Origin of the sequence: Cryobacterium sp. PAMC25264 (genome assembly GCF_019443325.1) — a bacterium.
Taxonomy (GTDB): Bacteria; Actinomycetota; Actinomycetes; order Actinomycetales; family Microbacteriaceae; genus Cryobacterium.
Genome location: NZ_CP080383.1, coordinates 1,202,446 through 1,257,950 on the forward strand (window position 1 = coordinate 1,202,446; position 55,505 = coordinate 1,257,950).

Genomic DNA, 55,505 nt, shown 5'->3' on the forward strand with positions numbered 1-55,505 from the left:
TGCACCGGGGTGCCGTCGACGAGCACCGAGCATGCGCCGCAGTCGCCCGTGTCGCAGCCCTTCTTGACCTCGAAGTGCTCCTGCTCGCGCAGGTAGGTGCGGAGAACCTGGCCGGCTGCGGCCGGGGCGTCGAGCGGGACGCCGTTCACGCTGAGCTTCATGCGTGGCTCCCGTCCGGGGTGTCTGTGTCTGTGTCTTTGTCTGTGTCTGTGTCGATTCGGGCGTCCGTGCGGATGCCGGTGCCGGTGGGCGGGGTGGGCCGGTGGGCCGGACCGGCCAGTTCCTGCCGGATTTCCTCGCCGAGCAGTCCGCTCACGGCGCGGCGCCAGTCGGCGGCGCCGTGGGCATCCGTGAACCAGGCGTCGATGCCGGCGATGTCCGCGGCGAGCACGGCCGGGTCGGGCGGTTGCGGGTAGCGCAGCTGCACCGGGCGCACGGTGCCGCCCGTCACGGTGAGCACGAAGGCACCGTCGGCGTCGAGCCGGCCCATGAGCACGGCCCCGGAGCGGCCGAGTGGCGACAGCGCGATCTTGCGGTAGGCGGTGCGGGAGGTCAGGGTCGCGGCCGGCAGGTGGATCGAGCGCAGCACGTCGCCGGGAGCGAGCACGTTGGTGGTGTTGCCGGTGACGAAGTCGAGGGCGGGCATCCACTCGTCGCTGCCGTCGGCGCGCCAGATCAGCACTCGGGCGTCCAGTGCGGCGGTGAGACAGATCATCGGGCCGGCCGGCAGCGAGGTGCAGAGGTTGCCGCCGACGGTGGCGACGTTCCAGACCTTGAACGACCCGAACAGGGCGGTGCAGGCCTGGTGGAAGACCGGGTGGGCGGTCCAGCCGGGCTCGGCGGGCATGCGGGAGAGGTCGGCGAGCGTGCAGGTGGCGGCGATCTCCAGACCCTCGGGGGTGACGGTGAGGGGCGGCCAGCCCATGGTGTGCAGGTCGACGAGTCCGGTGAGGTGGATGCGCGGGTCGGCGAAGAGCTCGGAGCCGCCCGCCAGCGGGACGACGGACGGGCCCAGCAGGGCCAGGTCCGACCGGGTGCGAGCCGGAGTGATGGTCGCAACGGTGGTCAGGTCCATCCGTGCCTCCTCTGTACGAGATGCCCTGCGCGAACCGCTCTCTGCGAGCGGCCCCTGGGGAGCCGGTCGGTGAGAGCGTTTCGGTGCGAGCTGGTTTGTGCGGGATGCGGGCATCCGGTGTTCGGTATCGCCTCGGGGCAGCACCGTACGGCTCCCATTTCTGGTGCCGACACCCCTAGTCAAGCGCAGCTTTGTGTCGGCGATGTTAACCGCGCCAGTGCCGCCCAGCGAATGCCCAGTTTTGCGGCATGATCGGCACCGAACTGTTCCCCGTCCGGACAAGTGCACCCGGTGTGCCGGCACCACTTGTCCGCTTCGGGAACAGTTGCCAGCGGCCCGGGGCGGTGGGGTCAGCCGAGCGCGGCGACCCATTCGGTGCTGCCGTCGGTGAAGCCCTGTTCCTTCCAGATCGGCACCCGGGTCTTGATCTCGTCGACCAGGGCCGCGCAGGCGGCGAAGGCCGCTGCGCGGTGGGCGGAGGCTACCGCGCAGGCCAGCGCGATGTCGCCGATCCCGAGGTCGCCGACCCGGTGGGCGGCGGCGATCCGGCAGCCGGGGTGGGCCAGGGCCACGTCCCGCACGACGTCGGAGAGCACGGCCTCGGCGCTCGGATGCGCGCTGTAGCGCAACCAGGTGACGCCCCGGTCCTCGTCGTGGTTGCGCACCACGCCCGCGAACGAGACGACGGCGCCGGCGGCCGTGTCGGCCACGGCCGCCGTGCATTCCTCCACGGTGATGGGGGTGTCGTCCACGCGGGCGAACAGCACGGTTCCCTGAGCCAGGGCGTCGGGGATGTCAGCGGTCATGGTGCGGGCCCTTCGTCAGTGGTGCTGCGGGTCTCGCTGCGTGCGCTGCTGCGGGCGGCGCACCGCCGGCGATGATTCGGGTGTCGTGGTCCAGCCCGGCGACCTGGTCGAGCAGGTGGTCGAGAATGTCGGCGAGCACGCCCAGGCCGTCGCGCACCCCGCCCGTGGAGCCGGGCAGGTTGATCACCACGGTACGGCCGCGCGCGATGCCGGCGTGACCGCGGGACAGCACGGCCAGCGGGGTGGACGCAGCACCGCGGCGGCGCAGTTCCTCCATGATTCCGGGGAGTTCCCGGTCCAGCAGCGGCAGTGTCTGCTCGGGGGTGCGGTCGGTGGGGCTCACCCCGGTGCCGCCCGTTGTGATGACGAGGTCGAGGCCCGCCTCGATGGCGGCGGCCAGGGCGTCGCCCACGGGCTCACCGTCCACCACGACGGCACGCTCGAGCACCAGCCAGCCCCGGTCCTGCAGCCATGCGTCGATGACCGGACCGGTGCGATCGGCGTACACCCCCGTCGCCGCCCTGGTCGACGCCACGATCACCTGCGCGGTCCGCCGCACGACGGCGCTCCCGCCGGAACCCCCGGCCGGCTCCGGCGCAGTGGCCGGGGTCATTCGAGGCTCCAGTCGCCACTCTTGCCGCCGGATTTGGCCAACACCCGGATGTCGGTGATGACGGCGTGCTTGTCGACGGCCTTGATCATGTCGTAGAGGGTGAGGGCGGCCACCGACACGCTGGTCAGCGCCTCCATCTCCACGCCGGTGACCCCGGTGGTCTTCACCGTCGCGGTGATGACGACCCTGTCCAGGCCCGGCTCGAAGTCGATGGTCGCGCCCGAGATCGGCAGCGGATGACAGAGCGGGATCAGCGCCGAGGTCTGCTTGGCGCCCATGATGCCCGCCACCCGGGCCACGGCGAGAGCCTCACCCTTGGGGAGTGTGCCTGCCACCACGAGGTCGATCACGTCGGGCCGGGTGATGAGGGTGGCGGTGGCCGTGGCGCGCCGCTTGGTGACGGGCTTGTCCGTCACATCCACCATCAGGGCCGCGCCGTCGGCGCGCACGTGGCTGAGCCGGGGCGATGTCTCGTCGGCCGGGCTCGCGTCCGCGCCCGTCCCGGTGACGCCGTCGGTGTTGCCATTCGTGTGGTCCCCGGTGCCGGAGAGGGGCGTGCTGTCAGTCATCGATACTCCAATAGTTCACGGGCTCTCCCGCGGCGGCCCTGTCGAGCCCGACGGGAAGGTGCACCAGCACGGTCGCTGCCGCGTAGGAATGGAGGAGGTGCGAACTCGGACCGCCCACCAGCTCGAGCGTTCCGTCCGGCCGCAGGATGCCGCGGCGCAGCTGGTGCTTGCCGGCCGGCGATTCCACCGCGGTCGCCAACGGCGCGCGCAGCAGGGCCCGCTCGGGCCGGGGCAGGCCGGCCAGGGCGCGCAGCAGGGGGCGCAGGAACACCTCGAAGGAGATGAGGGCGCTCACCGGGTTGCCGGGGAAGGAGACCACGGGCACCGGAGCGGTGGCATCGCCGTCGGCAGCACTCGGGCGGGCGATCTCGCCGAGCCCCTGCGGGCCGCCGGGCTGCATGGCCACGTGCAGGAACTCGACGCCGAGAGGGCCGAGCGCGTCGCGCACCACCTCGCGGGCACCGGCGCTCACACCGCCCACGGTGACGATCAGGTCCACTTCTGGCGCCGACGTCAGGAGCGCGAGCAGGTCGGCGGCATCGTCCGACGGGCAGGGCCGCGCGACCACAGTGCAGCCCGCATCGTGCAGGGCCTGGGTCAGGATCACGCTGTTGGAATCGTAGATCTGCCCGGCGGCGAGCGGCTCGCCGGCCGCGCGGATCTCGTGGCCGGTGGCGATGAGCAGCACCCGGATGCGCCGGAGCACGGTGATCTCGGTCACCCCGGTGCCCGCGAAAACCCCGAGCTGCGCGGGCCCGAGGTGGCTACCGGCCGGCAGCAGCAGTTCCCCAGCGGCCACATCGCTCCCGGCGGGCCGCACGAAGGTGCCGGCGGCCACGGGCGCAGCGAATGACACCGTGCCCGCCGCCGCCGGGGGCAGGAATCGTGGCGGGTCGGCCTGTTCGATCGGGACGACCGCATCCGCGCCGGGCGGAATCGGCGCACCCGTCATGATGGGCGCGGCGGTTCCGGCCCGCAGCGGGGTGCCGGTGTCTCCGGCGGCAATGCGGTCGGCGACACAAAGCGTGACCGGGGTGCCGCCGGCGGCCGCCGACAGATCGCCGGAGCGTACGGCGTAGCCGTCCATCTGCGAGTTGTCGAAGGGCGGCAACGACACCGGCGAAGCCACGGCGGCGGCGAGGGTGCGCGCACGAAAACCGTCGGGGTCGGCGATGAGCCGCTCGCTCGAGAGGGTGAGGGTCTCCACGGACCGGGTCTGGAACAGCGGTGCGAGAAGCGTCGCCACGGCCTCGCGGTGCTGCTGGATCGTGCGCGCGCTCATGGCACCATCTTGCCGCACCCGGGGCGGATGACGGCATCCGTGGCCGTGCCCCCGCGAAGCGACCTGGACCCGGCGTATTCTGCTTCGGACGCGTGGGGCCGGGGCGGCCGGGCGGAAGGTGCCGGCGGCGCGGCCGGGAAGGGCAGGCAGGGCATGGGACGGCTTGTGGTGCAGGAGTGCGTGACCGCCGACGGGTTCGCGGCGAACTCCGACGGCGAGTTCGCCGCCTCCGAGCTACTCGAGGGCGGCACCGCCGAATTCGACCGCAGCCAGACGGAGTGCCTGTGGGGGAGTCTCGCCCTCAGCCGGGCCTTCTTCGCCGCGGGCGAGGTCGACGAGGTGAGGCTCGTGGTGATGCCCGTCGTGATCGGCTCCGGCCGCGGGGTCTTCCCCGACGACATCGATCCCACGGTGCTCGATCTCACGAGCGCCCAGGTCTTCGACACCGGCCTCGTCGAGCTGGTCTACCTGCTGCGGCCCGCTCCTGACGTGGTGACCCGTCGTAGGCTGGAGCCACGAAAGTGAACAGGCCGGGGAAACTCCACCCGACCACGACGAAGGGTCCATCAGTATGCAGGTGCAGGTTCGGTACTACGCCGCCGCGAAGGCGGCCACCGGCATGGCCGAGGAGACCCGCCGGCTGCCGGCCGGGGCTACCATCGGCGCGTTCCTCGACGACGTGGACAGCACCTCGCCCGCAGTGTTCGCGCGCTGTTCCTTCATCGTGAACGGCGTGGCCACCACGGACCGGGCCCGGGTGCTGGACGACGGCGACCGGCTGGACGTGCTGCCGCCCTTCGCCGGCGGCTGAGGCGGGCCCGCCCCGAGCGGCCCGCTACGGAGAGACGACGGCGAAAGACGGATCCGGCGCGTCGAGCAGAGCGAACAACCGTGACAGCACCCCGGTGTCACCCGTCATGTCGACGCCGCTGAACGAGCCGCTGGCCACCGCCTGAGCGAGGCGGGTGCGGCTGATGCGCACGTTGAGGTCCGCGGCGCGGGGTTTCTGCATCGGATAGTGCACCAGGGCCCCGTGGCTCAGCTCCAGGCGATACAGGTCGCGGGTGTCGGTGATCACCCAGTTGATGGCGAAGCTCTCGTTCCAGGCTCGTGGCCCGACCACCCGGATCGCGAGGGTGTCGAAGAGCTGGGTGACCGTGAGGGCGCTGAGCAGCCCACCTGCGCTCATGTCGTTCCGGCCGATTCCGTACCGCAGTTCGTTGGCGCCGGTGAGGAAGACATTCCGCCAGGTGGCGTTCTCCGCGCCGAGGCCCAACCGCTCAAGCCCGTCCGCCAGGAGTTCCCGGGCCGCGCCGTCGCCGGGGTCCGCGAAAACAGCGTGGCTGGCCAGCTCGACGGCGAAGCGCAGGTCTCCTGCCTCGAGATACCGGCGGGCGTGCTCGAGCGTGGCCGCCACACCGCCCATCACCTCGACGTACCGGCTGGCGGCGGCGGTCGGCGGATGCTGCCACAGGTGGGCGGGGTTGCCGTCGTACCAGCCGAGGTAGCGCTGGTAGATGGCCTTGACGTTGTGGTTCACCGAGCCGTAGTACCCCCGGGTGTGCCACAGCGTAGCGAGGCTGGGCGGCAACTCGAAGTCCTCGGCGATCTCGATGCCGGTGAGCCCCTGGTTCATCAGCCGCACGGTCTGATCGTGCAGGTACGCGTAGAGGTCCCGCTGTTCGCCGAGGAAGTCGATGATCTCCCGAGTGCCCCAGGTCGGCCAGTGATGCGAGGCGAACTCGACATCCGACCGGTGCCCGAACAGTTCGATGGCCTCGCCGATGTACCGTGACCACATGCGCGGGTCACGCACCTGGGCGCCGCGCAGGGTGAGCAGGTTGTGCAGCGTGTGTGTGACGTTCTCTGCCATGCAGAGCGCACGGTGGTCGGGGAAGTACAGGTTCATCTCCGACGGGCACTCGGTGCCGGGGGTGAGTTGGAAGACGATGCGAACCCGTCAAGCACCTCCTCCTGACCGGTCTGCGTGATCTCGATGGTGGGCACCAGCAGTCCGATCCTGCCCGTTGAGGCGCCCGGACCCAGGCCGATGCCCACCCGGCCCGACGCGCTGCGGGCCAGCGGATGGCCGTCGTAGTAGTAGCCGCGGCGGAACATGGCCGTGCCGGCGTAGACGTTCTCGGATACGGCGTTGTCGAGAAAATGCTCGGGGGCGGCCACGGGGATCGCGGAGTCCGGCTCGGCTACCCCGAGCACGCCGCCGAAGTGGTCGACGTGCGCGTGGGTGTAGACGATGGCGGTGACCGGGCGGTCTCCACGGTGCCGGCGGTACAGGTCGAGCGCCGCTGCGGCGGTTTCGGCCGAGATGAGCGGATCGATCACGACCACCCCGCGCTCGCCCTCGACGAAGGTCACGTTCGAGAGGTCGAACCCCCGCACCTGGTAGATGCCCTCTGTCACCTCGTAGAGACCGTGCTTGGCGGTGAGGGCGCTCTGGCGCCAGAGGCTGTCGTTGACGCTCTCCGACCCCTCGCCGGCCAGGAACGACAGGCTGTCCATCTCCCACACCACCCGTCCGTCATCCGCGCGGATGACCAGGGGCTCGATGCTGCCCAGGAAGCCGCGGTCCGCGGCCACGTCATCGGCTGTGTTGTCGGCCGTGCGTGCCTTGCCGGGGTGAACCGGGATGCTGCCCGTCGTGCCGTCTCGTGTGCCGCCATCGTCCATGATGACTACCTCCATCGCTGCAGGCAGGGCTCGATCGAGTCCCACTGCGCACACCATAACCGGATGGGCTCGTGGGCACAGTGGGCGTGACGCGTACGGATCACACTGCCGCGAAGGGTTACCTCCCCGCGTAGTCCTCGTCGGTGATGTGCTCGAGCCAGACGGTGGTCGTGGCGGGATCGTCGGCGGATTCGAGCATGGCAATGTGCTCCATGAAGCTCTCCTGCGAGGCAGCGTGGAAGTGTTCTTCGCCAGGCGGGGTGTAGAGCGTCTGGCCGGGGTAGACCTCGATGACGCTCCCGTCGCGGGTGCCGAAGCGGGCCACGCCCTGGGTGACCCGGAGGTACTGGCCGCGCGCGTGGGAATGCCAAGCCGTGCGCGCGCCGGGGGCGAATCGCACGACGACGACGGTCATCCGCTGGTCGTCCGTGTGCGGGGTGGCGACAGAGTCCAGCCACACGTCACCGGCGAATTGAGCGGCCGGATTCTTGACGGTGGGTGTGCGGGGTTCGATCTGCATGATGGTTCTCCTCGATGGTGCCCTGGTGGTTCTGGCGATGCTCGCGGACGCCCGGGGGTGTGCCCGAGGTCGCCCGCCGTCGACCCTAGGACACCCCGGGCCGGTGAGGAACACCCTGTCAGTACCCCCTCCAGCAGGGACTCCCCGAGCGAGCGCCGATGCGATGTCATGGTGATGGGCGCACGCCCTGCCGCACGACACACTCACCACGGCCGAAGGAAACGACAATGACCGACAGCAGCACCAGCCAGCACCGCACGCAGGTCGGCGGCGGACGCCGAGCCCTGGGCGACTTCTCGCCCAAGCTCGCCGCCCTGACCGACGATGTCCTCTTCGAGGATGTCTGGAACCGCCCGGAGCTGTCACCGCGCGACCGCAGTCTGATCACGGTCGCCGTGCTGACCGCCGGCGGCGACACCGAGCAGCTCGCCTTCCACCTCGACCACGCCGTGAAGAACGGTGTCACCAGGGTCGAGCTCATCGAGGCCATCACGCACGTGGCGTTCTACGCCGGCTGGCCCAAGGGCATGGGCGCGATGAACGTCGCCCGGCGCGTGCTCGGGGACTGACCGACCGGCAAGAGAGAAGCGCCGGGCCACTGATCCGGCCGCCGCGTCTGATCAGTAGCGGGGTTTGGCCGGTTCGATCCGCCGAACCCAGTCGTCGATGCCGCCCGCGAGGTGGGTCACATCCGACCAGCCGTTGTCGAGCAGCACCCCGCGGGCGTACTCGGAGCGGGTGCCGTGGTGGCAGTACAGGATGACACGCGAATCGGGCTCGAGCACCTGCCGGGCGCTCTCGGTGAGCAGCTGCGCCATGGGCACCAGCGCGGACCCGTCGATCGCGACGATGTCGCGCTCCCACGGCTCACGGATGTCGACGAGCACGAAGTCGGCGGTGCCGGCCGCCCGGGCCGCGAGCAGGGCGGCCAGCTCCTCCGAGTCGATCTCCTCTGGCGTTCCCGAGCCCGGGCCGGGCTCGGGGGCGGCGGCGGGGTGGGAGTGGCCGGGAACCTGGCTGTGGCTGGTGTCCCTGGTCACGGCTGCCGCAGGCCCGTCTTCTGCAGCTGCGTCTTCACCATCCGCGTTTTCAGCGGGCTCGGCGTCAGCGGAAGGCGCATCGGCCGCGTCGCTCGGCGTCGGCGCCGAGCCCGAATACGGCACCTCGCGCCAGGAGGCATCCAGGCCGTCGTGCACGAGCAGCCGGCCGAACAGAGGTTCGCCGAAGCCGACGATGAGCTTGAGGGTCTCGGTGGCCATCATGGAGCCGATGCTCGCGCACACCGAACCGAGCACACCGGCCATCGCGCAGGTCTCGGCCTCGTCGGGGCCGGGGGTGCTGGGGAAGAGGTCCGCCAACCGGGTGCCACCCCGGGGGCCGTCGACCCAGAAGGTCGTGACGAGCCCGTCGAAGCGCAGGACCGAACCCCAGACATAGGGCTTGTGCAGCCTGGCGGCCGCGTCATGCGCGAGATGGCGAGTGGCGAAGTTATCGGTGCCGTCGACCACGATGTCGTAGTCGTCCACGAGCTCCAGCACATTGGCCGCCGTGAGCCGGGTCTGGTGCGCCACGACCTCGATCAACGGGTTGTGTGCGCGCAGGGCGGCGGCGGCGGCCTCGGCCTTGGGCTGGGCGAGGTCGGCCATGGAGTAGATCGTCTGCCGGTGCAGATTGGACACCTCGACGCTGTCGGAGTCGACGATGCCGATCGTGCCCACCCCGGCCGCGGCCAGCGCCGTGAGAACGGGGGAGCCGAGACCACCCGCACCGATCATGAGGACCCGGGCGACGGCAAGGCGCCGCTGGCCGAGGTCGCCGACCTGGTCGAGGGAGAGCTGTCGGGCGTAACGCCGGCGCTGGTCGGCGGTGAGCGGCGGCCCCGGTGAAACGAGGGGAGCGTGCGGCATGGCGGGCCTTTCTGCGGGGTTCCAGCCTAAGCCTCGCAGGCGACGGCTCGGCCGCCGGAGCGGATACCACGCACCCTGCCACCCGGCAGCGGCGGAACGGTACCCTGGAGTATGACGTTCGTTGCACCCCCGGCTTCCTCGCGTGACCAGACTCCCCGTACCGGCACGGCCGGCGCGGACAAACTCGGGGCCGCCAAACTCGTCGCCGACACCCTCAGCGCCGACGAGGTCCTGCGCATCCGCAACGACTTCCCGGTGCTGAACCAGCAGGTCAACGGGCATCCGCTCAACTACCTCGACTCCGGCGCCACCTCGCAGAACCCGATCAGCGTGATGGAGGCCGAGCAGGAGTATTACGAACAACGCAACGCCGCCGTGCACCGCGGCGCGCACACCCTGGCGTTCGCCGCCACCGAGGTGTTCGAGGCCGCCCGCACCACCGTCGCCGCGTTCGTGGGCGCCCGGGAGAACGAGATCGTCTGGACCTCCAACGCCACCGAGGGCGTCAACCTGGTCTCCTACTCCTTCTCGAACGCGTCCCTCGGGCTCGGCGGCCCCGCCGCCGCCCGGTTCCGGTTGGGTGCCGGCGACGAGATCGTCGTCACCGAGATGGAACACCACTCCAACCTCATCCCCTGGCAGCAGCTGGCGTTGCGCACCGGCGCCACCCTGCGGTTCATCCCGGTGCAGGACGACGGCACCCTCGACCTGGCCGCCGCCGCCCAGATCGTCAACCCCCACACCCGGCTGCTCGCCGTCACCCACGCGTCCAACGTGGTGGGCACCATCAACCCGATCGAGGACCTCGTCGCCCTCGCCCACGGTGTCGACGCGCTGGTGTTCCTCGACGCCTGCCAGTCCGTGCCGCACCTGGCCATCGACCTGGCCGCCCTCGACGTGGACTTCGCGGTGTTCTCCGGTCACAAGATGCTCGGCCCCACCGGCATCGGCGTGCTCTACGGCAAGGCCGAACTCCTGGCCGCTATGCCGCCGTTCCTCACCGGTGGGTCGATGATCACCACGGTCGACATGCAGACCGCCGAGTTCCTCGCGCCGCCGCAGCGGTTCGAGGCGGGCACCCAGCGCATCTCCCAGGCCATCGCCCTGGCCGCGGCCGTGGACTACCTCGCGCACACCGGGATGGACCGGATCCGCGCCCGGGAGGCCGAGCTCGGACGTCGGCTCGTGGAGGGCGTCACAGCCATCCCGGGCGTGCGCCTGCTCGGCCCCGGCGTCGGGGTGGAGCGCATCGGCCTGGCCGCCGTGGATGTCGCCGGCGTTCACGCGCACGACGTGGGCCAGTTCCTCGACGAGGCCGGCATCGCCGTGCGGGTGGGCCACCACTGCGCCCAGCCGCTGCACCGCCGTCTCGGCGTCACCGCGTCCACCCGGGCCAGCACCTACCTGTACACGACCGACGACGAGGTCGACCAGTTCCTGGCCGTGCTCGCCGAGGTCGCCCCGTTCTTCGGAGTCACCCGATGACCTCCTCCGCCATGCAGCAGCTGTACCAGCAGATCATCCTCGACCACGCCAAGTCGGCGCACGGCTCGGTCACCGAACTGCCGGCACTCGACGCCGACGCGGCCACCGGCGCATCCGGCACCGACCTGCGCGTGGCCCAGTCGCACCAGGTGAACACCACCTGCGGCGACGAGGTCACCGTGCGCGTCGCCCTGTCTGGCAGCGGTGCGGATGCCCGGATCGACGGCTTCACCTGGCGCGGGGCGGGCTGTTCGATCTCGATGTCCTCGGCGTCCGTGCTGCACGACACCGTGCTGAACACCAGCGTCGCCGAGGCCGAGGCCATGCTCGACCTCTTCCGGGAGATGCTGCGCTCGCGCGGCACCATCGAACCCGACGAAGAGGTCATGGGCGACGCCGCGGCCTTCGCCGGGGTCTCCAAGTACCGGCCAGGGTCAAGTGCGCCATGCTGCCCTGGGTGGCGTTCGAGGCCGCCCTGCTCCAGCTGCGCTAGGCGCCCGCCCCCTCGGGCTACCCGCCGCATTTCCCCGCCCAGGGGCGCTCAGGGCGCTCAGGACCGGCGGTGAGAACCGGGTGATCAGACGGGCGGGGCGGTCAACCGATCGAGGTGGCCAGGCGGTCGCGCAGGGCGCTGGTCGGAGCCAGCCGCGGCAGGTACTCGGCACCGTCGAGGGCGTTGGCGCCCGGCGGTCGGATGTCCACCTGCGGCCAGATGCTTCGCAGCCCCCGTTCGAACCGGACCGCGATCTCCGGCGTGCGCAGCACCCCGCCGATCCCGCACACCACGGGGTCGGGGCGGTCGGCCTGGCCCACCCGGCGCAGCCCGGTGGCGGCCGAGAGCACCAGCTCGGCAGCCGCGTCGTCGCAGATACGCGCGGCAACGGCATCCGTCGCCGTCAGTTCGGTGACCCGCCGGGCGTAGGCGGCGATGCGGCTGACCCGCAGCGGATCGGCCTGCAGATCGAGGTAGGCCATCTCAATGTTGGGAAAGTCGTGCCGCATCACGGCGCTCAACGCCGTGGCCGGCCCGCGCCCGTCGTAGGCGCGCATCACGGCATCCAGCGCCGCCCGGCCGATCCAGTAACCGCTGCCGGCGTCGCCGATCAGGTTGCCCCAGCCGTCGATCCTGGCCACCTCCGTCGAGCCTACCGCCAGGGTGACGACGCCGGTGCCCGCGGCGACCACCACGCCGAGCTCGTCGCCGAGGGCGCCGAGGTAGCTGGTGACGGAGTCGTGCGCGAGGAACACCTCGTGCACCCCGTGGCTCGCGCCCGCTGCCCGCAGCTCGGCCGGGTCGGTCTCGGCCTTCGAGAATCCCGAGATGCCCGCGCTGACGGTGAAGATCGGTTCGTCCGTCGTCGAGGCGACCTGGGCGACGACGTCGCCGAGCTGCGGGACCAGGGCGCTGTCGGTGCGGATGCCGCCGAACTGGAACTGGACGGCCTCACCGGTGGCGCTGTGCAGCCGGGCCCGGATACCGGTCTGTCCGGCGTCGATGGTGAGGGAGCTGGCGGGGGCGCTCATGGGTGGTCCGTTCTTGCAGCTGGTGCGGGGGGAGTGAGGGCCCGGTATGTGCGGGCCAGGAACGCCGCGGCCGGTTTGCCGTAGACACAGTAGTCGTCATTCTGCGCCGCGGCGTCTGCCGGGTACAGGGTGGCGGGCCAGTCCCAGAGCATGAAGCCGCGCATCCATTCTCGCCGATCGGTGGCCGCGAACATGTCCTCGTAGTAGCGCAGCTGCTCGGCGCCGGACGGTCCACCAGACAGGGACCAGTCGTTGGGCTTGGCAGGCGAGCCGGTGCGGCTCGGGCACCCCGCCTCCATGAAGAAGAACGGCTTGCCGCTGGCGGTGACCACCCGCTCGATCCGGTCCAGCTCCAGGTCCCAGCTCCCGATCGGGTAATACCCGCTGGATGTGATGACGTTCACGGCGTCCCACCAGGTGACGTGGTCCTCCTGGAACTTGTCGCAGTTGTAGGTCACCAGGCCGCTGTACACCTCGCGCACCAGGGCGATGAGCGTGCGCCAGCGGGCGTCCTGGCTGTCGGCGCGTACCATCTCGCAGCCGATGCAGAGCATCTCGGCGCCCTCCTCCTCGGCGAGCCGGGCCGCGTGCAGGATGAACGCCGTGTACGACCGGAACCACTCGGTCCAGCCCGGTTCACCGGGAACCTCCCAGTCGAAGAATCCGATGTAGGCGCGCCAGGTGCCGTCGGCGCAGTTCACCACGGGCTTCAGGCAGACCTGCAGCCCGTGGGACTTAGCCTCTCTGATGGCCCAGCGCACCTCGTCGTCGGTGACCGTGGGTGCCTCGCCGAACGGGATCTCCTCCGACTGGGCGGTGTCCTGTACGGCCGCGTAGGCCACCGCTGTCCAGTTGACGCCGAGGTCGGCCATGAGCCGCATCGAGTCGGCGGCCGCGGCGGTCGCCCATTCTCCGCGCACGCCGGTCCAGCCCCAGGTCATGCCGCAGACCGGCTGGGCCAACACGTCGCCGGCCAAGACGGATGCGGAGGCGCCGGAGGACATGACCGTCACGGCCGCACCAACTGGTTGGTGCTGCGCAGCACGGTGGGGGCGGTGAAGGCCGCGGGGTCCACGTCGAGTACCGAGGCGATCGTGAAGAGCACGCTCTCGCCGGGCAGCAGGGTGACGAGCATGTCGTCCACAAGCGCATCGGGGTCGACGGTGTCCACCAGCAGGGCCAGGTCGCGGGTGAGGGAGGCCGCGGTGACCCGCACGGTGTACCCGGTCGAGGTGCGCTCGGCCAGCACCTCGGGAGCGGAGTCCGAAAGCGTGCTGTCGCGGGCCTCGGTGAAGAACCAGTGCCCCCGCACGCCGCCGAGTTCGGCGCGGAGGAGCTCCGCTGCCGCATCCGTTGTCGCGGACACGGATGCGGGCAGCGGCACGGTCACGTTCGACCGCGCCGGCAGCGTTACCTGCTCGGCGTGCTCGGCCAGGACGACGCCCGCGTCTGTGTACCGCCGCACCCGGAGCTGCCCGCTCCAGGGTTCGGCGGAGTCGTTGACCGCGATGACCGCCAGGCCGTCGCCCCGGGGTTGCACCGTGATCAGTCGGTCGGCGTAGGCGTGCTTGATCGCGTAGAGCAGTGGCTTCGGCCGGCCATACCCGTCGACGGCGGCCCAGGAGGTGACCGGCCAGCAGTCGTTGAGCTGCCAGACGATGCTGCCCATGCAGTGCGGGGCCAGGGAACGGAAGTGCTCGATGGCCGTACTGATCGCGGTGGCCTGGTTCAGCGACATCGCCCAGTGCCAGTCGCCGATCTCGTTCGGCAGCGGCAGGTGCGGCAGCAGGCCGTCGGTGAGCTTGACGTTGCCCTCCATGGCCTTCTGGTGCACGAGCATGCCGGGCGACTCCGGGGTGAGCGGTTCGTCGTGGATCGACTCGGTGAGCGTCGACCAGGTGGGCGGTCCCTGCCAGCCGAACTCGGCGACGAAGCGGGGCGCGTAGTCGCGGTAGTCGGGGTAGTCGCGCTGGTTCCACAGGTCCCAGATATGCATGGTGCCGTGCTCGGGGTCGTTGGGGTGCAGGTCGTTCTGGACACTCCCGGCGACGGGCGAGAACGGGCTGCCGGGCGTGTAGCCGATGTGCGGCGCGAGCTCGGCGACGATCGCAGGGAACACGTCGTAGTAGAAACCGGCACCCCAGGTCTTGCCGTCCAGGCGCAGCTTCCAGTTCCACTCCTCGAACCCCCAGAGGTTCTCGTTGTTGCCGTTGAGCACGACCAGCGACGGATGCGCGGCCAGCCGGGCGACGTTCTCCCGGGCCTCCGCCTCGATCTCGTCGCCGAGCGGCGCCTCCTCGGCGTAGGCGGCGCAGGCCAGCAGGAAGTCCTGCCAGGTGAGCATGCCCTTCTCGTCGCAGAGGTCGAAGAAATCGTCGCTCTCGAAGATGCCGCCGCCCCAGACCCGGATCAGGTTGATCTGGGCGAACTCGGCCTGCTCGAGCCGCCGCTGATAGCGAGCCCGGTCGATCCGGTGCGGGAAGGCGTCGTCGGGGATCCAGTTGGCGCCCCGCACGAAGACGCTCTGGCCATTGATCACCAGGGTGAACGGGGTGCCCGCGGCGTCGGGCGTGGTGTCGAATTCCACGGTGCGGAAGCCCACACGGGTGCGGGAACGATCGAGTTCGCCGGCCGTGTCGGCGTCGTGCACGGTGACGACGACGTCGTAGAGCGGGTGCTCGCCGTACCCGGTCGGCCACCACAGATCGACCTCGGGGACCTCGAGGGACACCGTGGCGCTGGTGGCGCCCGCGGGGAGTTCGAGTGTGCGGCTGACCCCGGCGACGGAGGCGGTGAGACTCACGGGCGCATCCGTAGCCCGGCTGATGTCCACGTGCACATCGACGGTTCCGGCGCTGTGGCTGGAGGTGTCTCCGGCCGCGGTCTGCACGGTGGTGGTCTGAACGGTGGCGATGGGACGCACGGCGGTCAGGCGGGCCGTCGACCAGCTCACCAGCGACACCGGCTTCCACAGGCCGGAGGTGGAGGTGTCGATGCCCCAGTCCCAGCCGAAACTGCACGCCATCTTGCGGATGGCGTTGTACGGGTGGTGGTTGACGTGCGGGCGGTACCCGAGTTCGAGGCTGGCGGCATCCGCGGCCTTGACGGGGGACCGGAACACGACCACGAGTTCGTTGAGACCGGCCTTGAGCCTGGAGCCGACGTCGAAGGTGTAGCTGCGGTGCATATTACGGGTGGTGCCGAGCAGAACCCCGTTGAGTTCGATCTCGGCGATGGTGTCCAGGCCGGCGAAGACCAGTTCAGAGCGGTCGGCTCCGGCCGGGTTCCAGGAGAAGGTGGTGCTGTAGCGCCAGTCGGTCAGGCCGATCCAGGAGAGGAGCTGCTCGTTGCCGTCGAGGTAGGGATCGGGGATGAGGTCGGCGGCCAGCAGGTCGGTGTGCACCGAGCCGGGCACGGTGGCCGGTACTGTGAGCCGGCGGATGTGCGCCGGCGCCGGCCCAGTCAGGGCCGTGAGGCTCCAGTCGGCGTCGAGGAGTCGGACGGCGGGGGTGTGGGTGGGCAGTGACGAGATCGGCATGGTGTTTCCAGACATAGCGTGAGTGCGTGGTCGTGTGTCGGTGCTGCGTAGGGGAGGGGCGGTTATTTGGTGGCGCCGGAGGTGACGCCGTTGTAGATGAAGCGCTGCAGGAACAGGAAGATGATCAGGGTGGGCACGATGACGATCATGATGCCGGCTGCGATTATTTCCCACTGTGCGCCGTAGGGGCCCTGGAAGCGGAACAGCGAGGTGCTGATCACGGCGAGGTCCTGCGCGGGCATGTAGAGGTAGGGGATATAGAACTCGTTGTAGACGGCGATGCCCTTGATGATCACGACCGTAGCGATGGCCGGTCCGAGCAGCGGCAGGATGATGCGCCAGTAGACCCCGAGGCGGCTCGCGCCGTCGAGCATGGCGGCCTCGTCGAGGGAGCGCGGGATCGATTGCATGAACTGGATGAAGATGTAGATCGAGACGATGTCGGTGCCCATGAAAAGGATGATCGCGGCGCCATGCGTGTTGACCAGGTGGAAGAAATTGACGACCTGGTAGGTCGCGACCTGGGTCGTGACGGCGGGCACCAGGGTGGCGATCAGGAACAGGCCGAAGACCAGCTTCTTGAACCTGAACTCGAACCTGTCGAGCACGTAGGCGGCCATGGTGCCGATCAGGATGGTGCCGCTGACCGAGACCACCGCGATGATCGTGGTGTTCAGGAAGCCGAGCATCATGCGGCCGTCGACGAACGCGGTGGCGAAGTTGGCGAAATTGAACCAGTTCGACGGCGGGATCAGGGGACCGGTGGCGGCGTACTCCACATTGGTCTTGAGCGAGGCGAACAGGATCACCACGATGGGCACGAGCGCGACGAGGGAGCCGATGATCAGGGAGACGTACTTTCCCGTCGTTCCGAGATAACGCATCATGAGGCCAGGGTCACTTTCTCGTCGGGCACGAGCTTGCGCTGTAGCCAGGTGACCAGCAGCACGATGATGAGCAGGATGACGGCCATGGCCGAGGCCAGGCCCACCTTGCGGTAGACGAACGCGGTCTGGATGGTCTGGATGACGAAGGTCATGCTGCCGTTGGTGCCGCCCGTGATGATGTACGGCAGTTCGAACGCCGAGAGGCTGCCCGCGATGGCGAGGATGAAGGACAGGCTGATGATGCGCTTGATGCCCGGGGCGATGATGTAGCGGAACTGCTGCCACTTGTTGGCGCCGTCCAACTCGGCGGCTTCGTAGAGCTCGCCGGGGATGGACTGGATGGCGCCGAGGAAGAGCACGAAGTTGAGACCGATGTACCGCCAGATGGCGACGCCGGCGAGGGAGTAATTGACCACATCCGGGTTGCCCAGCCACTGGGTGGACAGCTCGCCGAGCCCGACGAAGCCGAGCACGGCGTCGAGGGTTCCGCCCGGGCGGAAGAAGAACAGGAAGATGAACGCGATCGCGACGGCGTTGATCAGGTACGGAAAGAACAGGATGCCCTTGAACATGTTGCGGAAGCGGGTCTTGAAGCTCAGCAGGGTGGCGAAGTACAGCGCCAGGGCCATCTGCAGGAACGACGCACCGAAGTAGTACAGGCTGACCACAAAGACTTGCCAGTACTTGGGATCGGTGAAGATCTTCACGAAGTTGTTCAGCCCCACGACGTCCTTGGTCTTGTCCAGGCCGTCCCAGGAGGTGAAGCTGTACCAGATCATGTTGCCCACCGGTATGTAGGTGAACGTGATCAGGAGGGCGAGCGGGATGGCCAGGAACAGCCACGGCATGACGATGGAATCCTTGCGCGTGCCGTTGGCGCTGATGGTCGTGCGGACGAAGCGTTGCGAGAACCTGCGGAACAGGTCGGGCGTTTTCGCCGGGGCCAGTTGCTGGGACACCGAGCGTCCTTTCTCTTGATCGGGGGTGCCGGCGGCCGGCCGGGTGGGACCTGGTCGACCGTCGGCTTCGAGCCGGACTGCGTCGTGGTGCGGTGAGGCTAGCCCTCGACGGAGGCCTTGGCCGCGGCCCAGGCCTTGTTCAGCGCGTCGAACTGGGAGGCCTTGTCGCCGTCGGCGGCACCGCGGGCGATGTCGACGATCTTCTGGCGGTAGATCTGGCCCCAGAGGTCGATCTCGCTCTCGCTCAGGATGTCGTTCTCCCAGGTGGCCTTCTCGGCCGGCACCGGGGTGAGCTCGAGGTACTCGACGCCGCTGGCCGTGAAGTCGGTCAGTGAGTCCGGATCCGGACCGTCGACGACGGGGGAGAGCCCGCCCTGGTCTGCCGCATAGCCGGACTCGGTGGCGAACCAGTCGATCCAGGCGCGGGCGGTGGATTTGTTCTTCGAGTTGATGCTGATGGCGTTCTTGTAGTCGCCGCCGATGGTGGAGTAGGTCTGGCCGTCGACCGCACTGGGGAACGCCATGTAGCCGATGTCGTCGGCGCTGCCACCGGCGGTCACCGCTGCATCCTGCATCTGGGTGATGGCCCAGGAGCCGAGGACCATGGAGGCGATCTTGCCGCTGCCGAGCCCGGCCTTGGAGGATTCCCAGTCGGTGGTGGTGGGGTCTTCTTCGCTCAGCCCTTGCGCGACGATGTCGTAGAGCAGGCCGTCGGCGATCTCGTGGTATTCGCCCTTCTTCCAGGGCGAGTCGGTGTCGACGAGGGTGATCGAGGCGTCCTTGTCCCCGGTGGCGGCGCGGTTGCCTTCCCACTGGCTCAGCGGCCAGCCGTCGGCATAGTTGGTGTAGTACGGGATGGCTTCTGTGGTGTCCTTGATCTTCTGCAGGTCGGTGAGGAACTCGGCGGGGGTGGTGGGCAGCTCGGTGACGCCGGCATCCGCCCAGAGGTTCTTGTTGTAGATGACGCCCTGGGCGTTGCCGGTGATGGCGACGCCGTAGGCCAGGTCGTCGTAGGCCATCTCCTGCACGAACCGGTAGGTCTTGCCGAGCTCTTCGACGGAGCCGAGCGGCTCGAAGAACTGCGCAAGCTGAACCTTGGTGACGGTGTTGGGGATGAGCAGGACATCGCCATAGCTTCCCGAGGACAACCGGGTGGAGACGTCGGTCTCGTAATCCTTGATGGCCTCGAACTTGACGGAGGTGCCCGGGTATGCCTTTTCGAATTGCGCGGCGTAGTCCTTGAAGACGGTGTCGACGATGTCGGTGCGCTGGGTGAGGACGGTGATCTCGCCGGTGATGGCGCCGTCGTCTGCCGGGGCTGTCCCGGAGCATCCAGCCAGTAGTGCGGTGGCCGCCAATGCGGCCACGGAAATGATGAGCTTCTTTGCCATCTGTTTCTCCTAATCGGTATCACCATTGACCCGTTGAGACACGACCGCGACTTCCCGCCCGTGGACCTCTGGTGTTGCTGTTGGGCCTAAGGCTAGGCCCGGATTCGGCGGCACGTCAAACGCAAATGTCAACGTTGTCCGTTCCTGTCTTATCCTCGACATGGGCCCGAAAATCCCTGTAGTAGCGGGCAACTCGACGCGTTGGTGCACATATTCTCATTGCCAATGTCTGCAAAATGTCCTACGTTGACATAGCGGCCTTCCGATGGTTCTCAGGAGCCGTTCCGAGGCACAGTTCACGAAGGGACACCATGACCACGCAATCACGCGCGACGCTGGCCGATGTGGCAAGGCTCGCAGGGGTGAGCTCCAAGACGGCATCGCGGGTGTTCGCCGGGGCGGGGAACGTGTCGGTGGACACCCGGGAACGGGTGCTCATCGCGGCGAAACGGTTGCGCTTCCGTCCCAACAACCTGGCAAGGAACCTGCGTCGCGGAGGGGTGACCAATACCGTCGCGTTCGTGATCGGCGACCTGAAGAACCCCTTCTATTTCCACGTGGCGGCGGGGATCGAACGTGAGCTCGCGCTCAGCGGGCTCACCATGGTGCTCGCCACGACCGACGACTCACCGGACAGCGAGGAACGCGTGGTCGACGCGCTGATCTCCCAGCGCGTGCGCGCCCTGCTGCTCATCCCGATCGCCGACGACCAGTCCTACCTCGAGGGCGAGCGGCAGCTGGGCACCCCCGTCGTCAGCGTCGACCGGCCGGCACGCAACCTCCTGGCCGACTCCGTGGTGCTGGCGAACCGCCAGGGCATGGCCGAGGCGGTGCGCTCCCTCACCGCCATCGGGCACCGCAAGATCGGCTTCATCAGCAATCCGTCCGCGATGTACACCCAGCGGGAACGCCTGGCCGGGTACCGAGAGGCCCTGCGGGAGGTGGGGGTCGTCGAGACCGCCCAGTGGGAGCGGCTCGACGACGACCCGGATGTCTCGCCCGAGCTGGCCGTGCAGAGCCTGCTGGACCTGCCCGACCCGCCCACGGCCATCGTGGCGGGCAACAACCGCGGCAGCGCCGGCGCTGTGCGGGTGCTCCGCACCCTGCAGACGCCCGTGGCGTTCATCGGCTTCGACGACTTCGAGCTGGCGGATGCCCTGGGGATCTCGGTCGTGGCGTACGACCCGATGGAACTCGGACGCACGGCGGCCCGGCTCGCGCTGGCGCACCTGGCCGATCCGGACTCGTTCACCAGCCAGGTGGAGCTGCCCACCCGGCTGATCCATCGCGGCTCCGGTGAGATCCCGCCGCCCCCGCGCTGACCCGCACATTGTCGGCTCGCCCCATCTGGTCCCCATCCGGACAACTGCACCCGGTGCGCCGGGTGCAGTTGTCCGGATGGGACCAGTGAGCGGCAGCTGGGCGCTGGGCAGGTCAGTCGGCCAGCCGGCGGGCCAGCCAGGCGGCCTGACGCTCGAAGTGGTAGCCCTGACCGCCCTCGTGCTCGTTGAACGGGTACACCTCGATCTCGGCATCCGCGGCGTAGTGGTTTCGCGCGGCGAACACTGTGGACGGCGGGCAGATCGGGTCGAGCAGGGCCACCGAGAAGATCGCCGGCGCGGTGGCGCGCTTGGCGAAGTTGACACCGTCGAAGTAAGCCAGGGTGGCGAAGGTCTGCTTTACGCGGTCGCGGTGCACCGAGAGGTACCGCACGACCTCGTGGTACGGGTCGTTGTCGGTCATGCCGACGGCACGTTCGAAGTGGCAGAGGAACGGCACCTCGGGCATCGCGCCGATGAGGCCCTCTGCCAAGCCGGCGGCGGCGAGGGCGATGCCGCCGCCCTGGCTGCCGCCGCACACAGCCACGCGTTCGGGATCGACGCGGTCCAGGGTGCGCACAGCGTCGATGGCGCGCACGGCGTCGGTGAACACGCGGCGGTAGTAATAGTCATCGGGCGCCTGGATGCCGCGGGTCATGAAGCCGGGGGAGGCCGGGCCACTGCCGTGCGGGTCGGGGGTGTCGCCGCCGGAGCCCCATGAGCTGCCCTGCCCGCGGGTGTCCATGAACAGGTAGGCGTAGCCGCTGGCCACCCAGGCCAGCCGCTCGTGCGGGAAGCCGCGACCGCCGCCGTAGCCGTTGTACTCCACGACCGTGGGTAGCCGCGTCTGCTCGGAACCGGGCCGTTCGGTCGGCACCAGGAACCAGGCCTTGATCGGGTCGCCGGCGAATCCGGCGAAGGTGACGTCGTAGACCTCCACCTCGCTCAGCGGTGAGTCGACCCGGGTGAGCGTGGGAGCCGCGTCGAAGCGGCGGGCCTCGGCGAGGGTGCGTTGCCAGAACGCGTCGAAGTCGGCCGGCTCGGCCACCTCAGGCCGATACGTCTCGAGGTCGGACAGGGGGAGATCTAACCGGGGCACGTGTTGCCTTTCGCGGACGAGTTCTGCGCCAACGCTGGCGCCAGCACCGACTATACCGGGGCCGTGATTGTCGGCCCGTGCCCCACCCGGAGCTACATGACTCCGGCTGTTTGCAGAGCGTAGCGGATGGCCGGCGCCACACGCTCGGCGTAGGCCGGGGTCATGTGCACGGTGTCGTACTTCGTGGGAATGGTACCGGCGAAGGCCGGGCACACCCCGTCGGCGCAGCTGAACGGGAGGGAGCTGACGAAGTGGTCGCCGGTGCCGGAGGGAGCCGAGAGCGCCGCGGCGAACTGTTGCCAGGTCGCTCCGACGCCGACGGCGCAGTCCTGGGGGCTCGACACCGTCGAATAACACTGTCCGAGCTCGGCACCGAGCGGCGGCGGCGCGAGGTAGACGATCTTTCCCGCGGCGTTGTAGCCCGCCGTTTCGGCGAGGGTGGAGGCCACCATGCTGGCGACCGACAGCGGTCGGCGGTTGTCGTCCTGCCCCTCGGCGAAGGCGTTGGCGACCACCACGAGCTGGGGGGCGTCGGCGAAGATGTGGTTGGTGATGTCGAGTTTTCGCTGCGGGCAGGCATCCATCACCCCAGCGCCGTCGTTGGCGACGAGCACCTCGGTGAACCGGCAGCCGTAGAGGCCGATGGTGGTGATGCGCCACTGGCCGTCGCTGGCTTCGGCGATGGCTTTGAACGCCGGCGCGTAGGAGAGCGCCTCGGAGTCGCCGACGAGGTACATGTGCTGGGGAGCGTTGCCGTCGCCCCAGGTGCAGCGGCCGAAGTCGGGTGTGCCGCCCACGTCGAAGCAGGCGCGAGCGGGGTTGTTGGTGGAGGTCGTGGCCATGGCCTGGTCCAGTGACGGCGACAGGTTGTCCGGCCAGGTCGTGGCCGTCGCCGCGGCCGCAAGGTCGGCCTGCAGCGCCACCTCGGGGTTCACATCATCCGTCGCTTCTGCAGTGGGCGCGGCGATAGGAGTCAAGGGGCGGTCGTGCACCTCGAAGGACACGGCGACGACGACCACGATGACGAATGCGCCCAGGGCCGACATGATGAACTGTGTGCCGTAGCGTTCCCGCCAGCGCCGCCAGGCGAGCCGGCGGTCGACCCGTGGCCCGGTTCCGCGCAGCCAGGGCGAGCGGTGCAGCGGCTGCTCGATGAGGTAGTACGACACGACCGACACGGCCAGGGTGCTGCCGAGAACGAGCAAGGTGGTCGTGGTGGAGGCCTCGGGCAGTACCAGCGTGAGGAACACGAAGACCGGGAAGTGCCACAGGTAGAGCGAGTACGAGATGTTGCCGAGGTACACGCTGACCGGGTTCGTGAGCGGGAACAGGTTGCGCTGCGTGCCGCCGATGCCGGCCGCGATCACGAGGACGGTGGCGCCCACCGGAAGGGCGGCCCACGGGCCGGGGAAGGGCAGGCTCGAGGTGACGACGGCGAAGGAGGCGACGATGCCGGCCAGTCCGGCCCAGCCGAGGACGATCCGGGCGGCCAGCGGCATCCGCAGGAACAGCGGGGCCGCGATCGCCAGGGCGGCGCCGACACCGAGTTCCCAGACCCTGGAGAACGTGGAGAAGTAGGCGACCGTGGGGTTCGTCGCGGTCTCCCACACGGCGTAGCCGAACGAGGCGGCCACGATGACGACGGCGACCGCGCCGAGCAGTCGGCGGCCGCGCGCTCGGTCGCGTCCAGTGTGCCCCGACCCGCGACGGCGGCGGCTCGCGGCGCCGAGAGCCACGATCAGCAGCACCGGCCACAGCAGGTAGAACTGCTCCTCCACCGACAGCGACCAGTAGTGCTGCAGCACTGATGCGGGCGCGGTGGCGTGGAAATAGTCGGTGCCGACGGCCGTGAACCGCCAGTTGGCGGCGAAGAAGAGAGCCGAGAGCGCATCCCAGGCGGTGGAGAGCGCCCGGGTCTGGTTGAACAGGACGTAGCCGAGGGCGGTGGTGACCGCCAGCACAGCCGCCGCGGCCGGCAGGATGCGGCGGAGCCGGTTGCCGTAGAAGGTGCGCAGGGAGATGCGCCCGGTGCGCTCGTGTTCGCGCAGCAGCACGCCGGTGATGAGGAATCCGGAGATGACGAAGAAGATGTCCACGCCCGCGAAGCCGCCGCCCGGCCAGACGATGACGTGATCGAGGATGACGGCGATCACCGCGAGGGCACGGAGGCCCTGGATGTCGCGCCGGCGGCCTGGCGTCGTTGTCTGCGAGGCGGCGGGGCGGGGCGTGGTCGCGCCGGGCGAGCCGGCGCCGGGCGGGGTGGCGGCTGCTGCCGCCGGACGAGTGTCCAGGGGACGGGGAATGGACGTGTGAGCTCCTGCTCCGGCCGTGGACCCTGGGGTTGCCGTGGTCGTGACGATGCGGTTGAGCGGAGTGCCGGGTCGGGACAGGCCCGGCCGTGACGTGCCCGGCCGGGACGCACCCGGCCGAGATGGTCCTGGTCGGGAGGAGTCGGGCCTCGAGGGAGTCGGCGGGGAGGCCTGCTGCGACGGGTCCGGCAGGGACGGATCCGTTCGTGGTTCCCGGCCTGGGTCGGCGCCGATGTTTTCCGGGTCGTTCCCTGCCGCGCCGTTCCCCGATGTCACACGTCCCCCAGCTTTCGAACCGCTGACGAGCCTACAGCGCGAATGGCACAGTGCCGCGTACGGGGGAGCGACGTCGTGCGGGCTGCCGGGCAGACATGCCGCTCAGACCGGCCGCAGGGCAGCGCGGCGCCGGTTCAGTGGGCGCCGGTTCAGACGGTGGCGCCGGCCGGTTCGTCCTGGTGGCGCGACGGGGAATCCGTGGGGGAGCTCGCCCCAGCGCTCGACGGGGGGTTCAGCTCGGCCCGCAGCGGCCAGTCCTGGCCGTCCAGGATGATCTGGGCGCAGCGGCCGGTGCTCGCGTTCACCACGATGGGAGCCATCAGGTTGACCGTCGTGCCGGTCTCGCCCGGATTGGTGACCACGAGGACCAGGGCCTGGTCAGGGGTGGCCAGATCGAGGGCACGCGCGTGCTCGTCGGAGATCACCGGGGTGTATTGGGGGAGGTAGATCGACGCATCCAGCACGAAGAGCCGGGTGTGTTCGTCCTCGGCGGATTGCAGCGCGAAGAGCCCGGCTGCCCCGGCGATCTCGCGCAGCCGGAAGTCGGTGAGCGGGGCCAGGCCGGGCGGCGGTGAGACAAAACTGAGGGAGGCGGTCATCGGAGGAAGTCCATCAGGGTCGTCTGGATCACGCGGGCGGTCACGGAGAGGGCCGACTGGTAGGCCACCTCCTGGAGCTTGAGGTCGATGATCACGGTGGCCAGGTCGACGTCCTCGAGCTGCACACGCTGCGCCTCGAGGGTGCCCTTCTGCGTGACGAGCGAGGCGGCCGCGGTCTCGATGCGGCTCTGCCGGGCCCCGGCCTCGGCGCGGGCGCCGATGATGGTCGTGAGGTGGGCGTCGATGTCGCCCAGGTGCACCGAAACGGACACCGCAGGGTCGGGGCTGCGCAACGCGGCCGAGACGTTGTCGAGCAACGCGAAGAGCGAACCGTCGCCGATGCCGGTACCGGCGCCGGTCCCGAAGATGGCGGCACCGTCGGCGTCCACCCGTACGGTGGTGTCGGCCCCCACCCGCCGGTCCACCGGTACCGAGGTACCGGCGCTGACGGTGTACGGCGGCTCGGAGCCGACCGCGGAACGGGCATCCGAGTTGCCGGCGAAGACCGTGCGCCCCAGGTACGTGGCGTTGGCCTGGCCGAGCAGGTCTTTCTTGAGGCCGTCGATCTGGACGGCGATGGCCTCCTTGGCCGCCGGTGACATGGTTCCGGCGTTGCTGCCCTGCACGGCGAGGTCGCGCACCTTGGTGAGGAGCTTAGTGCTCTCATCGAGCGCGCCGTCGATCGTGGTGAGCCAGCCTGCGCCGTTGTCGGCGTTGCGGGTGTACTGGGCGGTGGCACGCTGTTCGGCGCGCACGGTCATGGCGTTTGCCGCCCGGGCAGGGTCGTCGGATGCTCGGCTGATGGTCTTCAGCGAGGTGGACTGCTCCTGCAATTGAGCGAGACGCTGGGCGCTGGCCTGCAGATTCGCCTGCGCTGCGCGCATCTGGGTGGTGTTGGTCACTCGGGAGATCATCGGTTACCTTCCCACCAGTCCGGTGCGGTTGATCAGGGTGTCGAGCATCTCGTCCACGGCCGTCATCACCCGGGCAGCGCCCTGGTACGCGTGCTGGAAGGTCAGCAGGTTGACGTTCTCCTCATCGATGTCCACCGAGGAGTTGGACAGCTGCAGGGTGACGGCCGCGGAGGCTGACGAGTTCGAGGCGGATGCCTGCGCCAGTTCGATGCCCGTGTCGACGCCGAGCTTGGTCACGAACGCCGTCCAGATGACGTTGGGGGAGGTGATCGGTATGCCGTTCTTGTCCGCCGCGTTGGACGTGCCCAGTTGGGCGATCTTGTCGGCGTTAATGCCGTTCAAGGCTCCGTCCCCTGGTGTGCCTGCGGCGACACCTTTGACGGTCGTGGGGACGACGAATAACGTCAGCGCGGCAGCGCCCTCCGTGTAGTGGAAGAACTCCAGACCCGTCTCGCCGGTACTTGTAGCGCCGGTCAGGTGCAGGTCATTGACCGAGTCGGCCAGCTTCTTGGCGAAGTCGTTGTACGACGCCGCGACCTCGGCGAGGGCCCCGCCGGTGCCTGCGACATTCGCGGGCCCGAGAAGTGACAGGGCGCCGGCGAGTTCGCCGCCATCCACCGCCACGGGCACGCCCGGATGGTGCGCCCATTCAAGCTGCACCGGGGTGTACGTCACCGGGTTGCTACCGGGCACCGCGGCGGCCGCCATCGATGCCGGGCCGGTCACGGTGAGCTTCTGCACGTCGGAGCCGGACACCAGGACGTTGCCGCCGATCAGCACATCGACAGTGCCGTTCGCCTGGGCTCGCACGCTCGCGCCGGTGATCGCGGCGATCGTGGTGGTGAGAGCGTCGCGTTTGTCGATGAGTTCGTTGGCGGACCCGCCCGAGGCGATGGTCTGACGGATGATGCCGTTCAGGGCGGCGACCTGGGCCGCGGCGCCGTTGACCTCGGTGACGAGGGCATCCGCGCTCGTGCGCACAGCCGACCATTCGTCGGTGACGGCGCGATAGCCCGCGTTGATCTGAGTGGTGAGCTGGCCGGCCTCGCCGAGCAGGAGTCCGGCGGCCGCGGACGGGTCGGCGGCGTTGGACAGCTCGTGCCAGGCCGCCCAGAACTCCTGCAGCTGGGTGGACAAACCGGACTTGCCGGGTTCCTGCAGCGAGTTCTCCACCGACCCGAGGGCGTTGGCGCGCACTGCCGTGTACCCGGCGGTCGCAGCGGTCGCCCGCACCTTGGCGTCGAGGGTGGCGTTGCCGAGGCGCGAGATACCGTCGACGGAGACACCGGCTCCGGGCGTGGCCCCCCAGGCCACCAGCCCGGCGCGGGCGGCGGCATTGGTTGCCGACGTCGTGACCCGCTGGCGGGTGTATCCCTCGGTGTTGACGTTGGCCATGTTCTGCCCCACGACATCAAGGCCGGCGCGGGCGGCGACGAGCCCGGAGTACGCGGTGTTGAGTCCGCCGAAGGTGCTCACGAGGTCGTCACTGTTTTCATCTCACGTCTCACAGGCTCTGGTCGAAGAGTCGGGCACCGGTGGTCGGGGCGCCAGAGGCGCCGCGGGAGTCATAGGTCGTGGCCTGCGCGTCCGCGCCGGCCAGCGATTCCTGGGTGTAGCGTGCGGCCGAGCGCAGGAACTGCTCGTTCACGTCGCGAAGATTTCGGATCTGGCCGATCAGGTCGGTCATGGCGGCGAGATGGGCGCTGAAGATGTCCGACCAGGGCCCAGGGGGAGCCTGCTCGACGAGCTCCCGCAGGGTGGCATCCTGCGGAGTTCCCCACTCCACGGCGACCGCGGCAACCTCCACCGACCGGCCGAGCCCCGCCTCGCGCACGAGCTCGAGAACCTGTTCCACTTCGCGGGTCGCATGCTGCACCCAGCGCGAGCGACCTGCGCTCAGGAGGAGCTGTTCCTCGTCGAGCTTGAACACCAGCAGCTCAAGCAGCTCGCGTTCCCGCCACAGCAGTGCGGACAATTCGTTTGCACCCACGTCGTCACTGCCTTTCCGCCCCTGCCGGCTCGTTGCTCTATCGTACGATTCCCTGCCCGTTCGAGAGCACTATCGGCCGGAAGCGGCCCGTCGTTAGGCCCGCAGGACTCTTTTCCTCGCCTTCGCACGTCGCCGTGTCCTCCTAAATGAGGACAGTCGCAGCCCCGGACTGGGGGCAGGTCGAGCGTGGAATCGCCGGGCGCGTTCGTTAGCGTGTTAGCAGGCGAAAGCCCCCGGAAAAGGACCCGAATCCCTGCTCTAGGCGGATTTCCGTATTCACGTCAGACGACTCTCCACCCTGCTTACCCGGCTGCATTTCCCCGTTTCAGGTCCATGTCCCATCGCCGCATAAGTACGCGCGCACCCGCCAGGAGGGTAAGTCGTTGAACCGTTCCGAACGCAACAACCTCGTGGTCGAGAACCTGCCGCTGGTCGGCTACCTCGTCTCCGAAGTGTGGGCCAAGGCCCGCCACCTCTCCCGTGACGACCTCGCCTCGGCGGGTGCGCTGGCCCTGATCACCTCGGCGGATGCTTTCGATGCTTCGCTGGGCGTGCCGTTCGGAGCGTTCGCCCGGCGGCGCATCATCGGTGCCTTCGCCGATGAGATGCGCTCGAATGACTGGGCCACCCGGATGGCGCGTCGCCGGATCAAGGAGACCCGCCAGGTGCAGGAGACCCTCGCCTCGGCCCTCGGCCGCAGCGCCACGGTCGACGAGGTCGCTGCCGCGCTGGGTGTCGACCGGGAGACCGCCCTGGCCGGGCTGGCCGACTCCGACCGCACTCTCACGGCCCTCGACGACACCACCGCCGAGTTCCTCGTCGCCGACACCGTACTGCCGGAGGAGTCCCTGCTCTCCGCCGAGCGTCTCGCCTACCTCCGGGCCGCCGTGGTGGCGTTGCCCGAGCGTATGCGCCTGATCGTCGAGCAGGTGTACTTCGAGGACCGCTCGGTCAAGGACATCGCCGCCGACCTGGGCATCACCCACTCGGCGGTGTCCCAGCAACGCTCAGAGGCCATCCGGCTGCTTCGCGACGGCCTCGGCACGCACTACGCGGACGACGCCGAGCTGGAGTACACGCCGGAGTCCACCGTGGCGCCGGCCAGGCGGAGCGCTTACCTGTCGCGGATGGCCGACCAGGCGATGCTCGGCATGGCCCACATGGCGCATGACCGACTACCGGATGCGCAGGCCTCGATCTCCGCCACCGACGCGTTGGCTGGGGTCACCGACATCGCCCGGGCCCAGGGAATCACGTTCGGTACCCGCGAACTTTTCTCCAGCAACGGCTAACGCCCCGGTCGCCGACGCCGATAGGTCTCAGTGTCAGCCCATGGATGGGCCGGCGAACACGACCCAATCACGGAGGAACACATCATGGGTATGCAGATCAACACCAACCTCGCGGCGAACAACACCTACCGCAACCTGGCTTCGACCCAGACCGACATGGCCAAGTCACTCGAGCGCCTCTCCAGCGGCCTCCGCATCAACCGCGCAGCGGATGACGCGGCCGGCCTGGCCATCTCCGAGGGACTGAAGTCGCAGGTCGGTGGCCTCACGGTCGCCAGCCGCAACGCTCAGGACGGCGTCTCGGTCATCCAGACCGCTGAAGGTTCGCTGAGCGAGGTGCAGACCATTCTGCAGCGCGTTCGTGACCTCGCCGTCCAGGCCGGTAACGGCTCGAACAACACAAAGTCCCGTGAAGCCATCGCCACCGAGGTCTCGGCACTGGGCGACGAGCTCGTCCGCATCAGTGCGTCGACCAACTTCAACGGCACCAAGCTGCTCGACGCGGCGGCGGGCACCACGCCGCTGACCTTCCAGATCGGCGCCGGCGGAGTGGAGATCGAGGACCAGATCAAGGTCAAGCTGACCAACGTCGCAACAATCGGAGACGCCGTCAAGACTCTCTCGACGGCCGGTTTCGCCGACTCTGCTGCGGCTCTCACAACGATCAACGCGATCGACACACACATCACCGCCGTTTCCACCTCACGCGCCGAACTCGGTGCGAGCCAGAACCGGTTCGAGAGCGTCATCCGCAACCTGGCCGTCTCCAAGGAGAACCTCACCGCTGCCGGCTCGCGTATCCGCGACACCGACATGGCCGAAGAAATGGTCAAGTACACCCGCTCCAGCATCCTGTCGCAGGCCGGCACCGCCATGCTCGCGCAGGCGAACCAGTCCAACCAGGGCGTTCTGACGCTGCTGCGCTAGATCACGGACCAACGACAGCCTGGGTGAACTGGGCGGCCGATTGACCGAGAATCGGCCGGTGGCGAGCACAACCTGAACTGGACCTCAGGATGTGTACGCCGCCGGCCACTCGTCGTCGGCCCGGCAGCACGGGCATGACGAACCGAAGGGAAACGCCATGGGACTCTCCATCGATGGTCTGATCAGCGGCCAGGACACCACGACCCTGATCAACAACCTCATCGCGGTCGAGGCGATTCCACAGACCCTGCTCAAGGGCAAGGTGACCGCCGCCCAGAGCTACACCACCGCCGTTCAGGGGCTGAATACCCAGGTCGCCACCCTCGCCGACGCCGCCACCAAGGCGGCCAAGCCCGCCAGCTACGACCTCTACACAGCCACCAGCAGTTCCAGCCAGGTCACCGCGACCACGAGCACGGGCGCCGCCGCCGGTGTGCTCGATGTCACTGTGGGCCGGCTCGCCCAGAACCAGGTCACCGTCACCGAGCCTCTCACCGCCTGGCCGGAGACCACCCTCACACTCACCGACGCGGCCGGAAAAGCCACCGTGCTCACGCCGGCCTCCGACTCGCTCGACGACGTCGTCTCCGCCGTCAACGCCGCCGGGCTCGGCATCACCGCCACCAAGGTAGCCGTGGGCACTGGCGCCTTCCGCGTGCAGTTCAGCAGCACGGCCCCGGGCGCAGCGAACGCTTTCACTGTGACCGGCGGCACGGTTCCGATCACCCAGGTCAAAGACGCCCAGGACGCCCAGGTGACCCTGTGGGCCGGCACGGCCGCCGAACAGTCCATCACCTCGGGTACCAACACCTTCACCAACCTGCTGCCCGGTCTGGATGTGACCGTCAGCGCCATCTCCACCACCCCGATCACGCTCACCGTGACCAGGGACGACGCCGCCATCACCAAGATGGCCGGGGGCCTGGTGGGCAGCCTGAACGACATCTTCGCCGTGATCACCAACCGGTCGGCCGTCTCGACCACCACCGATTCCACGGGCAAGACCGTCACCACCGCCGGTCTCTTCGCCGGAGACAGCACGATCCGCACGGTCAGGCAGGACCTGATCACCGCGGCATCGATGCCCGTCAACGGGCACTCCCCGTCGGAGATCGGCATCAGCATCACGAAGTCCGGCACCCTCGAGTTCGACGCTGAGAAGTTCGCGGCGGCCCTCGTCAAGGATCCCGCCGGAACGATGAAGACTGTGCAGGAGATCTCCGGTCGTGTCGCGACGGCCGCCGCTAGCGCATCCGACAAGTACGACGGCACCCTCACGGCCACCGTCACCAGTCAGCAGTCCCAGGTGCGCACGATGGGCCTGGAGATCAGCGACTGGGACCTCAGGCTCACAGCCAAACGCAGCTCGCTTGAGCGCACCTACACCGCCATGGAATCCCGCCTGGGCGAGCTCAAGTCCCAATCGGCCTGGCTCACCTCGCAGATCGCCTCGCTTCTGCCCGCCTACACAGGAGGTTCGTCGTCATGATGACACCGACAGAATTCCCACCGTTGTTCGCCCCAGTGAGCCAGGCAGGCCCGGGGCTTCCCGCGTCCACGGCCGGAGCCCAGGCCCGCCGGGCGCAGCTCAACCGGGAGGCAGTGCTGTCGGCCACGCCCGTGCGGTTGCTCACGATGCTCTACGACAGGCTGATGCTCGACCTCGACCGCACCGAAGCGGCCCAGGTAAGCGAGAACTGGCCGCTGGCCTCCGAGAACCTGCTGCACGCCCAGGCAATCGTCGACGAGCTCACCACCTCGCTGAACGTCACGGCGTGGGACGGCGCCGACGGGCTGCTCGCCGTGTACACCTACGTGTCCAACGCCCTGATCGGTGCGAACATCCACCGCGACGTGACCCGCACCCGCGAGAGCATTGTGCTGTTGGAGCCGCTGCGTCAGACCTGGCACGAGGCCGCCGCCGCACTGCCCGCACCGCAGACCGCGCCCAGCGGGGAGGGATACCGTGGAGTCGCCTAACCTCTCGCCGAAAGGTGCTCCGTCGACCGGCGTACCCGCCAACAGCGTGCACTCGAGCAGCGCCCGGCCGCACGGCAGCGCCGCCGGTACCGACCAGCGCGCCATTCCCAAGACCAGCCCGTCCGAATGGATCAAGGTGCTCGACGACCTCGAGGCCAGCCTCGGCAGCGGGGCCAGGGACGCCGTGCTCTCGGCCCAGGGCGGCACGCTCGTGACCGGCGTGCAGTGGCGGGCACCTGAGCTCCTCGGGCAGCTCCCGCGCGAGCTCGAGGAACGGGCCCGGCTGCTGTTGGCCGGTCAGCTCGAACTGATCCGCGAGATCGAGGATGCGCGGCGCTCCGCCGGCGCGCACCTGGCGGCCGTGCGCACCATCCTCTCGACGCATCCGTCCGACCACCCGGTCTACCTCGACATCGCGGGCTGACCGACAAGGGAACATATTTCGGCTACGCCCTAACGAAGCGTCACAGAACGCCGATAGCTACTGATGAGCACGGATCGCTCACTCCAGGCCACGGATCGGCCGTTCGGCACCCTGACGACGAAACGGGCATCCGCGTGATCGAATCCGTGACCAGCGCAGCGCTTTCCAGCGCCCTCGACGGGCTGGCGCTGCGCCAGCGCACCATCGCCAACAACATCGCCAACGTCAACACCCCCGGCTATCACGCCCAGCGGGTGTCGTTCGAAACCGCCCTCGCCGCATCGGTGGCCGGCGGCGACGGGCACGCGAGTGCATCAACGGCGCGGTCCCTCGAGCCCACCCGGCTGGACGGCAACAACGTCAACCTTGACACCGAGACCGTCTCCAACATCGACACCGTGCTGCGCTACCAGTTCGCCGCGCAGGCCGCCGCCGGTGCCGACTCCAAGATGCGCGCCGCGCTGCGGACCAGCTGATGACTCTCGACGCCCTGGGCATCGCCGGTACCGGCCTCACTCTGCACCGCAAGTGGCTCGACGCCGTCGCCGACAACATCGCGAACGCGAACACGGTCACCGCCACGTCGGGAGATGCCTTCCAGGCGCGGTACATCGTCGCCCAGGAGGGCGCAGGCACCACGGGCGCCTACGTGTCCGGCGCCGCGCTCGGCGACGCGGAGGGCATCCTCACCTACGACCCCGACAACGCCCTCGCGGATGCCGACGGGTACGTGCGGCGTCCCGACATCGACCTTGCCGAGCAGATGGGCGAGCTGATCATGGCGCAGCGCGGATACCAGGCCAACGCCGCCGTCATCGACCGGGCCAAGACCTCCTACGAAGCCGCCCTGCAGATCGGACGCAACTGATGACCATTCCCGCCATCGGCGCCGTGCCCGCCGTGAGCGCCACGGCCTACCTGCCCGCCACGACGGCGACCGCCGGCAGCAGCGGAACCGAGGGTAGCTTCGCCACCGCTCTCACCGGTGCCGTCGACAACCTGCAACAGCTGCAGTCCACCTCCAACACCTACGCCATCCAGGCCGTCACGGGAGGCCTGGACGACATCCACACCGCCACCCTCGCGGCCTCACGCGCCCAGGTCACCCTCGAACTCGTGGCCGCCGTGCGCAACAAGGGCGTCGAGGCGTTCAACGACATCATGAGAATGCAGGCCTGATGCCCGCTCAGATCAGCTCGGCCTTCCGTCGCCTCGGTAACGCGGTGCGGGAATTCACCGTCGCCCAGCGCACCGTGGCGCTGATCGGTGTCGCGGTACTCGCGCTCGGCATCGCCGCGCTCACCATGTGGGTCAGTCAACCCGCTTACACCCCCTTGTTCTCGGGACTGAGCGGTTCGGACGCCAACACCATCGTGGAGCAGCTCCGCACCGACGGAGTGTCGTACCAGTTGAGCGACGGGGGAGCGACGATCCTGGTGCCCGAGGCCGATGTCTACGACGAACGGCTCAAGTCGGCCGCGGCCGGCCTGCCCTCCTCCAGCACCGAGGGCTACTCGCTCTTGGACACCATGGGGGTCACCGCATCGGAGTTCCAGCAGTCGGTCACCTACAAACGAGCGCTCGAGGGCGAACTCGCCGCCACGATCGAGGCCATGAAGGGCGTCAAGACCGCCTCGGTGAGGCTGGCGATCCCCGAGGCCACGGTTTTCACCGACGAGGCCAACGACCCCACCGCATCCGTCTTCGTGGGAACCCGGAACGGCGTCACCCTCAACGCCGACCAGGTGCAGGCCATCGTACACCTCACGAGTGCCTCCATCGACGGCATGAAGCCCACGGATGTCGCTGTCATCGACGCCTCCGGGGTCGTGCTCTCCGCGGTGGGTGTGGGCGCCACGGGAACGGCCGGTCAGCAGGCCAACGACTACGAGGAACGTGTGCGCGGCTCCGTGCAGGCCATGCTCGACAAGGTCGTCGGCCCGGGCAACGCCACCGTGGTCGTGGCCGCCGACATGAGCACCGAGGCGGCCCAGCGGGTCGAGGAGTCCTTCACCTCGCCCACCGACACCCCCGCCCTGAACGAGGCCGTCAAGACCGAGTCGTACACCGGCTCGGGCGGCACGGCGGCCGGCGTGCTCGGCCCCGACAACATCGCCGTTCCCAGTGACACCTCCACCGACGGCACCTTCACCTCGGAGGACACCACCCGCAACAATGCGGTGAACAAGGTCACCGAGACCCGTACCATCCCAGCCGGGGCGATCAACCGGCAGACCGTCTCGGTGGCCGTGAACTCCGCGATCGCCGACGATCTCAATGTGGCCAATGTGACCAGCCTGGTGTCCTCCGCCGCCGGAATCGATACGGCGCGGGGTGACGCGGTCACCGTGGAGGTCGTGAGCTTCAACGCCGCCGGCGCCGACGCCGCGGCGGCAGCCCTGGCCGAGGCAGAGGCAACCGAGGCCGCCGATCGCTCCGCGGGGATCCTCCAGGTGGGCCTGATCGTGGGCGGCACGGTGATCGCCTTCGTGCTCGGTCTGATCCTGTACGCCCGCCGGTCCCGCCGGCAGAGCCGCGAGGCCATCGAGCTGACCGAGCTTGTGCAGCCGCACGCGTCCCTGGATGCACCGACGGTGCCGTTCACGCTGCAGCCGCACCTTGTGCCCCTTGTCATCGACCCCACGCCGACCCCGGCGTATGCGCCGGGCGACGGCGACCAGCGGGTGGCCGACATCGATGCTCTCGCACTGCGTGACCCGCAGATGGCGGCCGAGATGTTGCGCGGGCTGATGGACGATCGGCAGCACGCATGATCGATGCGAAGACGCCCCTGACCGGCACGCAGAAGGTGGCCGTGGTGCTGATGACCATGGACCAGCAGCGCGCCTCCGAAGTGATGAAGCAGTTCTCCGAGGCCGAGGCTGCCGAGATCATCGCCGAGATCGTGCAGTTACGCCGGGTGGATGCCGCGGTGATGGACAGCGCCGTCGCCGAGTTCCACGAGCTGACCACGATCGGCGCACGCAACCCCCGCGGCGGCCATGCCGTGGCAGTGGGTCTATTGGAGAAGTCCTTCGGCGCCGAGCGCGCCGCCGGGGTGATGAGCCGGGTCGCCACCTCCATGGCCGGCAAGGCCTTCGAATTCCTCGACCCTGTCGACGCCACTCAGGTTCTCGCCCTGCTCGACGGGGAGCTGCCGCAGACCATCGCGCTGGTGTTGGCGCACCTGCGACCCGAGCACGCGTCGGCCATCCTGTCGGGGCTGGAAGGCTCGGTGCGCACCGATGTGGCCCAGTGCATCGCGTCGACGGGCACCGCGACCCCCGAGGCGGTGCGGGTGGTGACCGAAATCCTCAAAAAGCGGATCGGCGCCGTCGCCGCATCCAAGGACTCTCCCGGGGTCGTGGGCGGCATCCAGCCGCTCGTCGAGATCATCAACCGGGCTGATATCGGCACGGAGCGCGCGCTCCTGGAGGCGCTCGATGAACGCGACCCGGTGCTGGCCGAGGAGGTGCGCTCGCGCATGCTGACCTTCGCCGACATCATCAAGCTGGAGAACCGCGACGTGCAGCTGGTGCTGCGCGGTATCGACGCCCAGGTGCTGGCCGTGGCCATGAAGGGCTCCAGCGAGTTGGTGGTCGACATCATCCAACGCAACCTTTCCGAACGCAACCGCGACATCCTGAACGACGAGGTGACCGGGCTCGGACCCGTGCGGGTCTCGCAGGTCGAGGAGGCGCGCGCCACCGTCGTTCGGGCGATCCGCGAGCTAGCCGCCGAGGGTGCCATCACGGTGCAACGGGCCGACGAGGACGACTTCATTGTCTAGCGCCATGTTCCCCGGTGCCGGTCCGGCGTCCGGACCTGTCGTCGTGCCCGCCGCTTTTCCCAGCGCCGTGCCTTCCGGCGCACCCTCCGCGGGCCCGTCGGCCGGGCGCTCCGCAGCGCCGGAAAACGACTTCTCCGCCCTGGTGTTCCCCCTGCTCGGTGAGCAGTCCGCCGGAGCGCGCCGAAGCCGGGACGCCGACCGGGCCCGCCTCGACGAGCAGTGGCGCGCCCGCGGTCACGCGGCCGGGTACACCGAGGGGCTGCGGGCGGCGGAACAGGCGGTAGCCGAGCGCATCCACCGCCTGGAGGTCGAACACGCGCACCGACTCCGGGTCGACGGCGAGCGGGCGGAGCGGATGCTCGCGGTGCTGCACACGGCCGCGCGCGCACTCGATGCACGCACCGTGCCGGTGCTGCGAGACGCCGAAGACACCGTACTCGCCGCGGCCTTCGACCTGGCCGAGGCGATCGTGGGGCATGCGCTTGCCGATGAGGCCGCGGCTGCCCGGTCGGCCCTCGGTCGGGCCGTCGCCGCCGCAGGTGGCGGAGCCAGCGCTTCCGGGGAACTAGGGAGCTCCGGCGGCCTCCTTGCCGCGCCGGGCGCGCTCGGGGCAGCCCACACCGTGCGACTGCACCCCGACGATCTCGCCGCCCTCGACCCCGCGGTCACCGCCGCAACCGGCGTGGCCTTCGTGGCGGATGCGCACATCTCCCGCGGCGACGCCGTCAGCGAGTTCCCCGATGGCTACCTGGATGCCCGCATCGGCACCGCCCTCGAGCGGGCCAAGGCGGCGCTCGGAGGCGCCTCATGAGTCTCACCCGACCGGACACGACCGAGCGGCTCGCCCGGGCCGTGGCGGCCGCCCGCCCCGAGCGGGTGGGGGTGGTGTCATCGATCGTGGGCCTGAGCGTGGACGTGCGGGGCCTGAACGGCGCCATCGGCGACCTGGTGACAATCGGCGGAGCGACCGGTGCGGCAAGCGGTGGGTCGTTCGGCGCGGCCGCGCAGGGCACGGGCGCCGGCGCGGACGTACCGGCCGGCGAGGCCGGAGTCGACGCCGAGGTCGTCGCCACGACCCCGGACGGCATGCGCTGCATGCCGTTGGCCCGGCTCACCGGCATCCGTGTGGGCGACCCCGTTCGCACCAGCCGCACCGGTTACCTGGTTCCCACCGGGGCGGGGCTGCTCGGCCGGGTGATCGACGGCCTCGGCCGGCCCATCGACGGCAAGGGGCCCCTCGTCGACCCGCACCGGGTGCCCCTCGAGCACGACAGTCCGTCGGCCATGGCGCGCTCGCGCATCCACTCGCCCCTCCAGCTGGGCGTGCGGGTGCTGGACACCCTCACCACAGTGGGCAAGGGCCAGCGGATGGGACTGTTCGCGGGGTCGGGTGTGGGCAAGTCGTCGTTGTTGTCGATGATCGCCCGCGGCACCGACGCCGAGGTGTCCGTGATCGCCCTGGTCGGGGAGCGCGGCCGCGAGGTGCGGGAGTTCCTCGAGGACGACCTGGGCGCGGAGGGGCTTGCCCGGTCGATCGTGGTGGTGTCCACCTCGGACGAACCGGCCATGATGCGCCTGCGCGCCGCGTTCGTCGCTACCCGCATCGCGGAGTCGTTCCGTGACCGGGGTGCCGACGTGATGTTGATGATGGATTCGCTGACCCGGGTGGCCATGGCTCAGCGCGAGATCGGCCTGTCCGCCGGGGAGCCACCGGCCACCCGGGGGTACCCGCCGTCGACGTTCTCGCTGCTCGCCCGGCTGCTGGAACGGGCCGGCACCGACCAGGTCGGCTCGATCACGGGTATCTACACGGTGCTCGTCGACGGCGACGATCACAACGAGCCCATCGCGGATGCCGCCCGGTCCATCCTCGATGGACACGTCGTGCTCGATCGCACGCTGGCTGTGCTCGGGCACTTCCCCGCCGTGGACGCTCTCGCCTCGATCTCCCGGGTGGCATCACGAGTGACCACCCCGCAGCAGGCCGAGTCGGCCAGCCGGCTGCGCGCCGTCCTGGCCGCCCGCCGCGCCGCGCAGGACCTGCTCGACGTGGGCGCCTACCGCCGCGGCACCAACCCGTTGGTGGACGCGGCCGTGGAGCACGATGCGGCGATCACGGCATTTCTGCGCCAGCGGATCGACGAGCACACCCCGGCCGACCAGGCTTGGACCCGGCTCGCCGAACTGGCCGCGCTGCTCGGCGGCGACCAATGAGCCGCCCGTTCTCCCTCGCCGGGTTGCTGCGGTTGCGCCACCTCGAGCAGGACCAGGCCGCCGGCGACCTGGCCGCCGCGAACGCGCGACTCAGGGCGACGGCCACCCGCATCGACGAAACCCGGGCGGCGCTCGAGCACCTGCCGCTGAACCCCACCGGGGCCGACACCCTCTACGCGATCGCGGCGGCACGGGCATCCTCTCGGAGCATGCTGGCCGAACTGGCCGCGCTGGACGGCGTGGCCCAGCAGGCGGCGGCAGTGGCACGAGCGGACTTCGAGGCGAAGAAGGCCGCGTCGGCGAGCCTGGAAAAGCTCGAAGGGCGACACGGGGCTTCGGCGGCGGCGGAGGACCTGCACGCCCAGCAGACGGTCATCGACGAGATCGCCTCGACGGGCTGGCATCGAAGGCAGGGCGAGCAGCGCGCGCAGGCCGGAACCACGGCGAACGGAATCACAGCGTCGGGTAAGCCAGCGTCCGGCAACACGGCACTGGGAAACACAGCATCGGGACACGCAGCGGGGGAGAGAACATGACACTGGTGGATGCCACGCAGCGGGTGGGAGAAATCCAGGCGCGGCTGGTGCAGCTCAACGACCTGGTCGCCGGGGGCACCGGCGTCACGGCGAGCAAGACGGCCGCGGCGACCGCGACGGCGTCGGCCACGAGCTTCGCGGATGCCCTGGCTGCGGCGACCGCAACGTCCACCGTGGCCAACGCCGGGGGAGCCACGGGTACCGACGTGGTTGCCTCCGCGGAGAAGTACCTGGGCGTGCCATACGTCTTCGGCGGGGAGGACGGCAGCGGGATGGACTGCTCGGGGCTCGTGCAGCGGGTGTATGCCGACCTGGGCATAGACGTTCCGCGCCTGGTCTCGGGGCAGATGACCATCGGCACCGAGGTGGGCTCCCTCGCCGAGGCGCGCCCCGGTGACCTCATCGTGACGGGCGGTGGAGAACACATCCTGATCTATGCCGGCAACAACCAGGTGATCCACGCTCCGTATGAGGGACGCACGGTCTGCAAGGTAGATGCCTACATGGACGATTCCGACATCGACACCATCCGGCGGGTGATTCCGGATGCCGCGGCAGCCGGCACGGCGTCGAGCACGGTGTCGGGCACGGTGTCGGGCACGGCGCTGAGTGCAACATCGAGCTCGAGCCAGACCGATCTGCTCACGGCGGCGTTCGCCTCACTGTTCTCGGGAACGGCGACGCAGTCGGCGCAGTCCACGTCGGCGCTGTCCACGTCGGCGCTGTCCGCTTCCGGACTGTCCACGTCTGGACTGGCGTCGTGACCTCGGGCGCCGCACCTCTGAGCCCGGGACCGGCAGCGACCCGCCTATCAGCTGGGCGACTGTCACCGGCATCGACAGGCGCAGCAGACGGTTCCCGGCGAGCCGCGGCCGCCTTTGCCGGCATGCTGAAAGATGCCGCCACCCGCCCCGGTCCGGACGTCACCGTGACGAGGTCGGCGGCAGCGTCGAAAAGGACCGAGCACCACGCTGCGGCGGGACATCCCTCCGGAGGCGCGACAACCGGCTCAGCAGCCGCATCAGACGACGCAGCAACCGCTGCAACCGCGGCAGCCGCAGCGGGCATAGCCCACGCACGTGCAACCGTGTCGAGCGGCGCCGAGACCGCAGCCACCCGTGCCGGCGCGGTTCCCCACGACGCAGCCCATACCGCCTCCGCTCACGTCGGCGGAGCCCCAGCCACCGCTGGGGAACTCGGCACTGGACAGGGGGGCACCATCCCGTCGGCGCAGACTTCGGCCGAGTCGGCCGAGGCGGCCACGATGGACGGGACAGCCGGGTCAGGACTCGTCCAGGCCGGTGCCACCGACGCCGGGCTTCCGCGGGCCGCCGGTCTCACGCAGCTTGGCGGTCTTCCGGAGTCTGGTGGTGTCCTGCCCGGCGGGGCCTCGTCGAGCAACGCCCCAGGCACCGCCGCCCCGGGCAGCGCCTCTGATGGCGCGGCGACCGCGGGGACCGTCTCCACCCTCGCAGCTCTGATCGGTGCTACTTCGGCGGGCGCTGATGTGAGCGGCACCGTCCTCACCGATGCAGTTCTGGGCGGTGCCGGCCAGAGCGGCGCCGCACTCATCGGGGCGGAGCTCTCCGGTGCCTCCGGGACCGGAGCCGACCCGAGCGGTGGAGCCTCGGGTGGCGCCAACCTGGGTGGCGCCGTCCTGGGTGGCGCCGACCTGAGTGGTGCCCCCCTCGGTGGTGCCGGACAGAGTGGTACAGACCTGACGGGTGCGGCCCAGGGAGTGTCGGCCGCAGGCACCGCAGGCATGAACAGTGCGAATCCCAGCGCCACGGCCCACATCGTCGCAGCCCAGCTCGGTGTTGCCCAGTCTGGTGCCGTCACGCTCGGTGTCGCCCCAGCCGGTGTTGCGCAGGCCGGCGCTCAGAACGGCGCCGTTCCCGCGGCCGTGAACCAGACGATCGCAGCGCCGGGCGATTCCTCCCCGGTGGAGGCCGCTGCCGCGACGGGCTCTGCTGCAGGGACCGCCGCCGGCACTGTCACCGCCACCACGACGGCCGCCGCGACTGCCGCTGCCGCCACACCTGTCAAGGCGGCCGGAGCGCGGGACGGTCGGATCGGAGCTGTACCCGCGACGGTACCCGACGCATCCGCGGGGGCCGTGGCCACCGGGCCCGCCGCCCCGGATTCGGCCATACCCATGGGCTTCACGGTCCCGGGGACGGTCCTGGGGGCATCCGCACCCGCTGTGGCCCCTCCGACAGGTGCTGTGCCGAACAGTACGCCGGTGCCCCTGGCCACCCAGGTCGCCCGGCCATTGTTCACCCTGGCCGCCGCGGGCCCGGGGGAGCACACCCTGTCGATCAGCGTGACCCCCGACAACCTGGGACCGGTGCTGGTGCGCGCGCAGATCAGCGCCGGCGGAATGCGACTGGAACTCTTCGCTCCCACCGACGCAGCCCGCGAGGCGCTGCGCCTCATCCTGCCCGACCTGCGTCGCGACCTCGCCGGAGGCGGGCTTCCGGCCAGCCTCGACCTGTCCAGCCGAAGCCAGCCGGGGGACCCGGGTCAGTCCGGCCCGCAGGATCGTGCCGCTACCGGTCAGGGGAACCCGGGTCCTGGGGGCGATGCCGGCGGGCACCAGGACCGGCCGAGGGTCGCGGTTCCGGATCCCTGGCTCAGATCGTCCGTCCCGGCATCCGCAGACCCGGCCGGCGGCTCACCCGATGATGCCGGTGGCCACTCGCAGAGGGGACGTGTTGATGTTCTCGCCTGATCCGCCGCACGGTGAAGCACCTCCGGCCATGCCCTTGTCACCACAGTCCTCCCCGCCCACCTCATCCCCGCAGCCCCCGAGAAACGAGATCTCATGACCATCGACGCCGTAGGGACCGTGGCCGCAGCTACCCCGAACGCCACCGGCTCGGCCACCAAAGCCGGTATGTACGCCACCACGCCGGTGCGCACGCCCAAGCAGACCCTGGACTCCGAAGCCTTCATGTCGCTCCTGGTCACCCAGCTTCGCAACCAGGATCCCAGCTCGCCCATGGATACGAACCAGATGATCTCACAGACCACCCAGCTGGCCATGATGGAGAAGATCACCGCCCTGTCCACCACCTCGGACGAGAACTTCTCGCTGCAGATGCGCACGTCGGCCGCGGCCCTCGTCGGCCAGAACGTCACCTACACGGATGCCGCGGGACTGAGCGTCTCCGGAATCGTCTCCGCGGTGTCCTTTGCGGGCTCGGTGCCCCAGGTCACCGTCGGCAAGGCCAGCGTGGCCCTCGATGCCATCTCGGGGGTGACCGCCCCGACGGGGTGACCCGGCACCACCTCTCGGCCGCTCGGCAGGGCCGACACCACCGCACCCACCATCATCCGTCTGCACGACCTCTCGAAAGGAAGCACCCATGCTTCGCTCTCTCTACTCCGGTATCTCCGGCCTTCGCGCTCACCAGACCATGCTCGACGTCACCGGCAACAACATCGCCAACGTCAACACCACGGCGTTCAAGGCGTCGGCAACCCAGTTCCAGGACACCCTGTCCCAGCTGACCCAGGGCGCCAGCGGACCCGGTGCCCAGACCGGCGGCACCAACCCGGCCCAGGTGGGCCTCGGAGTCCAGGTCGCCGGCATCTCGACCAACTTCACCCAGGGTTCTTCGCAGTCCACCGGCAAAGCCGGCGACATGCTCATCTCCGGCGACGGCTTCTTTGTGACCAAGGAAGGCGGCCAGACCCTCTACAGCCGGGCGGGTTCCTTCGATTTCGATTCGTCCGGGCGGCTAGTGACACCGTCCGGTGCGATCGTGCAGGGCTGGGGTGCGGTCAACGGCGTGATCAACGAGGGCGGTGCGCTTGGTGACATCACCTTGCCGCAGAACGTCGTGATCGCCGGAACCGTAACGACATCTGCGGCCATGGGCGGAAACCTGCCGTCGGATGCAGCAGAGGGCAAGTCAGTGTTGCTTGACATCAAGGTCTACGACGCGGCGGGGGCGGCCCGCACGGTGTCGCTCACCTTCACGCGCACGGCAGCGGCGGGCGGGTGGGCCGTCTCCGGGACCGACGGCACCGCGGCGGGATCTCCCACAGGCTCGACGACTTTGGCCTTCACTGACGGCAAGCTCGTCTCTGGGCCCGATCTGGTCGTCGGCGGAATCACTGTGAGTATGGCGGCGCTCACCGGCTTTGCCGGCCTCAGCACGGCCGTAGTCGCATCCAAATCCGGGAGCGCGCCCGGTTCGCTGGAGTCCTATTCTTTCAGCAAGGACGGCACCCTCATCGGACTGTTCAGCAACGGCGAGCAGAAGGCCCTCGGCCGCATCGCCCTGGCCACATTCACAAACCCGGGTGGTCTCGAGAAAACCGGGTCCAACGGATACCAGGCCACATTCAACTCCGGCACCGCTGAAATTGGCGCTCCCGGATCGACCGGGCTGGGCTCACTCACCGGTGGAGCCCTGGAGATGTCGAACGTGGACCTCTCACAGGAGTTCACCAACCTCATCGTCGCGCAGCGTGGCTTCCAGGCGAACGCTCGCATCATCACGACCTCGGATGAGGTCCTGCAGGAACTCACCAACCTCAAGCGCTAACTCCCGGGAACGCGGCCACCCCTCCGGACACGGAGGTGGCCGCGTTCTGCGTATGTGTGCCGCCGCGCGCGCTCCCACCAAGCCCGACCAGCGGATGGTCGTGCCCCAGCCCAGGTCGCGCTTGTCGACGGCGTACTGAGCTTGTCGAAGTAGACCGAGTGACGCTGCTCGCGAACGTGCACCGGCTGGCGGGATCTCGACGAGCTCGATCAGCGGATGGTCGCGACCCAGCGTGGGTCAGGTGGTGCTGGGTGGGGTGTGGCTGGGCATGTCGATGAGTGCCTGGCCGGGGTCGATGTTGGCTGGTGGTCGGAGCCAGTACTGGCCGGTGTTTTCGAAGATCTGCCAGCCTTGGTTGTGGAGCAGCATGTGGTGGGCGTGGCAGAGCAGGATGCCGTGGTTGATGTCGGTGCGGCCGTGGTCGCGTTTCCAGTGTTGGATGTGGTGGGCTTCGGTGAAGGCGGGTGGTCGGTCGCAGCCGGGCCAGCGGCAGCCGCCGTCGCGGGCGGCGAGGGCGCGGCGTTGGGCGCGGTTGAAGAGGCGTTGTTCGTGGCCGACGTCGAGGGGCCGGCCCAGGTCGTCGACGGTGATTTCGATGGTGGCGGAGTCGCAGATGAGGCGTTCGATGGTTTCCTGGGAGAGGGGTGCGGTGTTGCCTTCGAGGTAGCCGTGGCCGGGTTGGCCGGGTTCGCAGACCAGGATGTTGTCGGCGTCGCGGAGCAACCCCGGCGGGAACGGGCTGTCCGCCGGGCAGGGCCCGGTCTGTGCCGCGGGCCCGGGAGGTCCAGGCTGCCCGGTGGATCCGGTGGATCCGGTGAACCAGGTGGTACCGGTGGTCTGGGTGGTGTCGCCGACCGAGTTCGGGGTGGCGGGGGTGCCGTGGGTCGGGGCGTCGGTGGCCGCGGGGCGGGTGGCCGGGGTGCGGGTGGTGAGGATCTGCACGGTGGGGCGGCGGCCGCCGAGCATCTCGTGGGGGTTGATGGTGGTGCCGGCCTCGATCAGGTCGACGAAGCCGTCGCAGGTGATCTGCTCGGTGCTGCGGGGGTCGTCCTGGACGCGTTTGGCCCAGGCGGCGCGGTCGGTGTCGACGAAGCGCACGCCGCCGCGGCGGGGGCTGGTGAGGCTGTCGAAGGTGGCCTTGATGAATTCGCCCTGTTCCGGTGGGAATAGCCCGTCGACCCTCACCTGGCCGGTGTTCAGGGTCCAGATGCGGAGGTAGCGGTCGTCCCAGGCTTTCTGTTCTCGCACCCGGATGCCGGCTTCATCCAGGCAGTCCCGGGTCTGCCGGGCGCGTTTGAGGAGTTGGTCCACGTTTATCGACCTGGCGTCGACGAGCAACCCCTCCAGCGCGTCGGAGAGGACTAGCCCGGTGACGACGGTGTCGATATCGCCCAGGCCGGTGCGGATCGCGTAGGCGGCGTCGACGGAGAGAGTACCGGCGTTCACCGCGCGGCTGATCGGCGCGTGCCACGGCGCCGGCACCAGGGGAGCGCCGGCCAGTGCTGGGTCGGACGTGTCGGCCGCGTCGGGTCAAGCGGGCCGTTCAACGCCGCGTCCGCGAGCCGGCGGGCTGCCTCGGCCTCGGCTTCGGCGGCCTGTATCTCGGCGGCTTCGGCCTCGGCGAGCATCTGGCCCACTCCGACGAGTTTGCGGGACTCGACCTTGCTCGCGCCGGTCAACTCCTGGATCAACGCCTCGGGGCTGAGGAAGCCCTGCTTCTTCGCCAATCCCGCCTGGCCGAGCTCCCACCGGGACCGGTGCGCGAGCGTCTTCGCCATCCACGCCTTGCGGGTGTCCAGCTCACGCTGCGCCCGGGCGAGGGTCTGCTGCCCGGCCAGCACGTCGGCATCCGACAGGGCGTCGTACTCGGCACTCGAACAGCCCAACCGGGCCACATTCGCCGCCGCGACCACGAGGCCGTCGCCACCGCCCACAGCAGCATCGACAGCCCCTTCGACAGCGATCACACCACCCCGGTCAGCAGGCCCGTCAGCAGACCCGTCAGCAGCACCCGCAGCGGCACGAAAAGCACCGTCGGGAGGGTTCCCGACGGTGAACGTGTCTGCGATGCTCGACTGGATTGCCATGCCCCGAATCTAGCCCGATATCGCATCCTCGTGTGAGCAAAACTCAACTTGTGGATAAGTTTTTTCGGGAATCCCGTCAGCGTCTCCCGCATCCTGAATATTGGCTGTGACCAGTAAAAAAGACTCTTGCCCCTGCTTGGTATGAACGTTAGCTTCTTCCCAGGAGAGCGGAACATCGAGGCGTCGGGGGCGGACATGAGAAAAGCGACAGTACGGGGCATTGGAATCGCTGCTGCGTTGGGGGTGTCGACCCTGGGTCTGAGCGGGTGCGCGGTGCCGCTTGACGGGTCGCCGGCCGTGGCCGTCGGTGCTGAGGCGCCCGCGCCAACCTGGCACGTCACCGAGCATCCCGGTGCCTCCCTGCCGACTGACCAGGACTCACTGATGCAGCGTGAGATCTATCCCGGCTATACCCTGGGCGAGTTGGGGTACTCGGACGAAGAGAGCGAATGGGCGCTCTACCAGAAGCCATTGGGTGATGCGGCGAGCGCTATCGAGGGCCGGTTCGCCGGGGAGTACTCGTACGCGTTCTTCGGGCCGGAGCGCACGTTCTCCATCGGGTTCACGGGCGCTGCTCCGGCGGGGGCTCTTGCGGTCCTCGACGACACCGGCCTGCCGTACTCCACCATCGAAGACCTCGGTTTCACCGCAGCGGGCTACGAGGCCGCGGTGAGTGACGTCGGCCGCTGGGTCACGGACAGCATGACGAGAAACGGCTCATTCCCAGAGGCCTTGTTCTCGGTGGGGTCTGACCTGACCTCGCAGCCCGGAGCGATCGTGGTCAGCATCACGGGAGCGAGCTCATCCGTGCGCAGAGCCGCCATGGACGCCCTCGGCAGTGTGCCCGTGGACGCACCGTTCAGCGTGACCGTGGTCGAGGGCGGTGGCAACACCTCGTTCTGACCGGTCCGGGCGCGCCGCGGTGAGCGTGACGAGCATCCTCACGGCGGCCGGCAGCTAACCTAATGCGCCCGTCGGCCGACAGTGGTCGCTGACGGCTACTGGAGCCGTCCGGGAACCAGGGACGGGTCCATGATCGTTGTAACCAGGCTGAACGATAGTCAGTTCGCGATCAATCCCGACCTCATCGAACGCATCCATGTGAACCCGGACACCACCCTCGTGATGGTGGACGGAGCCAAGTTCATCGTCACGGAGAGCCTGGCCGAGGTGATCGAGAAGATCGCCGCCTATCGGGCGCACGTGATCAACCTGGCCTACACCTCCCCACATGGCAGCGACGGCGACCACACCGCGTCCGATCCCGACACTCGACCGGACGCCGTTGTCCCCCTGCGCCCCCGGAGAATGTAGATGGATCCCGCAACCCTGATCGGTATCGTCCTGGCGTTCGGCGCCCTGTTCGCGATGATCACCATCGAGGGATCGCACGTCACCGCGATCCTGCTCCCGGCGCCGATGGTGCTGGTGTTCGGTGCCACCATCGCCGTCGGCATCGCCGGGGGAACCCTGCGGGACACGATCCAGGCCGTCAAGGCGCTGCCAGGCGCCTTCCTGGGCAAGACCACGCCGCCACAGAAGCTCATCGACCAGGTCGTCGGCCTGGCCGAGAAGGCGCGCAGTTCGGGTCTCCTCGCCCTCGAGCAGGAAGCCGACAAGGTCTCGGACCCGTTCCTCCGCGGTGCACTGCAGAACATCGCCGACGGCACGGACGGTGACGAGCTGCGCATCCTGCTCGAAGATGAGATCGCCACCCGCACCAAGGCGAGCCGCACCGCCGCCAAGTTCTTCACCACGCTCGGCGGCTACGCCCCGACGGTCGGCATCATCGGCACCGTGATCTCCCTCACCCATGTGCTCGAGAACCTGGACACGCCGTCCACCCTCGGCCCCATGATCGCTGCGGCGTTCGTGGCCACCCTGTGGGGCCTGCTGAGCGCGAACTTCCTCTGGCTGCCGATCGGCAACCGGCTCAAGCGCCTGTCCGACATCGAGGCCGAACGGATGACCCTGCTGATGGAGGGTGCCCTCGCCGTTCAAGCCGGCAGTCAGCCACGGCTTCTCGGCGAACGGCTGCAGGCCATGGTGCCCCTCGCCTCCGCGAAGTCCGCCAAAGGCAGCAAACAGGGCAAGCAGTCCGGGGCGGCCAAGCCGCTCAAGAAGGCCGCGTGAGCGGTCACGGCCGGGGGCGCCGCCGCGGCCTGGAGGAGGAACACGAAGAGCACGTCGACGAACGCTGGATGGCCTCCTATATGGACATGGTCACCGTGCTGATGTGCATGTTCATCGTGCTCTTCGCCATGTCGACGGTCGATCAGGCGAAATTCGTGCAGCTGAAGAACTCCCTGGCCACCGGATTCGGGTCCGTCGACGTGGGCAAGGTCGACACCGCCGAGGGCATCGTGGTGCCACCCGATCTGGTCGACACCCCGCTGTGAACCAGGACGTCGGACTCACCGACCTCGAACTGGCCATCGCCGAAGTCGACGACCTGACTGCCGTGGAGAAAGCGATGGACAGCGCCCTCACGGCCGTCGGACTGAACACCCTGGTGGAATACACCATCGACGAGCGCGGGCTCTCGGCGGGCCTGGTGGGATCCGAGACGTTCTTCGAACCCAATGTGGCCACCCTGAGTGTGCAGGCGGTCTCGGTCCTCGACACCATCGGACCGATCCTGGCCGGCACCGCACGGCAGGTGTCGGTGGAGGGGCATGCCGACCGGCACGGCGTGACCATCAACTATCCGACCGACTGGGAACTCTCCAGCGCCCGCGCCACCCAGGTATTGCGACACCTGGTGGAGCGCACCGGTGTGGCCCAGGAGCGGATCGGCGCCGTGGGCTACGGCTCGGCCCGACCGGTCGACATGGGCGACGACCTGGCCGCGATGGCCCGCAACCGGCGGGTCGACGTGGTGCTGCTGTCGAACCAGCCGGACAGCGTGCGCGCCCTGATCCCGTCGGTCCTCGATGGCACGGCGGTACCGGACGAGCCCGTGGAACCTGGTCCGGCCGCCCCGGCAGGCACCTCGCCGGGGGACTCGGCGGAGGACACCGGGCACTGAGCACCCCACACCACCCGCCGGAACCTGCCGGGTGGATCCGGCGACGCCGCTAACATCCGTTCGCGACCGGCCGATAGTGCCAGTCGTGACGGTCCAGGAACACAACAGCACGGGCGTGCCCGGAAAACCGGCGCGCACGGTGGAGGTCTATGACTTCAGCCGTCCGACGACGCTGGCCCGCGACCATGCCCGGGTGCTGGAGCTGGCCTTCGAGACCTTCGCCCGGCAGTGGGGAACCCAGCTGACCGCGCAGGTGCGCGTGATCTCCCAGGTCACCTGCGAGCAGGTACTCATGCGCGGCTACGACGAGTACGCCGCGTCGCTGCCCGCCACGACGACCATGGTGCTCTGCAACGTCGGCGACCTCGAGGCCCAGGCCGTCATCCAGTTTCCCTCGGCCGCGGCTCTGTCCTGGGTCACCCACATGCTCGGGGGAACCGGCCTGCCCGCCCCCTCTGAGCGCCCGTTCACCCAGATCGAGCAGGCGCTCGTGCGGCGTCTGATGGACGATGCCCTCGAAGACCTGCGGTACTCGCTCGGCGCGCTGCTCACCCGTCCCATCATTGTCGGGGCCATCCAGTACAACTCCCAGTTCGCCCAGGCCGCCGCCACGGCCGATCTCATGATCGTGGCGAGCTTCACCATCCGGGTCGGCGAGAGCACCACCACCGCCACCCTCGCCCTGCCGGCCGAGGCTCTGCTCCCGCAGCTCGGCGAGCCCGGACCGGTACTGCCACCCACCCCGGCTCCCGAACTGCTCCGCGCCCAGCTCGGCTGGGTGCCCGTCGACGTGTCGGTGCGTCTCACCCACGCCCGCGTCAAGCCCAGCGCCATCCTGGCCCTGGCCGTCGGCGACGTCCTGGCCCTCCCGCATCCCACCCACCGACCGCTCGACCTGGTGGTGGATGGCCGCCCGCTCGCCCGGGCCGCCGTCGGATCCACCGGGTCCCGCCTGGCCTGCATCATCATCGACACCGAGGACACCACGCCATGACGCTTCACAGCCCCGCGCAGCAGCATTTCGCCGCCCCGGCCACCGCGCACGCCCACCCCGGCCTCACCGACGGCACGGCGCAGGCGGCGGTGGACGCCCTTCTCACGGTGTTGCCCACCGCCACGCTGCTCAGCGCCCGGCCGGGCGTCGCCGCGGCGGCCGCGGGTCTCGCCGGCGGGGCCGTGGTGGCCTCCTTCGTGGGCGCCACATCGGCCGACCTCGCCGTCGTGCTGGCCGACCCGGCCTCGCTCGACGCGGCGGCCGGCGCCGACGGCGGCCTGGTGTCGCGTGACGACATCGTGCGCCCGGCCCTCGAGCGTGCCGCAGGGGCCCTCGGGCTCGGCGTGCTCGGCGACGCCCGCGTCGACGACGCCTCCGCACTGCTGCTCGACCCGGAGACCGTGGTCTTCGACCTCGTCGGCGACGGCGAGACGGTGGGCTGGTTCGCGATCCGCCTGCGCCAGAACGGCACCCCTGCCGTGCGGAACGAAAGCGCCGTCGGCAACCTCGGCCGGATCAACAGCGTGGAGATGGCCCTCACCGTGGAGATCGGCCGCACCCGCATGACCGTCCGCGACGTACTGGCCCTCGAACCCGGTGCCGTTGTGGAGCTGGACCGTTCGGTCGGCTCGCCCGCGGACATCCTGCTCAATGGCCGGCTCATCGCCCACGGCGAGATCGTCGTGGTCGATCAGGACTACGCGGTGCGCATCACCGAGATCCTCGACGTCGCCGAGAGCCTGAGCTAGGTGGACACCGTCGTCGTCGCCCTCAGAGTGGTGCTGTCCCTGGCCGTGGTGCTCGGGCTGCTCTGGGTGCTGCAACGACGCCTGTCCAGGGGCCCCGGCACGCGCACGGCCAATGTCGTCACGGTCGTGGGCCGCCAGGGCCTCGGCCAGAAGGTATCCGTGGTGGTGGTCGATGTCGACGGCCGCCGGTTCGTGCTCGGTGTGACGGAGCAGTCCGTCACCGTGCTCCACGGCGGCGAGGCCGAACCCGAGGCAAATCGGGCTGAACACCAGACCTCGGATGACCGATCGGCCGCTTTCGCCCGGTCCCTTCACGCGGCCTCCGGCGGCCCCACGCTCGTACCGCCGGTGCTCGTGCCGCTGCGGGTGGAGGAACCCGTCGCCTCCGCCACGGCCGGGCTGTCCGCCGACCCGCCGCTCACCTTCCGGCCGCGCCGCGATCGCAGCAGCACTGGGCGTCTGGGCGGCTCCATCCTGTCCCCGTCCACCTGGCAACAGACCGCCGCCCTGCTCCGGCACGGCCGGTGAAGCCCGTCCTGCCAAGCCCGGCACGCGCCGGACTCGTCCCACGGGCGGTTGGTGGGCTGGCACCCGGGCCGATCCGTCGACCGTCACGCCCGCGCGCAGTGGTCGGTGAGCGGCGCCGCCGGCTGGCTCGCATCGGCGTCGCCGCCGCCCTGATCCTCATCATCGTGGCCGCCCTGATGATGCTGGTCGCCTCGGCAGGACACGCTGCCGGAAACACGACCGGCCACAGCCACGCCCTGGCGGTACCCGCCGAACCGATCGCGCCCACCGACCCGGCCACGCCCACCCCCGTGGCCACGCCGGCGGCCACCCCGGGCACCGGGCTCACGGTGGAGATCAACGGTCCGGACGGCGCCCCCTCCTCGGCCATCGTGACCCTGATCGGCATCACGCTGCTGTCGGTGGCCCCGGCGCTGCTGCTGATGATGACGTCGTTCACCAAGATCTTCGTGGTTCTCGCCATGACCCGCAACGCCCTCGCGCTGCCGTCGATCCCGCCGAACCAGGTGCTCGCCGGTCTCGCCCTGTTCCTGTCGCTGTTCATCATGGCTCCCGTGCTCACCGACATCAACACTGATGCCCTGCAGCCCTACCTCAACGGCACCATGACCTTCGACGACGCCGTGACGACAGGGTCGGAGCCGCTGCGTACCTTCATGCTCGCGCACACCAGGCAGGAGGACCTCGCCCTGATGGTGCGCGCCTCCGACCAGCCCAACCCGGCCAACACCGCCGCCGTATCGCTGCTCACCCTCATCCCGGCGTTCATGATCTCCGAACTCCGGGCCGCGTTCATCATCGGCTTCGTGATCTTCATCCCGTTCCTGGTCATCGACCTCGTGGTGTCCGCGGCGCTGATGTCGATGGGCATGATGATGCTGCCACCCGTGATGATCTCCCTGCCGTTCAAGATCCTGCTGTTCATCCTCGTCGACGGCTGGGGCCTGATCATCACGACTCTGGTCAACAGTTACCGGGGTGGCTGATGGACTCCAACGCCGTTCTCGACATCGGGCTGCAGGCCATCGTCGTGGCCGCCAAGCTCTCCGCGCCCATCCTGATCACCGCCCTGGTGGTCGGCTTCGCGATCTCCCTCGTGCAGTCGATCACACAGATCCAGGAGGTGACGCTCTCCTTCGTGCCCAAGGCCATCGCGGTCTGCGTGGCCATGCTCATCTGCGGACACTGGATGATCTCGGAGATCGTCTCGTTCACCACCAATCTGTTCGACAAGATCCCCGGCCTCATCGGCGGTGGCTAGGTGAACATCACCCTGGACTTCGGCTGGCTCGAAGCCGTGCTGCTCGCGGGTGTGCGCATGGTCGCGTTCCTCGTGATCGCGCCGCCGTTTTCGTTCAACGCCTTCCCACTGCGCATCAAGGGCATGCTCGCCGTGGGGCTGGCCCTGGCCGTCGCCCCACGCGTGGTGCCCGGCTACGCCTCGCCGGACACGGGCGGGTTCATCCTGGCGCTGCTGCTCGAGATCCTCGTGGGCGGGGTGTTGGGCTTCCTGGTGCTCGTCGTCTTCTCCGCCATCCAGTCCGCCGGTAACCTCATCGACCTGTTCGGCGGCTTCCAGCTGGCCCAGGGCTTCGACCCGCAGTCGATGGTCAACGGTGCCCAGTTCACTCGGCTTTACCAGATGACCGCGCTGGCGCTCCTGTTCGCCTCCGGTGGCTACCAGCTCATCCTCGGTGGACTCGCCCGGTCGTTCGCCGCCCTGCCGGTCGGCGGCGGAATCGACCTCGCCGTGCCCCTCGAGGCCATCACCGCAGCCGTCGGCCAGATGCTCCTGGCCGCTGTGCAGATCGCCGGCCCCCTCATCGTGGTGCTGTTCCTCGCCGACGCGGGCCTCGGCCTCCTCACCCGGGTGGCGCCCGCGCTGAACGCCTTCGCCCTCGGCTTCCCGCTCAAGATCCTCATCACCCTCACCCTCGGCGCGGCCGGCTTCATGGCCCTCCCAGGCATCGTGGCGTCCCTCACCGACGACGCGGTCACAAGCATGTGGGGGGTGCGCTGATGAGCGATTCGGGCGAACGCACCGAACAAGCCACCGAGAAGCGGATGCGCGAGGTGCGCTCCAAGGGACAGCTCTCCCGCTCCCAGGACCTCACGGCGTGGGTCGGCATCGGCGCTGCCGCGGTGATGATGCCCCTCACCATCCAGGCCGGTGCCGCCGCCGGGCGGACACAACTGTTCGACATCCGTGCGGTGGCCGAGAACCCCGACCCGCAACGTGCGCTGGACCTGCTCGGTGAGGGACTCGGCGCTATGGGCGGCATCCTCACCCCGATGCTGATCGTGGTGTGCGTGGCGGTCCTGGCCGGGTCGATCGCCCAGGGCGGTATCCACATCAAGAAGCTCGCCGGCAAGTACGACCAGTTCAACCCGGTCACCGGACTGGCCCGCACCTTCGGCAGCCAGGCCCTGTGGCAGGGGGTGAAGGCACTGCTGAAGACCGTCGTCGTCGGCGTGGTGCTGACGAGCGTGATCCAGGGCCTGACGCCGGTGCTCATGACCGCCGGGGGACTGCCCGTGACCGTGCTGATCGGCGCCGCCACGGACGGCACCGCCGCGCTGGTGCAGTCGGCCGTGATCGCCGGTCTCGTGCTGGCCGCCGCCGACGTGTTCGTGGTGCTGCGGCGCAACCGCAAGCGCACCCGGATGACCAAGAAGGAGGTCACCGACGAGCACAAGAGCTCGGAGGGCGACCCGCTGATCCGCTCCCAGCGCCGGGCCCGGCAACTGGCGATGAGCCGCAACCGCATGATCGCCGCGGTCGCCACCGCCGACGTGGTGCTGATCAACCCCACCCATTTCGCCGTGGCCCTGCGCTATGAGCCGGGTAAGTCGGCACCGCGCGTGGTCGCCACGGGTGCCGGGGTGATCGCCGCCCGCATCCGCGAGCAGGCGGAGACCGATGCCGTGCCCATCGTCAAGGACATCCCGCTCACCCGGGCGCTGCACAGCGCCTGCGCCCTCGGTGACGAGATCCCGGTGGAGCTCTACAACGCGGTCGCCCGGGTGCTCGCCTTCGTGCTGGCGCTCAAGACCCGCGGCTCCCGATCCGGCGTTCACACCATGACCACCCCGCCGGCGCCGCCCCCGCCGGCCCGCCATCGCGGCGCGCCCACCCCGCCCGGTCCCACAAGACACCCCTCGCACCTGCCCACTCGTATCCGCACCACGGAGGCCACCTAAGTGAACAGCACCCTCGCGAAACTCGCCGTCCCGGTCGGGGTGGTCGGCATCATCATGCTCCTGGTGGTCCCGGTGCCGGCCGTGCTCCTGGACGTGCTGATCATCGTCAACATCCTGCTGGCCCTGGTGACCCTGCTCACCACGATGTTCGTCAAGAAGCCGCTGGACTTCTCGGTCTTCCCGTCGTTGCTGCTCGTGGCCACGCTGTTCCGGCTGGGCCTCAATGTGGCCTCCACCCGCCTCGTGCTCGGGCAGGGCTACGCCGGGCAGGTGATCGCGTCGTTCGGGCATGTGGCCGTCGGCGGCTCGATCATCATCGGCGCGGTGATCTTCCTGATCCTCGTCGTCATCCAGTTCGTCGTGGTCACCAAGGGTGCCGAACGTGTCGCAGAGGTGGGCGCCCGGTTCACCCTCGATGCCATGCCGGGCAAGCAGATGGCCATCGACGCCGACCTGAACGCCGGCCTCATCACCGACGTGCAGGCCAAGGACCGCCGTGCAGAGGTCTCGGCCGAGGCCGACTTCTACGGTGCCATGGACGGCGCCTCCAAGTTCGTCAAGGGCGACGCGATCGCCGGCATCATCATCATCGTGATCAACCTGATCGGCGGCATCGCGATCGGCATGCTGCAGCGGGGCATGGAGATCGGCGACGCGCTGAACACCTACGCCCTGCTCACCATCGGCGACGGCCTGGTCACCCAGATCCCTGCGCTTCTGATGGCCGTCTCCACCGGCATGATCGTCACCCGGTCCAACGCCGAGTCCGACATCGGCGCCACAGCGTCCGCCCAGCTCACCCAGTCCCGCATGGCCCTGATGATTGCCGGAGCCGCCGCCATCCTGATGGCGCTCATCCCCGGCATGCCGATCATCCCGTTCGTGGTCGTCGGCGCCGGCCTCATCGTGCTCGCCCAACGCATCAAGGGCAACGAGGCCAGGGCCAAGGCCGGCGCAGCGGCTGCCGTGGCCGTCGAGAGCCGCGCCCCCCGGTCAGACACCGCCGAGGAGCTCATCGAGCAGATGCGCGTGCACGCCCTGGAGATTCAGCTCGCACCGGACCTGGTCGACCTGGTGTCCGGCGCATCCGACGATCTGCTCGCCCGGGTGCGGGCGCTCCGCCGCAAGGTCGCCCTCGACCTGGGCATGGTGGTGCCCCCGGTCCGCACGAGGGACAACGTCGACCTGCCGCCGGCCACCTACTCCATCCGCATTTCCGGCGTCGAGGCCGGGCGGGGGATCGCCCCGGCCGGCAAGGTGCTCGCGCTCGGCGATAACCTGGAGTCCCTGCCGGGCACTGCGACGGTCGAACCGGTCTTCGGTCTGGCCGGCAAGTGGGTGTCCAGCGAGATGCGGCCCCGGGCCGAGATGGCCGGCGCCACCGTGATCGACCGGGTGTCGGTGCTCGTCACCCACCTGTCCTCGATCATCACGGGCAACGCCGCGCGG

At 69.3% G+C, this 55,505-nt stretch carries 58 protein-coding genes and 2 pseudogenes (2 of these 60 only partly in view); 36 read left to right on the forward strand and 24 right to left on the reverse strand.

The features are described from left to right. The 6 genes and pseudogenes from KY500_RS05475 to glp form a co-directional block, all read right to left on the reverse strand. Positions 1 to 161: pseudogene (locus tag KY500_RS05475) on the reverse strand (molybdopterin-dependent oxidoreductase) (it extends 2,676 nt beyond the left edge of the window). Beyond that, positions 158 to 1,075 (reverse strand): xanthine dehydrogenase family protein subunit M, encoded by a 918-nt coding sequence (locus KY500_RS05480; protein WP_219902668.1) that lies wholly within the window; start codon positions 1,073 to 1,075, stop codon positions 158 to 160. Before KY500_RS05480 ends, KY500_RS05475 begins: the two are co-directional and overlap by 4 nt. Before the next feature lie 350 nt (positions 1,076 to 1,425). Beyond that, positions 1,426 to 1,881 carry a molybdenum cofactor biosynthesis protein MoaE gene (locus KY500_RS05485; RefSeq protein WP_219902669.1) on the reverse strand — a complete coding sequence of 152 codons (456 nt, stop codon included), beginning with the start codon at positions 1,879 to 1,881 and terminating at the stop codon, positions 1,426 to 1,428. Next, positions 1,871 to 2,494, reverse strand: coding sequence for a molybdenum cofactor biosynthesis protein B (locus KY500_RS05490; RefSeq protein ID WP_219902670.1), 624 nt, complete (start codon positions 2,492 to 2,494; stop codon positions 1,871 to 1,873). The genes KY500_RS05485 and KY500_RS05490 overlap by 11 nt, the downstream gene beginning before the upstream one ends. Continuing rightward, on the reverse strand, positions 2,491 to 2,919 hold the full coding sequence (moaC, locus tag KY500_RS05495; protein WP_236900905.1) for a cyclic pyranopterin monophosphate synthase MoaC: 429 nt from the start codon (positions 2,917 to 2,919) through the stop codon (positions 2,491 to 2,493). The genes KY500_RS05490 and moaC overlap by 4 nt, the downstream gene beginning before the upstream one ends. Positions 2,920 to 3,055: 136 nt before the next feature. Beyond that, a complete protein-coding gene (gene glp, locus KY500_RS05500; protein ID WP_219902672.1) occupies positions 3,056 to 4,345 on the reverse strand; it encodes a gephyrin-like molybdotransferase Glp in 1,290 nt (429 codons plus the stop codon). Positions 4,346 to 4,498: 153 nt separating this feature from the next. Between glp and KY500_RS05505 the strand changes: the two genes are divergently transcribed. Together KY500_RS05505 and KY500_RS05510 are read left to right on the forward strand one after the other, a co-directional pair. Next, positions 4,499 to 4,870, forward strand: a complete 372-nt coding sequence (locus tag KY500_RS05505) for a dihydrofolate reductase family protein (RefSeq protein ID WP_219902673.1) — start codon at positions 4,499 to 4,501, stop codon at positions 4,868 to 4,870. Between the two features lie 46 nt (positions 4,871 to 4,916). Beyond that, entirely contained in the window at positions 4,917 to 5,156 is a 240-nt protein-coding gene (locus KY500_RS05510; protein ID WP_255579822.1) for a MoaD/ThiS family protein, read from the forward strand. 24 nt (positions 5,157 to 5,180) lie between these two features. Here the strand turns inward: KY500_RS05510 and KY500_RS05515 are convergent, their stop codons facing one another. The 3 genes from KY500_RS05515 to KY500_RS05525 all read right to left on the reverse strand — a co-directional run bounded on the left by KY500_RS05515 (position 5,181) and on the right by KY500_RS05525 (position 7,553). Beyond that, positions 5,181 to 6,218 carry an alkyl sulfatase dimerization domain-containing protein gene (locus KY500_RS05515; protein WP_219902674.1) on the reverse strand — a complete coding sequence of 346 codons (1,038 nt, stop codon included), beginning with the start codon at positions 6,216 to 6,218 and terminating at the stop codon, positions 5,181 to 5,183. 32 nt (positions 6,219 to 6,250) lie between these two features. Next, positions 6,251 to 7,078: an MBL fold metallo-hydrolase gene (locus tag KY500_RS05520; protein ID WP_219902675.1), complete on the reverse strand. Its 828-nt coding sequence runs from the start codon at positions 7,076 to 7,078 to the stop codon at positions 6,251 to 6,253. Positions 7,079 to 7,151: 73 nt separating this feature from the next. Beyond that, a complete protein-coding gene (locus KY500_RS05525) occupies positions 7,152 to 7,553 on the reverse strand; it encodes a cupin domain-containing protein (protein WP_219902676.1) in 402 nt (133 codons plus the stop codon). 227 nt (positions 7,554 to 7,780) lie between these two features. Between KY500_RS05525 and KY500_RS05530 the strand changes: the two genes are divergently transcribed. Continuing rightward, positions 7,781 to 8,122, forward strand: a complete 342-nt coding sequence (locus KY500_RS05530) for a carboxymuconolactone decarboxylase family protein (RefSeq protein ID WP_219902677.1) — start codon at positions 7,781 to 7,783, stop codon at positions 8,120 to 8,122. A gap of 51 nt (positions 8,123 to 8,173) precedes the next feature. On the opposite strand, the gene KY500_RS05535 is transcribed toward KY500_RS05530, so the two are convergent. Next, a complete protein-coding gene (locus KY500_RS05535) occupies positions 8,174 to 9,460 on the reverse strand; it encodes a ThiF family adenylyltransferase (protein WP_255579823.1) in 1,287 nt (428 codons plus the stop codon). A 111-nt stretch (positions 9,461 to 9,571) separates the two neighbouring features. Here KY500_RS05535 and KY500_RS05540 point away from each other — a divergent pair, with 111 nt between their 5' ends. Both KY500_RS05540 and sufU read left to right on the forward strand, forming a co-directional pair. Beyond that, complete coding sequence (locus KY500_RS05540) at positions 9,572 to 10,945, forward strand: aminotransferase class V-fold PLP-dependent enzyme (protein ID WP_219902678.1); 1,374 nt, start codon at positions 9,572 to 9,574, stop codon at positions 10,943 to 10,945. Beyond that, positions 10,942 to 11,438 (forward strand): annotated as a pseudogene (gene sufU, locus KY500_RS05545) (Fe-S cluster assembly sulfur transfer protein SufU). Before KY500_RS05540 ends, sufU begins: the two are co-directional and overlap by 4 nt. Positions 11,439 to 11,539: 101 nt before the next feature. On the opposite strand, the gene KY500_RS05550 reads toward sufU, so the two are convergent. The 6 genes from KY500_RS05550 to KY500_RS05575 all read right to left on the reverse strand — a co-directional run bounded on the left by KY500_RS05550 (position 11,540) and on the right by KY500_RS05575 (position 19,244). Next, complete coding sequence (locus tag KY500_RS05550; protein ID WP_219902679.1) at positions 11,540 to 12,469, reverse strand: N-acetylglucosamine kinase; 930 nt, start codon at positions 12,467 to 12,469, stop codon at positions 11,540 to 11,542. After that, positions 12,466 to 13,410: a 1,4-beta-xylanase gene (locus tag KY500_RS05555; RefSeq protein WP_219903304.1), complete on the reverse strand. Its 945-nt coding sequence runs from the start codon at positions 13,408 to 13,410 to the stop codon at positions 12,466 to 12,468. The genes KY500_RS05550 and KY500_RS05555 overlap by 4 nt, the downstream gene beginning before the upstream one ends. Positions 13,411 to 13,478: 68 nt before the next feature. Next, positions 13,479 to 16,022, reverse strand: coding sequence for a glycoside hydrolase family 2 protein (locus tag KY500_RS05560; protein WP_219902680.1), 2,544 nt, complete (start codon positions 16,020 to 16,022; stop codon positions 13,479 to 13,481). Between the two features lie 47 nt (positions 16,023 to 16,069). Beyond that, positions 16,070 to 16,894, reverse strand: a complete 825-nt coding sequence (locus tag KY500_RS05565; protein WP_066594938.1) for a carbohydrate ABC transporter permease — start codon at positions 16,892 to 16,894, stop codon at positions 16,070 to 16,072. Beyond that, positions 16,891 to 17,778 carry a carbohydrate ABC transporter permease gene (locus KY500_RS05570; RefSeq protein WP_255579919.1) on the reverse strand — a complete coding sequence of 296 codons (888 nt, stop codon included), beginning with the start codon at positions 17,776 to 17,778 and terminating at the stop codon, positions 16,891 to 16,893. The genes KY500_RS05565 and KY500_RS05570 overlap by 4 nt, the downstream gene beginning before the upstream one ends. A gap of 173 nt (positions 17,779 to 17,951) precedes the next feature. Next, positions 17,952 to 19,244: an ABC transporter substrate-binding protein gene (locus KY500_RS05575; RefSeq protein WP_219902681.1), complete on the reverse strand. Its 1,293-nt coding sequence runs from the start codon at positions 19,242 to 19,244 to the stop codon at positions 17,952 to 17,954. A gap of 311 nt (positions 19,245 to 19,555) precedes the next feature. On the opposite strand from KY500_RS05575, the gene KY500_RS05580 reads away from it, so the two are divergent. Beyond that, positions 19,556 to 20,566 (forward strand): LacI family DNA-binding transcriptional regulator, encoded by a 1,011-nt coding sequence (locus KY500_RS05580; protein WP_219902682.1) that lies wholly within the window; start codon positions 19,556 to 19,558, stop codon positions 20,564 to 20,566. A 112-nt stretch (positions 20,567 to 20,678) separates the two neighbouring features. On the opposite strand, the gene KY500_RS05585 is transcribed toward KY500_RS05580, so the two are convergent. The 6 genes from KY500_RS05585 to KY500_RS05610 form a co-directional block, all read right to left on the reverse strand. Then, positions 20,679 to 21,662 (reverse strand): acetylxylan esterase, encoded by a 984-nt coding sequence (locus tag KY500_RS05585; RefSeq protein WP_219902683.1) that lies wholly within the window; start codon positions 21,660 to 21,662, stop codon positions 20,679 to 20,681. Between the two features lie 92 nt (positions 21,663 to 21,754). Further along, positions 21,755 to 24,247: an acyltransferase family protein gene (locus tag KY500_RS05590; protein WP_255579825.1), complete on the reverse strand. Its 2,493-nt coding sequence runs from the start codon at positions 24,245 to 24,247 to the stop codon at positions 21,755 to 21,757. 149 nt (positions 24,248 to 24,396) lie between these two features. Beyond that, positions 24,397 to 24,846 (reverse strand): flagellar assembly protein FliW, encoded by a 450-nt coding sequence (locus KY500_RS05595; RefSeq protein ID WP_219902684.1) that lies wholly within the window; start codon positions 24,844 to 24,846, stop codon positions 24,397 to 24,399. Next, a complete protein-coding gene (locus tag KY500_RS05600) occupies positions 24,843 to 25,748 on the reverse strand; it encodes a flagellin (protein WP_255579826.1) in 906 nt (301 codons plus the stop codon). Before KY500_RS05600 ends, KY500_RS05595 begins: the two co-directional genes overlap by 4 nt. A 15-nt stretch (positions 25,749 to 25,763) precedes the next feature. Continuing rightward, entirely contained in the window at positions 25,764 to 27,236 is a 1,473-nt protein-coding gene (gene flgK / locus KY500_RS05605) for a flagellar hook-associated protein FlgK (RefSeq protein ID WP_219902686.1), read from the reverse strand. Between the two features lie 28 nt (positions 27,237 to 27,264). Next, positions 27,265 to 27,750 carry a flagellar protein FlgN gene (locus KY500_RS05610; protein WP_219902687.1) on the reverse strand — a complete coding sequence of 162 codons (486 nt, stop codon included), beginning with the start codon at positions 27,748 to 27,750 and terminating at the stop codon, positions 27,265 to 27,267. Between the two features lie 383 nt (positions 27,751 to 28,133). On the opposite strand from KY500_RS05610, the gene KY500_RS05615 reads away from it, so the two are divergent. The 17 genes from KY500_RS05615 (at position 28,134) to KY500_RS05695 (ending at position 43,469) form a co-directional block, all read left to right on the forward strand. After that, positions 28,134 to 29,042 (forward strand): sigma-70 family RNA polymerase sigma factor, encoded by a 909-nt coding sequence (locus KY500_RS05615; RefSeq protein ID WP_219902688.1) that lies wholly within the window; start codon positions 28,134 to 28,136, stop codon positions 29,040 to 29,042. A gap of 84 nt (positions 29,043 to 29,126) precedes the next feature. After that, positions 29,127 to 29,969 (forward strand): flagellin, encoded by an 843-nt coding sequence (locus KY500_RS05620; protein ID WP_219902689.1) that lies wholly within the window; start codon positions 29,127 to 29,129, stop codon positions 29,967 to 29,969. Between the two features lie 157 nt (positions 29,970 to 30,126). Then, entirely contained in the window at positions 30,127 to 31,458 is a 1,332-nt protein-coding gene (gene fliD, locus KY500_RS05625; RefSeq protein ID WP_219902690.1) for a flagellar filament capping protein FliD, read from the forward strand. After that, complete coding sequence (gene fliS / locus KY500_RS05630; RefSeq protein WP_255579827.1) at positions 31,455 to 31,949, forward strand: flagellar export chaperone FliS; 495 nt, start codon at positions 31,455 to 31,457, stop codon at positions 31,947 to 31,949. Before fliD ends, fliS begins: the two co-directional genes overlap by 4 nt. Further along, on the forward strand, positions 31,936 to 32,373 hold the full coding sequence (locus tag KY500_RS05635; RefSeq protein WP_219902691.1) for a hypothetical protein: 438 nt from the start codon (positions 31,936 to 31,938) through the stop codon (positions 32,371 to 32,373). The genes fliS and KY500_RS05635 overlap by 14 nt, the downstream gene beginning before the upstream one ends. Positions 32,374 to 32,507: 134 nt before the next feature. Next, positions 32,508 to 32,849 (forward strand): flagellar basal body protein, encoded by a 342-nt coding sequence (locus KY500_RS05640; protein ID WP_219902692.1) that lies wholly within the window; start codon positions 32,508 to 32,510, stop codon positions 32,847 to 32,849. Then, positions 32,849 to 33,241 (forward strand): flagellar basal body rod protein FlgC, encoded by a 393-nt coding sequence (locus KY500_RS05645; RefSeq protein WP_219902693.1) that lies wholly within the window; start codon positions 32,849 to 32,851, stop codon positions 33,239 to 33,241. The genes KY500_RS05640 and KY500_RS05645 overlap by 1 nt, the downstream gene beginning before the upstream one ends. After that, positions 33,241 to 33,552, forward strand: a complete 312-nt coding sequence (gene fliE / locus KY500_RS05650) for a flagellar hook-basal body complex protein FliE (protein ID WP_219902694.1) — start codon at positions 33,241 to 33,243, stop codon at positions 33,550 to 33,552. The genes KY500_RS05645 and fliE overlap by 1 nt, the downstream gene beginning before the upstream one ends. Next, complete coding sequence (fliF, locus tag KY500_RS05655; RefSeq protein WP_219902695.1) at positions 33,552 to 35,147, forward strand: flagellar basal-body MS-ring/collar protein FliF; 1,596 nt, start codon at positions 33,552 to 33,554, stop codon at positions 35,145 to 35,147. Before fliE ends, fliF begins: the two co-directional genes overlap by 1 nt. Next, complete coding sequence (gene fliG, locus KY500_RS05660; protein WP_219902696.1) at positions 35,144 to 36,163, forward strand: flagellar motor switch protein FliG; 1,020 nt, start codon at positions 35,144 to 35,146, stop codon at positions 36,161 to 36,163. Before fliF ends, fliG begins: the two co-directional genes overlap by 4 nt. Positions 36,164 to 36,167: 4 nt before the next feature. Continuing rightward, positions 36,168 to 36,974, forward strand: a complete 807-nt coding sequence (locus tag KY500_RS05665) for a flagellar assembly protein FliH (protein WP_219902697.1) — start codon at positions 36,168 to 36,170, stop codon at positions 36,972 to 36,974. Further along, entirely contained in the window at positions 36,971 to 38,377 is a 1,407-nt protein-coding gene (locus KY500_RS05670) for a FliI/YscN family ATPase (protein ID WP_219902698.1), read from the forward strand. Before KY500_RS05665 ends, KY500_RS05670 begins: the two co-directional genes overlap by 4 nt. Continuing rightward, positions 38,374 to 38,913 carry a hypothetical protein gene (locus KY500_RS05675; RefSeq protein WP_219902699.1) on the forward strand — a complete coding sequence of 180 codons (540 nt, stop codon included), beginning with the start codon at positions 38,374 to 38,376 and terminating at the stop codon, positions 38,911 to 38,913. The genes KY500_RS05670 and KY500_RS05675 overlap by 4 nt, the downstream gene beginning before the upstream one ends. Then, positions 38,910 to 39,677, forward strand: a complete 768-nt coding sequence (locus KY500_RS05680) for a C40 family peptidase (protein WP_219902700.1) — start codon at positions 38,910 to 38,912, stop codon at positions 39,675 to 39,677. Before KY500_RS05675 ends, KY500_RS05680 begins: the two co-directional genes overlap by 4 nt. 500 nt (positions 39,678 to 40,177) lie before the next feature. After that, on the forward strand, positions 40,178 to 41,644 hold the full coding sequence (locus KY500_RS05685) for a flagellar hook-length control protein FliK (RefSeq protein ID WP_219902701.1): 1,467 nt from the start codon (positions 40,178 to 40,180) through the stop codon (positions 41,642 to 41,644). 93 nt (positions 41,645 to 41,737) lie between these two features. Next, complete coding sequence (locus KY500_RS05690; protein ID WP_219902702.1) at positions 41,738 to 42,193, forward strand: flagellar hook assembly protein FlgD; 456 nt, start codon at positions 41,738 to 41,740, stop codon at positions 42,191 to 42,193. An 88-nt stretch (positions 42,194 to 42,281) separates the two neighbouring features. Next, positions 42,282 to 43,469, forward strand: coding sequence for a flagellar hook protein FlgE (locus KY500_RS05695; RefSeq protein ID WP_219902703.1), 1,188 nt, complete (start codon positions 42,282 to 42,284; stop codon positions 43,467 to 43,469). A gap of 237 nt (positions 43,470 to 43,706) precedes the next feature. On the opposite strand, the gene KY500_RS05700 is transcribed toward KY500_RS05695, so the two are convergent. Then, on the reverse strand, positions 43,707 to 44,915 hold the full coding sequence (locus KY500_RS05700) for an HNH endonuclease signature motif containing protein (protein WP_219902704.1): 1,209 nt from the start codon (positions 44,913 to 44,915) through the stop codon (positions 43,707 to 43,709). Beyond that, entirely contained in the window at positions 44,912 to 45,556 is a 645-nt protein-coding gene (locus tag KY500_RS05705) for a hypothetical protein (RefSeq protein WP_219902705.1), read from the reverse strand. The genes KY500_RS05700 and KY500_RS05705 overlap by 4 nt, the downstream gene beginning before the upstream one ends. 273 nt (positions 45,557 to 45,829) lie before the next feature. Between KY500_RS05705 and KY500_RS05710 the strand changes: the two genes are divergently transcribed. The 13 genes from KY500_RS05710 to KY500_RS05765 all read left to right on the forward strand — a co-directional run. After that, entirely contained in the window at positions 45,830 to 46,459 is a 630-nt protein-coding gene (locus tag KY500_RS05710) for a hypothetical protein (RefSeq protein WP_219902706.1), read from the forward strand. A 129-nt stretch (positions 46,460 to 46,588) separates the two neighbouring features. Then, entirely contained in the window at positions 46,589 to 46,870 is a 282-nt protein-coding gene (locus KY500_RS05715) for a flagellar FlbD family protein (protein ID WP_219902707.1), read from the forward strand. Beyond that, a complete protein-coding gene (locus tag KY500_RS05720) occupies positions 46,871 to 47,689 on the forward strand; it encodes a motility protein A (protein ID WP_066595000.1) in 819 nt (272 codons plus the stop codon). After that, entirely contained in the window at positions 47,686 to 47,955 is a 270-nt protein-coding gene (locus KY500_RS19735) for a flagellar motor protein MotB (RefSeq protein WP_370626896.1), read from the forward strand. The genes KY500_RS05720 and KY500_RS19735 overlap by 4 nt, the downstream gene beginning before the upstream one ends. Beyond that, a complete protein-coding gene (locus KY500_RS05725) occupies positions 47,952 to 48,584 on the forward strand; it encodes a flagellar motor protein MotB (RefSeq protein ID WP_370626897.1) in 633 nt (210 codons plus the stop codon). The genes KY500_RS19735 and KY500_RS05725 overlap by 4 nt, the downstream gene beginning before the upstream one ends. A gap of 85 nt (positions 48,585 to 48,669) precedes the next feature. Further along, a complete protein-coding gene (locus tag KY500_RS05730; protein WP_255579828.1) occupies positions 48,670 to 49,578 on the forward strand; it encodes a flagellar motor switch protein FliM in 909 nt (302 codons plus the stop codon). Next, positions 49,575 to 50,327, forward strand: coding sequence for a flagellar motor switch protein FliN (fliN, locus tag KY500_RS05735; RefSeq protein WP_219902709.1), 753 nt, complete (start codon positions 49,575 to 49,577; stop codon positions 50,325 to 50,327). Before KY500_RS05730 ends, fliN begins: the two co-directional genes overlap by 4 nt. Continuing rightward, positions 50,328 to 50,855, forward strand: coding sequence for a flagellar biosynthetic protein FliO (locus KY500_RS05740; protein ID WP_219902710.1), 528 nt, complete (start codon positions 50,328 to 50,330; stop codon positions 50,853 to 50,855). A gap of 98 nt (positions 50,856 to 50,953) precedes the next feature. Continuing rightward, positions 50,954 to 51,841, forward strand: coding sequence for a flagellar type III secretion system pore protein FliP (gene fliP / locus KY500_RS05745; RefSeq protein WP_255579829.1), 888 nt, complete (start codon positions 50,954 to 50,956; stop codon positions 51,839 to 51,841). Continuing rightward, complete coding sequence (fliQ, locus tag KY500_RS05750) at positions 51,841 to 52,116, forward strand: flagellar biosynthesis protein FliQ (RefSeq protein ID WP_066595006.1); 276 nt, start codon at positions 51,841 to 51,843, stop codon at positions 52,114 to 52,116. Before fliP ends, fliQ begins: the two co-directional genes overlap by 1 nt. Beyond that, positions 52,117 to 52,875: a flagellar biosynthetic protein FliR gene (locus KY500_RS05755; protein ID WP_219902711.1), complete on the forward strand. Its 759-nt coding sequence runs from the start codon at positions 52,117 to 52,119 to the stop codon at positions 52,873 to 52,875. Continuing rightward, positions 52,875 to 54,056 (forward strand): flagellar biosynthesis protein FlhB, encoded by a 1,182-nt coding sequence (locus tag KY500_RS05760; protein ID WP_219902712.1) that lies wholly within the window; start codon positions 52,875 to 52,877, stop codon positions 54,054 to 54,056. Before KY500_RS05755 ends, KY500_RS05760 begins: the two co-directional genes overlap by 1 nt. Positions 54,057 to 54,110: 54 nt before the next feature. After that, positions 54,111 to 55,505, forward strand: partial view of a flagellar biosynthesis protein FlhA gene (locus KY500_RS05765; RefSeq protein ID WP_255579920.1) — the 5' portion only. Its footprint extends 603 nt past the window's final position; only the first 1,395 of its 1,998 coding nucleotides appear in the window; it begins with the start codon at positions 54,111 to 54,113; its stop codon lies off the right edge, out of view.

What these genes read in the sequence shown, in the direction of transcription:
- KY500_RS05555 (WP_219903304.1), bottom strand. Translation starts at nt 13,410, where the DNA reads ATGACCTGGGGCTGGACCGGCGTGCGCGGAGAATGGGCGACCGCCGCG.
- KY500_RS05720 (WP_066595000.1), top strand. Translation starts at nt 46,871, where the DNA reads ATGGATCCCGCAACCCTGATCGGTATCGTCCTGGCGTTCGGCGCCCTG.
- KY500_RS05645 (WP_219902693.1), top strand. Translation starts at nt 32,849, where the DNA reads ATGACTCTCGACGCCCTGGGCATCGCCGGTACCGGCCTCACTCTGCAC.
- KY500_RS05705 (WP_219902705.1), bottom strand. Translation starts at nt 45,556, where the DNA reads ATGGCAATCCAGTCGAGCATCGCAGACACGTTCACCGTCGGGAACCCT.
- KY500_RS05485 (WP_219902669.1), bottom strand. Translation starts at nt 1,881, where the DNA reads ATGACCGCTGACATCCCCGACGCCCTGGCTCAGGGAACCGTGCTGTTC.
- fliE (WP_219902694.1), top strand. Translation starts at nt 33,241, where the DNA reads ATGACCATTCCCGCCATCGGCGCCGTGCCCGCCGTGAGCGCCACGGCC.
- KY500_RS05505 (WP_219902673.1), top strand. Translation starts at nt 4,499, where the DNA reads ATGGGACGGCTTGTGGTGCAGGAGTGCGTGACCGCCGACGGGTTCGCG.
- KY500_RS05530 (WP_219902677.1), top strand. Translation starts at nt 7,781, where the DNA reads ATGACCGACAGCAGCACCAGCCAGCACCGCACGCAGGTCGGCGGCGGA.
- KY500_RS05675 (WP_219902699.1), top strand. Translation starts at nt 38,374, where the DNA reads ATGAGCCGCCCGTTCTCCCTCGCCGGGTTGCTGCGGTTGCGCCACCTC.
- KY500_RS05515 (WP_219902674.1), bottom strand. Translation starts at nt 6,218, where the DNA reads ATGGCAGAGAACGTCACACACACGCTGCACAACCTGCTCACCCTGCGC.
- KY500_RS05560 (WP_219902680.1), bottom strand. Translation starts at nt 16,022, where the DNA reads ATGTCTGGAAACACCATGCCGATCTCGTCACTGCCCACCCACACCCCC.
- KY500_RS05695 (WP_219902703.1), top strand. Translation starts at nt 42,282, where the DNA reads ATGCTTCGCTCTCTCTACTCCGGTATCTCCGGCCTTCGCGCTCACCAG.
- KY500_RS05760 (WP_219902712.1), top strand. Translation starts at nt 52,875, where the DNA reads ATGAGCGATTCGGGCGAACGCACCGAACAAGCCACCGAGAAGCGGATG.
- KY500_RS05670 (WP_219902698.1), top strand. Translation starts at nt 36,971, where the DNA reads ATGAGTCTCACCCGACCGGACACGACCGAGCGGCTCGCCCGGGCCGTG.
- KY500_RS05490 (WP_219902670.1), bottom strand. Translation starts at nt 2,494, where the DNA reads ATGACCCCGGCCACTGCGCCGGAGCCGGCCGGGGGTTCCGGCGGGAGC.
- fliQ (WP_066595006.1), top strand. Translation starts at nt 51,841, where the DNA reads ATGGACTCCAACGCCGTTCTCGACATCGGGCTGCAGGCCATCGTCGTG.
- moaC (WP_236900905.1), bottom strand. Translation starts at nt 2,919, where the DNA reads ATGGTGGATGTGACGGACAAGCCCGTCACCAAGCGGCGCGCCACGGCC.
- fliG (WP_219902696.1), top strand. Translation starts at nt 35,144, where the DNA reads ATGATCGATGCGAAGACGCCCCTGACCGGCACGCAGAAGGTGGCCGTG.
- KY500_RS05535 (WP_255579823.1), bottom strand. Translation starts at nt 9,460, where the DNA reads ATGCCGCACGCTCCCCTCGTTTCACCGGGGCCGCCGCTCACCGCCGAC.
- KY500_RS05690 (WP_219902702.1), top strand. Translation starts at nt 41,738, where the DNA reads ATGACCATCGACGCCGTAGGGACCGTGGCCGCAGCTACCCCGAACGCC.
- fliN (WP_219902709.1), top strand. Translation starts at nt 49,575, where the DNA reads ATGACGCTTCACAGCCCCGCGCAGCAGCATTTCGCCGCCCCGGCCACC.
- KY500_RS05680 (WP_219902700.1), top strand. Translation starts at nt 38,910, where the DNA reads ATGACACTGGTGGATGCCACGCAGCGGGTGGGAGAAATCCAGGCGCGG.
- KY500_RS05685 (WP_219902701.1), top strand. Translation starts at nt 40,178, where the DNA reads ATGGACGGGACAGCCGGGTCAGGACTCGTCCAGGCCGGTGCCACCGAC.
- KY500_RS05595 (WP_219902684.1), bottom strand. Translation starts at nt 24,846, where the DNA reads ATGACCGCCTCCCTCAGTTTTGTCTCACCGCCGCCCGGCCTGGCCCCG.
- KY500_RS05620 (WP_219902689.1), top strand. Translation starts at nt 29,127, where the DNA reads ATGGGTATGCAGATCAACACCAACCTCGCGGCGAACAACACCTACCGC.
- KY500_RS05575 (WP_219902681.1), bottom strand. Translation starts at nt 19,244, where the DNA reads ATGGCAAAGAAGCTCATCATTTCCGTGGCCGCATTGGCGGCCACCGCA.
- fliS (WP_255579827.1), top strand. Translation starts at nt 31,455, where the DNA reads ATGATGACACCGACAGAATTCCCACCGTTGTTCGCCCCAGTGAGCCAG.
- KY500_RS05480 (WP_219902668.1), bottom strand. Translation starts at nt 1,075, where the DNA reads ATGGACCTGACCACCGTTGCGACCATCACTCCGGCTCGCACCCGGTCG.
- KY500_RS05580 (WP_219902682.1), top strand. Translation starts at nt 19,556, where the DNA reads ATGACCACGCAATCACGCGCGACGCTGGCCGATGTGGCAAGGCTCGCA.
- KY500_RS05715 (WP_219902707.1), top strand. Translation starts at nt 46,589, where the DNA reads ATGATCGTTGTAACCAGGCTGAACGATAGTCAGTTCGCGATCAATCCC.
- fliF (WP_219902695.1), top strand. Translation starts at nt 33,552, where the DNA reads ATGCCCGCTCAGATCAGCTCGGCCTTCCGTCGCCTCGGTAACGCGGTG.
- KY500_RS05565 (WP_066594938.1), bottom strand. Translation starts at nt 16,894, where the DNA reads ATGATGCGTTATCTCGGAACGACGGGAAAGTACGTCTCCCTGATCATC.
- KY500_RS05550 (WP_219902679.1), bottom strand. Translation starts at nt 12,469, where the DNA reads ATGAGCGCCCCCGCCAGCTCCCTCACCATCGACGCCGGACAGACCGGT.
- glp (WP_219902672.1), bottom strand. Translation starts at nt 4,345, where the DNA reads ATGAGCGCGCGCACGATCCAGCAGCACCGCGAGGCCGTGGCGACGCTT.
- fliD (WP_219902690.1), top strand. Translation starts at nt 30,127, where the DNA reads ATGGGACTCTCCATCGATGGTCTGATCAGCGGCCAGGACACCACGACC.
- KY500_RS05665 (WP_219902697.1), top strand. Translation starts at nt 36,168, where the DNA reads ATGTTCCCCGGTGCCGGTCCGGCGTCCGGACCTGTCGTCGTGCCCGCC.
- KY500_RS05525 (WP_219902676.1), bottom strand. Translation starts at nt 7,553, where the DNA reads ATGCAGATCGAACCCCGCACACCCACCGTCAAGAATCCGGCCGCTCAA.
- KY500_RS05540 (WP_219902678.1), top strand. Translation starts at nt 9,572, where the DNA reads ATGACGTTCGTTGCACCCCCGGCTTCCTCGCGTGACCAGACTCCCCGT.
- KY500_RS05510 (WP_255579822.1), top strand. Translation starts at nt 4,917, where the DNA reads ATGCAGGTGCAGGTTCGGTACTACGCCGCCGCGAAGGCGGCCACCGGC.